Source organism: Streptomyces griseomycini, assembly GCF_014203535.1.
In the GTDB taxonomy this organism is placed as follows: Bacteria; Actinomycetota; Actinomycetes; order Streptomycetales; family Streptomycetaceae; genus Streptomyces; species Streptomyces griseomycini.
Map to the genome: position 1 here is coordinate 389,842 of NZ_JACHJI010000006.1, position 55,083 is coordinate 444,924.

Sequence of the window (55,083 nt, forward strand, 5' to 3'; positions counted from 1 at the left end):
GCGCTCGCCGCCCTTCTTCGCCTTCTCGCGGGCGCGGGCGAGGCGCTCGTCCAGCTTCTCCTTGCCGCCGAGCAGGCAGGAGCCGGGGACGCGCACCTGGTCCAGGATGACCTCGGCGGTGTGCGAGGCGCGGATGCCGTGCTTCTTGAACTTCTGGCCCTGGGACAGGCCGGGGGTGTTCGGCGGGATGATGAAGGAGGCGTGGCCCTTGGAGCCGAGCTCCGGGTCGACGACCGCGACCACGACGTGGACGTTGGCGATGCCGCCGTTGGTCGCCCAGGTCTTGGTGCCGTTGATCACCCACTCGTCCTTGGCCTCGTCGTACACCGCGCGGGTGCGCATCGAGGCCACGTCGGAGCCGGCGTCGGGCTCGGAGGAGCAGAACGCGGCGACCTTGACGTCGTTCGCGTCGCCGTACATCTGCGGGATCCAGGTGCCGATCTGCTCCTCGGTGCCGTTGGCGAGGACACCCACGGCGGCCAGACCGGTGCCGACGATCGACAGGGCGATGCCCGCGTCGCCCCAGAACAGCTCCTCCATCGCCATGGGGATGCCGAGACCGCTTGCGTCGAAGTACTGCTGGGCGTAGAAGTCCAGGGAGTAGATGCCGACCTTGGCGGCCTCCTGGATGACCGGCCAGGGAGTCTCCTCACGCTCGTCCCATTCGGCGGCCGCGGGGCGGATGACGTCGGCGGCGAAGCCGTGCAGCCAGTCCCGCACCTCCTTCTGTTCGTCGTTGAGCTCCATGGTGAACTCGGCCATGTCCCCTCCAGCGGGCGGTGCACGTGCATGTTACTTGCGGTAACACGAGTCTGTTACCCGCGGGTAGGAAAAGTCAACTCCCCGGGGCCGGTCGGCATCCCGTTCGATGCCCGGAGCGCCGTCAGTGTTAGTTTGCGCAGGCGTCACCGAAACAGCACGGGTGGGGAGAGTTCATGGACACCACACAGCGGACCGATCAGCAGCGGTCCGCCGACCGACGCCGACGCGAGCTGCTGGAGGCCGCCGACCGGGTGGTGCTGCGCGACGGCCCGCAGGCCTCGATGAACGCGATCGCCGCCGAGGCCGGCATCACCAAGCCGATCCTCTACCGGCACTTCGGCGACAAGGGCGGACTCTACGCCGCCCTGGCCAAGCGGCACACCGACGCGCTGCTGGATTCGCTGCGGGCCGCGCTGGACGCCCCGGCGGAGCGGCGCGAGCGGGTCGAGGCCACGCTGGACACGTACCTGGCCGCGATCGAGGCGCGCCCCCAGGTGTACCGGTTCCTGATGCACCCGGCGGAGGGGTCGCAGAGCGACCAGGGCTTCGACGTCGGCAAGCACTCGGCACCGCTGCTGCGCCGGATGGGCGAGGAGCTGGCACAGGTCATCGAGGAGCGGCTGGACCTCGGACCGGGCAGCCAGCAGCTGGCCCGGGTGTGGGGGCACGGCATCGTCGGCATGATGCACGCGGCCGGTGACTGGTGGCTCGGTGAACGGCCCTGCTCCCGCGCCGACTTGGTGCGCAGCCTGGCCGACCTGCTGTGGGGGCGGCTGGCCGCGGCGGGCGACAAGGTGGGCGGCCCGGGGTTCTGAACCCTCCGCCCCCTTCGCCCCCTTCGTCCCTCCCCCTCAGCCCTCCCGGCTCCAGGAAGCCCGCTTCACCTGGCGCATGAGCCTGCGGTGCCGCCACCCCGTCAGCCGGTCGGCGTAGAGACGCCCCTCCACGTGGTCGCACTCGTGCTGCAGGCACCGGGCGAAGAAACCCGTGCCGTGGACGGTGACCGGTTCGCCGGTCGCCGTGAAGCCCTCGACGACCGCGTGGTCGTAACGCTCCGTCCCGGCCTCCAGCCCCGGCAGGGACAGGCAGCCCTCGGGGCCGCGCACCACCACGCCGTCCGTCTCGACCAGCCTCGGGTTCACCACGTGGCCGAGGTGCCGGACGTCCTCGTCGTCCGGGCAGTCGTACACGAACACGCGCAGCGGCTCGCCGATCTGGTTGGCGGCCAGGCCCACCCCCCGGGCCGCGTACATCGTCGCGAACAAGTCCTCCACCAGGCGGACCAGTTCCGGGCCGAAGTCGGTGACCTCCCGGCAGGGTGCGCGCAGCACCGGGTCGCCGAGCAGGGTGAGGGGCCGCACACGTCCGTGGACGCCGGGGATGGAGCCGTGTCGCATGGCGGTCAGAGTACGGTCCTCCCAGCATCGCCCGTCTCACGAGGGTGCCGCGGTTCTGGAGTGCGAACGGATCTCGATAGGCTGACGTTCACACCACGTGGCCGTCAGGCACAGGCGCGGCGCGTACGCAAGGAGGATCGAGAACTGATGGCAGGCAACTCGGACCCGCTCACGCCGCGGGCCAAGCTGGCCGTGACCGCGGGCAAGGCGGTCGCGGCGGCATCCCGCGCCGCCGGGCGCGGCAGCGGTTCGGTGATCGGCGGCCGGGTGGCGCTGAAACTCGACCCCGACCTCCTCGCCCGGCTCGCCCAGAACCTGGACGTCGTGCTGGTCTCGGCGACCAACGGCAAGACCACCACCACCCGGCTCATCGCCGAGGCCCTGCGGGCCGCGGGACCGGTCGTCTCCAACGCGCTCGGCGCCAACATGCCGGCCGGCATCACCTCGGCGCTCGCGGGGGGCTCGGACGCGAAGTTCGGCGTCATCGAGGTCGACGAGAAGTACCTCGCCGGCGTCGCCCGGGACACCGACCCGAAGTGCATCGCCCTGCTCAACCTCTCCCGCGACCAGCTCGACCGCGCCGCCGAGACCCGGATGCTCGCCGAGAACTGGCGCGAGGGCCTGGCCGGCTCCAAGGCCGTCGTCGTCGCCAACGCCGACGACCCGCTGGTGGTGTGGGCCGCGTCCTCCTCCCCCAACGTGATCTGGGTCGCCGCCGGGCAGATGTGGAAGGACGACGCCTGGTCCTGCCCGTCCTGCGGCGGTGTGATGCAGCGTCCGGGCGACGACTGGTTCTGCGGCGAGTGCGGCTTCCGCCGGCCGACCCCGAGCTGGGCGCTCTCCGGCGACCACGTGCTCGACCCGCACGGCTCCGCCTGGCCGATCCACCTCCAGCTGCCGGGCCGCGCCAACAAGGCCAACGCCGCGAGCTCCGCGGCCGTCGCCGCCGTCTTCGGGGTGCCGCCGCAGGTCGCCCTGGAGCGGATGTACCAGGTGCAGGCCGTGGCGGGCCGCTACGACGTCGTGCAGTTCCAGGGCCGGGACCTGCGGCTGCTGCTCGCCAAGAACCCCGCCGGCTGGCTGGAGACGTTCTCGCTGATCGACCCGCCGCCGACCCCGGTGATCCTGTCGGTGAACGCGCGCTCCGCCGACGGCACCGACACCTCCTGGCTGTGGGACGTCGACTACACGCGGCTGACCGGTCACCCGATCTGCGTCATCGGCGACCGGAAGCTGGACCTCGCGGTGCGCCTGGAGGTCGCCGACCAGCAGTTCCAGGTCTGCGAGGACCTCGACCAGGCGATCCAGCTGTGCCCGCCCGGACGGATCGAGGTCATCGCCAACTACACCGCGTTCCAGGACCTGCGCCGCCGCGTCGGCAACTGACCACGACACCTCAGGGGACTTGAAGTGAGCGACAACCAGCTGCGGGTCGTCTGGATCTACCCGGACCTGCTCAGCACCTACGGCGACCAGGGCAACGTCCTCGTCGTCGAGCGCCGCGCCCGGCAGCGCGGCCTGGACGTGGCCCGGCTCGACGTGCGCAGCGACCAGCCGATCCCGACCTCCGGCGACATCTACCTGATCGGCGGCGGCGAGGACCGCCCGCAGCGGCTGGCCGCCGAGCGGCTGCGCCGGGACGGCGGTCTGCACCGGGCGGTGGAGAACGGCGCGATCGTGTTCTCGGTGTGCGCCGGCTACCAGATCCTCGGCCACGAGTTCATCAACGACCTCGGCCAGCGCGAGCCCGGCCTCGGCCTGCTCGACGTGGTCTCGGTGCGCGGTGAGGGCGCCCGGTGCGTGGGCGACGTGCTGGCGGACATCAACCCGCAGCTGGGGCTGCCCCCGCTGACCGGTTTCGAGAACCACCAGGGCGTCACCCACCTGGGCCCGACGGCCCGCCCGCTGGCCCAGGTGCGCTTCGGCAACGGCAACGGCACCGGGGACGGCACGGAGGGCGCGTTCAACGACACCGTCTTCGGCACCTACATGCACGGCCCCGTGCTCGCCCGCAACCCGCAGATCGCGGACCTGCTGCTGAAGCTGGCGCTCGACGTCAACGCGCTGCCGCCGACCGACGACCGGTGGTACGAGGCGCTGCGGGGCGAGCGGATCGCGGCGGCGCAGCAGACCGCCTGAGGCGCGCCCGGACCGGTGGACACCCTGTCGCCGGACGGGCGTGACCGGCCCGTCTGACGACTGCTCCGCACAGGTGAGCGGGGTCGTCCAGCAGGCGGACGCGAGGTGCGGCCCCGCCCCCCGATGCCGCTAGGGTGACGGAGATCGAGCCGGACAGCGCGGTCCGGTCCCGGCCCACATCGAGAAGGTTGTTTCGGGCTATGCGCATTGGTGTCCTCACGTCCGGCGGCGACTGCCCCGGCCTGAACGCCGTCATCCGGTCCGTCGTGCACCGTGCCGTCGTCGACCACGGCGACGAGGTCATCGGCTTCCGGGACGGGTGGAAGGGCCTCCTGGAGTGCGACTACCTCAAGCTCGACCTCGACGCGGTGAGCGGCATCCTCGCCCGCGGCGGCACCATCCTCGGCTCCTCCCGGGTCCGCCCCGAGCATCTGCGGGACGGCGTGGAGCGGGCCAAGGGGCACGTGCGGGAGCTCGGGCTCGACGCGATCATCCCGATCGGCGGCGAGGGCACGCTGAAGGCGGCCCGGCTGCTGTCGGACAACGGCCTGCCGATAGTCGGTGTGCCGAAGACCATCGACAACGACATCGCTGTCACCGACGTCACCTTCGGCTTCGACACGGCCGTCGGTGTGGCGACCGAGGCCCTGGACCGGCTGAAGACCACCGCCGAGTCCCACCAGCGCGTGCTGATCGTGGAGGTCATGGGCCGTCACACCGGCTGGATCGCGCTGCACTCCGGCATGGCGGCCGGCGCGCACGCCGTCGTCGTGCCCGAACGGCCCTTCGACATCGAGGAGCTGGCCGCGAAGGTCGGCGAGCGGTTCTCGGCCGGCAAGCGGTTCGCGATCGTGGTGGCCGCGGAGGGGGCCAAGCCGAAGGCCGGGACCATGGACTTCGACGAGGGCGGCAAGGACGTCTACGGCCACGAGCGGTTCGCCGGGATCGCGCGGCAGCTCTCCCTGGAGCTGGAGGCGCGGCTCGGCAAGGAGGCCCGTCCGGTCATCCTCGGGCACGTCCAGCGCGGCGGCACGCCGACGGCGTACGACAGGGTGCTGGCCACGCGGTTCGGCTGGCACGCGGTGGAGGCCGTGCACCGCGGCGAGTTCGGGAGGATGACCGCGCTGCGCGGGACCGACATCGTCATGGTGTCGCTGGCCGAGGCCGTCGAGACGCTGAAGACGGTGCCCGAGGAGCGCTACGCCGAAGCGGCGTGTGTCCTGTGACACCTTGAGTGGGCGGAGCCCGCCCCCGGTCGCAGCCGCGGCCGGGGGCGGTTCTACTCTGGTGCGGACAGACAGCGCACAACCCCCACGAAACAGGAGCCGGCGGATGGATCACAGCGGGCACGGCATGACCATGGATCTGCCGCCGTTCACGCTGGGGCGAGGACTCGCCTGGTCGGCGGACCCGTTCTTTCTCCTCGCCTGCCTGCTCGGGCTGGCCCTGTACGGCTGGGGCGTGGTGCGCCTCACCCGGCGCGGGGACAAGTGGCCGGTGGGACGGACGGTGGCGTTCGTCACCGGTGTGCTGACCATCGGGCTGGTGATGTGCACCAAGCTGAACGACTACGGCATGGTCATGTTCAGCGTGCACATGGTGCAGCACATGGTGATCAGCATGGTGTCGCCGATCCTGCTCCTGCTCGGCGCCCCGATCACCCTGGCGCTGCGCGCGCTGCCGACCGCCGGACGGGGCCGCAGGGGACCGCGCGAGCTGCTGCTGATGCTGCTGCACAGCCGCTACATGCGGGTCATCACCCACCCGGTGTTCACCATCCCGATGTTCATCGCGAGCCTGTACGCGCTGTACTTCACCCCGCTGTTCGACTTCCTGATGGGTTCGCAGGTCGGGCACATCGCGATGATGGTGCACTTCCTCGCCGTCGGACTGGTCTTCTTCTGGCCGATCATGGGCGTGGACCCGGGCCCGCACCGGCCGGGACACCTCATGCGGATGCTGGAGCTGTTCGCGGGCATGCCGTTCCACGCCTTCTTCGGCATCGCGCTGATGATGGCGTCCAGCCCGATGGTCACGAGCTTCGAGAACCCGCCCGCCTCGCTCGGGATCGACGCCCTGTCCGACCAGAACGCGGCCGGCGGCATCGCCTGGGCGTTCAGCGAGGTCCCGTCCGTGCTGGTGCTGATCGCGCTGCTGTTCCAGTGGTACGCCTCGGACCAGCGGCAGGCCAGGCGCAAGGACCGCGCCGCCGACCGCGACGGGGACAAGGAACTCGAGGCGTACAACGCCTATCTGGCCTCACTGCACGCACGCGGGAACTGAATTCACCGTTCCCGAAACCCCTTGAACGGGCATTTTCCTCCAGTAGCATGATGCTTCTGGGGGAAACCGCCGGGGGGAGCGGTGATGACACTGCGCGCGTTCATGCACGGGGCGGGGAAAACGGCGATTCGGAAGATCGCCGTCCTGCCGTTGTTCCTTCTGTTCGTCAGCGGGTGCGATTCGGCCACACCTTTGTTCGACGTCAAGGCGGTCGCCGCGGGAGTCGCTTCCCGGGCGCCTTTCTTCGACGAGGGCAGCGGGCTCGGACGGGACGCCGACGTGCGGTCGCGGCCCGCCCACGGCGGCCTGCAGCAGGGCGACGCCCCCGGTCTGTACGGGGGCACCGGACGGCAGGCGATCTGCGACGTCGAGCGGCTGGAGCGGTACCTCACCGAGCCGCGCAACGACCGCAAGGCGCGGGCGTGGGCGAAGGCGCTCGGGATCCGCACGGACGGTATACCGGAATACCTCGACCGGCTCACCCCTGTTCTCCTGCGTCACGACACCCTCGTGAAGAACCACGACTACAAAAAGGGAAAGGCTGTTCCCTTCCACGCCCTGCTCCAGGCGGGAATCGCCGTTCTGGTCGACGAACGGGGGCTGCCCGCGGTGAAGTGCTCGTGCGGAAATCCGCTGCGTCCCTTCGAGGGGGACAAGAACAGGATTTCGGTCACGTTCGAGAACGGGAACGAGAAGTGGAAGGGCTACGACCGTTCCGAGGTCGTGGTGGTGCGGCCCGCGCCCCGGAAACTGGAGCGGATCTCCCTCGTCGACGTCGAGGATCCCGACCGGGGCGTGGAGCGGCCCGTCGGGACGGTCGGCGAGGACGACTCCGTCTTCGACACCCGGGAGCGGCGTGCGGTGCCGCCGCTCGCCGGAGCCACGTTCGGTGAGGCGGGCCGGCGGCTGGCCGAGCGGGGGCTGGCGGTCGCGTACGCCGGAGAGGGGCTGCCGCCGGACCGGGCGCGGGTCACGGCCTCCGACCCGGCTGCCGGCGTCGAGCTGCGGTTCGGGGCGTACGTCACGCTGAGCGTGGCGGAGGAGGGCGAGCGGGGAAGCGCCCCCGGTACGAAGCCCCCCTCCCCGGGCACGGAGTCGTCGCGGGTGACGGAGGGCCCGCGATCGCCGTCCTCGTCGCCGTCCTCACCGTCGCCGTCGTCGTCATCGCCGTCCTCCCCCGCGCCCTCCTCGGAACCGGCGGGATCCGAGCGGCCGGAGCCCGGCGCGCCGGGCGGGACTCCCGCGACCACTCCCCCTTCGTCCGGCGCGCCTGCGGACGGCTCCGGACCGCCTCCGTCGAGCACCGGACCCGCCCCCACGCCCCCGCCGCCGGGCGCCGGGACGGGGACCGGTTCCCCGCCGCCCGTCGTGACCGGGGCGCCCCCGGGGACCACCGCCTCCTCTCCCCCGGCCGGCGATCCGGTCACGAGCACCGCACCGCCCCCGGCGACCGGTACGCCCGTGAGCGGCGCTCCCGCCCCCACCGGCCCCCCTGCGGGGACCACCACCGCTTAGCGCCCCGCGAACCCGGGAGTTCATCGGATGCCCTCAGGATCACCGACGTCCGGAGTCGGCCGGGTCATCGCCGGCCGCTACCTGCTGCTGCGCCGGCTGGGCGGCGGCGGCATGGGACACGTCTGGCTCGCCCACGACCAGAGACTCGCGTGCGAGGTCGCCCTCAAGGAGATCGTGTTCCACGATCCGGCCGAGCCCGGTCAGGAGCGCGAGGCCCGGGTGGCGCGGGCCCGCGCGGAGGCCCGGCACGCGGCGGGCCTGCGCGGCCACCCGCACGTGGTGACCGTGCACGACGTGCTGGAGCACGAAGGGCTGCCCTGGATCGTCATGGAGTACGTCGCGGGCGCCGTCGACCTGCGTGAGCTGGTCGCCCGGGGCGGCCCGCTGGCCCCGGCCGAGTGCGCCCGGATCGGACTGGCCGTGCTGGACGCGCTGACCGCCGGGCACGAGCGGGGCGTGATGCACCGGGACGTGAAACCGGCGAACATCCTGCTCGCGCCGGACCGCGCCGGCTCGCCGTACGGGCGGGTCCTGCTCACCGACTACGGCATCTCCGTCCAGCCGGACACCGGTGAGACGCGGTACACCATGGCGTCCGCGCTGGTCGGCACGGCGGGCTACCTGGCGCCGGAGCGGGTCACCGGAGGCCCGCCCACCCCCGCGGCCGACCTGTTCTCGCTCGGCTGCACGCTCTACCACGGCGTGGAGGGCCGCGGCCCCTTCGCACGGGAGTCGCCGCTGGCGTCGATCACCGCGGTGGTCACGGAGGAACCGCGCCCGCCGGTGCGGGCGGGCGCGCTGGAGCCGGTGCTGCGGGGGCTGCTCACGAAGGACCCGGAGCTGCGGACGACGGCACGGGCGGCGGAGGCGGAGCTGGCCCGCATCGTCATGCCCCAGTCGGAGGCGTACGCGCGGACGCAGACGGACCTCGGGTCGCCGTCGCCCTGGGAGGTCCCGGCCCGGCCCGCCGCCGGAGGGGAGACACGCGGTTCCGCCACCGGCGCCCGCCGGCGCCCCCGCCCGCACGCGCTGCGCGCCGTCCTCGCCGGCGGGCTCGGCCTGGTGCTGGCCCTGGGGGGTGCCTGGTACGCGCTGGCCGACCGGACGCACGGCGGCGGCGACGGGACGGCGGCGCCGTACGGCGAGACCGTCGGGCTGGCGGAACCCCTGAAGGAGGGCGACTGCGTGCTCGCCGACTGGCCCGGCGGCACCCGGTTCGCCGGCCTCCCCCGGCTCGCCCTGGACCCGTCCTGCGGGGACGAGGCGCCCGACGGACAGGTCATGGCGTTCGTCGAGGCCGCGTCGAGCGAGGAGGCGCGGGAGCAGGGGCCGGCCCGGTGCGAGGAGCGGACGCGGGAGGTCCGCGGCAGGCTGGCCGACGTCCGCGGTCTGGCCGTCGTACCGACCCCGGAGGGGTTCGAGGCGGCCGGACGGCGCACCGCCTGTCTGGTGCTGGGGGCGCACGGGCCGGTGTACGGGCCGCTCGGTGACCGGCGCCGGTTCGGGACGGCGTTCGCCGACACCGCGACGATGCAGCGGCGGGACTGCCTGGACGTGCGCTCCCGGCGGGAGGCCCGGCTGGTGCCGTGCGGCGGCCGGTACGACGAACAGGTGCTCGGGTTCACGCGGCTGGGCGAGGACGTCACGCTCGCCGAGGCGCGCACCGAGTCGGACGCCGCGTGCGCGCGCGAGGTGCCGCCGCGTGACTACGGCTTCGACCCGTCCGTCCACGAAGCGGGGTCCTGGACCGGCGAGGGGGCCTGGAAATCCGGCACTCATGTCGTCGTGTGCACCGTGAGGAGGCAGAACGGGGGCACCATGGAGGGAACCGAATGAGGAGGGTGTCGCGATGCCCGGTTCCGCGAACGGTTCCAGCTCCACGAAGACCATGGGCGTGCTCACCGTCGGCGGGCTCGTCGCCGTGACGGCCTACACGGTGGCGCTCGGCAGCAACGGCTGGCTGTGGTTCGGCTGGGTCGTCCTGGGTCTGATCACCCTCGGCATGGTCGCCACGCGCAGCACCTGAGTGCCACCGGCGGCGGCCGGCCTCGCCGCGGGGCCTCACTTCGGGGCGAGCCGGCCCGCCGAGTGCACGCCCGGCTGGTACTTCGGCAGCCGGACGGTGATCTTCATGCCCGCGCCCACGGCGGTCTCGATGACGAGCCCGTAGTCGTCGCCGTAGACCTGGCGGAGCCGGTCGTCGACGTTGGACAGTCCGATGCCGCCCGTGGGGCTCACCTCGCGGGCGAGGATGCGGCGCAGCAGGCCGGGGTCCATTCCGGCACCGTCGTCCTCGATGACGACCAGGGCCTCGGCGCCCGCGTCCTGCGCGGTGATCTGGATGTGGCACCGGTCGGACTTGCCCTCCAGGCCGTGCTTGACGGCGTTCTCGACGAGGGGCTGGAGGCAGAGGAAGGGCAGGGCGACCGGCAGCACCTCGGGGGCGATCTGCAGGGTGACCGAGAGGCGGTCGCCGAAGCGTGCCCGCACCAGTGCCAGGTAGTGGTCGATGGCGTGGAGTTCGTCGGCGAGGGTGGTGAAGTCGCCGTGCCGGCGGAACGAGTAGCGGGTGAAGTCGGCGAACTCCAGCAGCAGCTCGCGGGCGCGCTCGGGGTCGGTGCGCACGAACGAGGCGATCACGGCGAGCGAGTTGAAGATGAAGTGCGGGGAGATCTGCGCGCGCAGGGCTCGGATCTCGGCCTCGATGAGGCGGGTGCGGGACTGGTCGAGGTCGGCGAGTTCGAGCTGGACGGAGACCCAGCGGGCGACCTCCCCGGCGGCCCGGACCAGGACCGCGGACTCGTGGGGCGCGCAGGCGACGAGCGCGCCGTGCACCCGGTCGTCGACGGTGAGCGGGGCCACGACGGCCCAGCGCACCGCGCAGTCGGGGGTGTCGCAGGTGAGCGGGAAGGCCTCGCCGCGGCCGGTGTCGAGGGGACCGGCGAGACGCTCCATGATCTCGGTGCGGTGGTGCGCTCCGACACCGTCCCAGACGAGGACCCGGTCGCGGTCGGCGAGGCACAGGGCGTCCGTGCCCAGCAGGGAGCGCAGCTTGCGGGCGGACTTGCGGGCGGTCTCCTCCGTCAGGCCGGCCCGGAGCGGGGGCGCGGCCAGGGAGGCGGTGTGCAGGGTCTCGAAGGTGGCGTGCTCGACGGGGGTGCCGAGTCCGGCGAGGCTGGAGGGCCGGGCGGTGCGCCGGCCCAGCCAGAAGCCTGCCGCCAGCAGGGGCAGCACGGCGACCAGCAGCCCGGCGAGGAAACCGCTCACGCGGACACCTCCGTACGGAGCTCCTCCGGCAGGTGGAAGCGGGCCAGCACCGACGCCGTGCCGGGCGGTACCCGGCCGGGGGTGGCCAGGGACACCAGGATCATGGTGAGGAAGCCCAGCGGCACCGACCACAGGGCCGGCCAGGCGAGCAGGGCGTGCCAGGGGCCCTCGCCCGGGTAGCCGGCCATGGTCGCGGCGACGGCGAGGAAGGCGGAACCGCCGCCCACCAGCATCCCGGCGGCGGCGCCGGGCGGGGTGAGCCGGCGCCACCAGATGCCGAGGACCAGCAGCGGGCAGAAGGACGAGGCCGACACGGCGAAGGCGAGCCCGACGGCGTCGGCCACCGGCAGCCCGCCGACCAGGATGCTCGCCGCCAGCGGGACGGCCATGGCGAGCACCGTGCCGAGCCGGAAGTGCCGCACGCCGCGCGAGGGGAGGACGTCCTGGGTGAGCACGCCGGCCACGGCCATGGTCAGCCCGGAGGCCGTGGACAGGAACGCGGCGAAGGCGCCCCCGGCGACCAGCGCGCCGAGCAGGTCGCCGCCCACTCCCCCGATCATCCGGTCGGGCAGCAGGAGGACGGCGGCGTCGGCGTTCCCGGTGAGCGTGAGTTCGGGCGCGTACAGGCGGCCCAGCGCGCCGTAGACCGGGGGCAGCAGGTAGAAGGCGCCGATCAGGCCGAGGACCGCGACGGTGGTGCGGCGGGCGGCGACGCCGTGCGGGCTGGTGTAGAAGCGGACCACGACGTGCGGCAGTCCCATGGTGCCGAAGAAGGTGGCGAGGATCAGCCCGTACGTGGCGTACAGCGGGCGCTCCTCGCGGGACTCGGCCCGGGACGGCGACAGGGCGTCGTCGGTGCCGCGTCCGGCGGCGGGGACCTCGGCGCCCTCGGCGAACGTCAGGCGTGTGCCGCCGTCGATGTGGTGGGTGCCGGCGGGCAGCCGGAGCTCGGTGCCGGCGTGCGCGCGGCCGTCGACGGTGCCGTCCACGGTCACGGTCAGCGGCTTCTCCAGCCTGAGGTCGAGGCCGTCCTCGACCCGGACGACGCGCTGCTCGCGGAAGGCGGCCGGTTCGTCGAAGGCGTGGCCGGGCGCCCCGTCGCCCTGCCAGGCGAGGACCAGGAAGAGGGCGGGGACGAGCAGCGCGGTGAGTTTCAGCCAGTACTGGAAGGCCTGCACGAAGGTGATGCTGCGCATGCCGCCCGCGGCGACGATCACGGTCACCACGACGGCGACGACCACCCCGCCGAGCCAGTCGGGCGCACCGGTGAGGACGGCGGTCAGGGTGAGCCCGGCTCCTTGGAGCTGGGGCAGCAGGTACAGCCAGCCGACACCGACGACGAAGGCGCCCGCGAGCCGCCGCACCGCCTGCGAGGCGAGCCGCGCCTCGGCGAAGTCGGGCAGGGTGTACGCGCCGGAGCGGCGCAGCGGGGCGGCGACGAACAGCAGCAGGACCAGGTAGCCGGCGGTGTAGCCGACCGGGTACCAGAGCATGTCCGGGCCCTGGACCAGGACGAGTCCCGCGATGCCCAGGAAGGAGGCGGCGGAGAGGTACTCGCCGCTGATGGCGGCCGCGTTGAGGCGGGGGCCGACGGTGCGGGAGGCGACGTAGAAGTCGGAGGTGGTGCGGGAGACCCGCAGGCCGAAGGCGCCGACGAGGACGGTCGCCAGGACGACGAGCGCGACGGCGGGGACGGCGTAGCTGGAGTTCACGGTGCGGACGGTCCCGTCGTCTCAGCGGTCCTCGACGAGCCGCACGAAGTCTCGTTCGTTGCGTTCGGCGCGGCGCACGTACCAGCGGGCGAGCAGCACCAGCGGGGGGTACAGCCCGAAGCCGAGGACCGCCCACTCCAGGCGGCGGGCGTCCGGGGCGACGGCGAAGACCAGCGGGAGCGGGCCGATGAGCAGGGCGAGCACGGCGAACACGGTGAGGCCGGCCCGCAACTGGATGCGCATCAGGGAGCGGACGTAGGTGTGGCCGAGGGTGGTCTGCTCGTCGATCTCGGTGCGCGGGCGGTAGTAGCCGAAGGCGCGCCGGGTGCGGCGGGGCGGGCCGGTGACGACCACGCGGCGTTCGGTCGGGTCCTGGGGCACGCGTCCTCCCCCTAGCTCGTGGTCCGGCGCATCAGCAGGTCCCGCAGTTCACGGGCGTGCCGCCGGCTGACCTGGAGTTCCTCGGCGCCGACCAGCACGCTCACGGTGCCCGCGTCGAGCCTCAGCTCGCCGATGTGGCGCAGGGCGACCAGGTGGCGGCGGTGGATGCGGACGAAGCCGCGGGAGCGCCAGCGCTCCTCCAGGGTGGACAGCGGGATGCGGACGAGGTGGCTGCCCTTGTCGGTGTGCAGGCGGGCGTAGTCGCCCTGGGCCTCGACGTGGGTGATGTCGTCGACCGCGACGAAGCGGGTCACGCCGCCGAGTTCCACGGGTATGTGGTCGGGATCGGGTTCGTGCACGGGGATGCGCGGGGTGGTGCCGCGCCCGGCGCCGCGCAGTTCGGCGGCGCGGCGGACCGCCTCGGCCAGCCGTTCCCTGCGGACCGGTTTGAGCACGTAGTCGACGGCCTTGAGGTCGAAGGCCTGGACGGCGAAGTCCTCGTGGGCGGTGACGAACACGACGAGCGGCGGCCGGGCGAACCCGGTGAGCAGCCGGGCGAGGTCGAGTCCGTCGAGGCCGGGCATCTGGATGTCGAGGAAGACGACGTCGATGGACTCGGGACCGTCGGGGCCCGACTCCAGGGCCCGGTTGATGCGGCGCAGCGCCTCGGTCGCGTCGCCGGCGCCCTCGGCGCTGCCGATGCGGGGGTCCGCGTTGAGCAGGTAGAGCAGTTCCTCCAGTGAGGGACGTTCGTCGTCGACGGCAAGGGCACGCAGCATGAGGCTGGAGTGTAGGGGGCATTTCCACGTCTGGACACGTGCCGGCACGGCCGTCGCCGCCGGTTGCGGTGGCCTGCCCGCAGTCGCCGGACAGCGGGCAGGCCGCCACCGCACCGCCGCCGCGCCGCCGCTGGATACAGTGCCCGCATGAGCAGCAGGCCCGCGCCGTTCGACGAGCTCGACCGGAAGATCGTCACCGCGCTGATGGCGAACGCCAGGACGTCCTTCGCCGAGATCGGTGCGGCCATCGGGCTGTCGTCGACGGCGGTCAAGCGCCGGGTGGACCGGCTGCGCGAGACCGGCGTGATCACCGGGTTCACGGCGACGGTGCGTCCGTCGGCGCTGGGCTGGCGCACCGAGGCGTACGTCGAGGTGTACTGCGAGGGCGCGGCGCCGCCCCGGCGGCTGGCGGAGGTGGTGCGCAACCACCCGGAGATCGCCGCGGCGATGACGGTGACCGGTGGCGCGGACGCGCTGCTGCACGTGCGGGCGCGGGACGTGGAGCACTTCGAGGAGGTGCTGGAGCGGATCCGCCAGGAGCCGTTCATCCGCAAGACGATCAGCGTGATGGTGCTGTCCCACCTGCTTCCGGACAGCCCTGAGGCGGGGGTCAGCCAGCCCGCTCCGGAGGACGCAGCAGACGTGCGTTGAGCAGCGGATACGCGCAGTGTTCCTGCGTGGACACGCAGCTCTCGTTCCTTGTCGGCCGTCCTGCTCGGTTCCTACCGTGGAGGCACCCCCTGTCGACACCGTGTGGAAGCGGAGGAACCCCTCTGTGCCCGGATCCCGTGTGGCGCGCCGGCGGCGCTACCTCGTCTGCGAACCCAGACACTTCGCCGTGCGGTACGCGATCAACCCCTGGATGCACCCCGACCGACCCGTCGACGTCCCCCTCGCCCAGCGGCAGTGGCGGACGCTGGTCGACGCCTACCGCGACCACGGCCATACCGTGGAGACCGTGAAGCCGGAGCCCTCACTGCCCGACATGGTGTTCGCCGCGAACGCGGCGGTCGTCGTCGAGGGCCGGGTCTTCGGCTCCCTGTTCCTGGCGCCCGAGCGACGCCCGGAGTCCGTGCCGTACGAGGCCTGGTTCAAGGCCGAGGGGTACGAGGTCCACCACCCCGAGTCGGTCTGCGAGGGCGAGGGCGACCTGGTGCCCGCCGGGCGCTGGATCCTCGCCGGGACCGGGTTCCGCACCACCCGTGAGGCGCACCGCGAGGTGCAGGAGTTCTTCGGGGTGCCGGTGATCGGCCTGACGCTCGTGGACCCGTACTTCTACCACCTGGACACGGCGCTGTTCGTGCTGGACGAGGAGAACGTCGCGTACTACCCGGAGGCGTTCTCGCCGGGGAGCCGCGAGGTGCTCGCCCGGCTGTACCCGGACGCGGTGCTCGCGACCCGCGAGGACGCGATGGCGTTCGGGCTGAACTCCGTCTCCGACGGGCGCCACGTGTTCATCTCGCCGGGGGCCACGGCCCTCGCCGCTCAGCTCGCCGACCGCGGCTACGTCCCCGTCCCCGTCGACCTGTCCGAGTTCCACAAGGCGGGCGGCGGCATCAAGTGCTGCACTCAGGAGATCCGCTCATGACCTCTGTCGTACCCGCGCGTTCGTCCGCCGAGCTGATCGACGCGGAGGAACCGGTCCTCGCGCACAACTACCACCCGCTGCCCGTGGTCGTCGCCCGCGCGGAGGGCGCGTGGGTGGAGGACGTGGAGGGCCGGCGCTACCTCGACATGCTGGCCGGCTACTCGGCGCTCAACTTCGGCCACCGCCATCCCGCGCTGATCGAGGCGGCGCACCGCCAGCTGGACCGGCTCACGCTGACCTCGCGCGCGTTCCACAACGACCGGCTCGCCGAGTTCGCCGAGCGGCTGGCCGCGCTGACCGGCCTCGACATGGTGCTGCCCATGAACACCGGCGCGGAGGCGGTGGAGAGCGGCATCAAGGTGGCCCGCAAGTGGGCCTACGACGTGAAGGGCGTCCCGGCCGACCGGGCGACGATCGTGGTGGCGGCGGACAACTTCCACGGCCGTACGACGACGATCGTGGGCTTCTCGACGGACGAGGTGGCGCGCGCCGGGTTCGGCCCCTTCACCCCGGGCTTCCGGGTCGTTCCCTACAACGACCTCGAGGCGCTGGAGGCGGCGGTCGACGAGACGACGGCGGCGGTGCTGATCGAGCCGATCCAGGGCGAGGCGGGCGTCGTCGTCCCGGACGACGGCTACCTCGCCGGGGTGCGGGAGCTGACGCGCCGCAAGGGGTGCCTGTTCGTCGCGGACGAGATCCAGTCGGGGCTGGGCCGCACGGGCCGCACGCTCGCCGTGGAGCACGAGTCGGTCGTCCCGGACGTGGTCCTGCTCGGCAAGGCGCTGGGCGGCGGCATCGTCCCGGTGTCGGCGGTGGTCGCCCGGCGCGAGGTGCTCCGGGTGCTCCACCCCGGGGAGCACGGGTCCACCTTCGGCGGCAATCCGCTGGCCGCGGCGGTCGGCACGGCCGTGGTGGAGCTGCTGGAGACGGGGGAGTTCCAGCGCCGGGCGGCGGAGCTGGGGGTGGTGCTGCGCGAGGGCCTGGCGGCACTGGTCGGCAGGGGCGTCGTCGGCTTCCGCTCGCGCGGCCTGTGGGCGGGCGTCGACGTCGACCCGGCCCTCGGCACGGGCCGCGAGGTGAGCGAACGCCTCATGCGCGAGGGCCTCCTCGTCAAGGACACCCACGGCTCCACCATCCGCCTGGCCCCGCCGCTGACGATCACGGCGGACGAGCTCCGGGGAGCCCTGAGGACCGTGGAGAAGGTCCTGGGCCGACGGGACTGAGCCGGTGGTACGCGGGCGCGGCGGTCCGCGGGCCCGCCGCGCCCGCCGAACCGGCCGGCGCCGCACCGCGCGGGCCCGTCCCGGCTCGGCGGTCGTCACCGGGACCCGGGCAGCCGCCAGGATCGGGCGACCCGGCGGCCACCGCGTCCCGGAACCGCCGCGCCCCGCGGGGCCGGGCCGGCCCCGCGGCAGGGGGATCCACCGGCCCGACGGGGGTCACCGGGATGCGGGACACCGCCCGAGCCCGGCTCCGCCCGGGAAGGCCCGGCGTCATTCGCCGGGGTCCGGCGGGACGCCGTCGCGACGCGGCTCCCGGCAGAGGCGGCCCCGGCCCGTCCGACGCACCGGCACGGGGACGCACCGTGCCGGTGGCGGACCGGCGGCACGGCTGCCGGACCGGCGGGACGCCGTCCGTCGCCGGTCGGCCCGCCGCGCGGCGTCCGGCCCGGTACCCGGCCGAGCGGGCGGCGGCGGGCGCCGTCCGCGTGTCGGTGGGGATCACGGCGCGATCTGCCGTACGGGAGCGTCCGCAGGCCACGGGGTCGCGCCGTTCGTGGACGCGGCCCCGGCGTGCCGCGTCCCGGGCCGCTCGCCCCGCCGCCCGGGAGGCCCCCACCCGGGGAGCCCCCTTTCCGGTCAAGGGTGAAGATTGAGACAAGAGGTGGTAGACCACTCTCAGCGACAGAGAGGTCGGCCGTGGGCGGACACAAGGAGCAGGACGTTGCCCGGCAGGGGTTCGACGTGGCCGACGCCGCTCCCCTGTTGCTCGATCCGCGAGGTGTGGTGTCGGGCTGGACCGGTCAGGCCGAGCGGCTGCTGGGGCACTCCGCGTCCGAGGCGGTGGGCAGGAAGCTCGCCGAGCTGCTGACCCCTCAGGACGCCGAGCGGGTGCCGGACCTGGTCGAGCGGTGCCGGACGGACGGTGGCTGGGCGGGGCTGATGACGGCCCTGCACCGGGACGGGCGGCCGGTCGCGGTCATGGTCCGGATCACCCCGACCGTGGAGCCGCGGGGTCGCTCACCGCTGCTGGTGCTGCTGTCGGAGCTGGCCGGCTCCCCCGGCTGGGACATGAGCCGCACGGTGCTGGAGCAGATGGTCGCCGGGGCGTCGATCGGCATCGCGATCGTGGACACGGATCTGCGCTTCGTGTGGTCCAACACCGCGTTGGAGCAGTTCGGCGGCGGTCCGGCCGAGCGGCGCCTGGGGCTGCGGTTCGCGGACGTCCAGCCGGGCATGGACGCCGAGGCCGTCGAGGCGCGGATGCGGCACGTGCTGGAGACCGGCGAACGCGTCGTCGGCTACGAGCACGTCGGCCGCGTCCGCTCGGCACCGCTGCGCGACACCGCGCACATGCTGACGTTCACCCGGCTCGACGACGAGCAGGGCCGCCCGATGGGCGTGTACTACACCGTCGTGGACGTCACCGAGTGGTACCGCGCCCGGCAGCGCCTCGCCCTGCTCGACCGGGCCGGTGAGTACATCGGCCGCACCCTGGACATCATGAGCACCGCGCGGGAGCTGGCCGACATCGCCGTGCCGGAGCTCGCGGAGTTCGTCACCGTCGACCTGCTGGAGACGGTGCTGCGGGGCGCCGAGCTGCCGCCCGGACCGCTCGCGGAGACCGACCGGGTGCCGCTGCGCCGCGCGGGCCACCGGTCGCTGTACGAGGATCTGCCGCGGACGGTCGTGGAGACCGGCGAGGTGGTGGCCTACCTGGCCGGTTCACCGCCGGTCCGCTGTCTGGCCACGGGCCGGTCCTGGCGCCAGGAGCAGCTCGATCCGCTCGCCACGGAGTGGACCGTGGGGGCGCCGGGCGACCACGAGTCCACTTTCCTGGAACTGAACCTGCAGAGCGTGATGGTCGTGCCGATCCGTGCCCGGGGCGTCACCCTGGGCGTCACCACGTTCTTCCGGCGCCGCCGCGAGAACCCCTTCGACGAGGACGACCTGAGCCTGGCCGAGGACCTCGTCTCCCGCGCCGCCGTCTGCGTGGACAACGCCCGGCGCTACACCCGCGAGCGGGACGCCGCGCTCGTCCTGCAGCGCAGTCTGCTCCCCCGCAGGCTGCCCGAGCAGGAGGCCGTCGAGGTGTCCGCGTGCTACCGCCCGGCCGACGAGCTGACCGGTCTGGGCGGCGACTGGTACGACCTCATCCGGCTGTCCGGCGCCCGCGTCGCCCTCGTCGTCGGCGAGGTGCCCGGGCACGGCATCGCCGCCGCGGCGGCCATGGGCCGGCTGCGGACCGCGGTGCGGACCCTGGCCGCGCTCGACCTGCCCCCCGAGGAGGTGCTCGCCCACCTCGACGACCTGGTGTCCGGCTGCCCGGCACAGGACGGGGACGACGAACCGGAGGACGGGGGCTCCCGGGTCCAGGCCGTGGGGTCCGGCTGCCTGTACGTGATCTACGACCCGGTGGACGGCCGGTGCACGATGTCCGCCGCCGGCCACCCCTCGCCCGCCGTGGTGGCGCCCGACGGCACGGTCAGCTTCGTGGAGCTTCCGCTGGGTCCGGCGCTCGGCGTGGGCGGCCCGCCGTTCGAGTCGGTGGAGCTGCTCCTGGCCGAGGGCAGCACGCTGGCCCTGCACACCGACGGCCTCCTGCTGCCCCCCGAGGGGGCCGGAGCCGTCGACACCGACCGGGGCCGGCTGCGGCAGGCGCTGGAGAGCGCCGCGCCCTCGCTGGAGCTGAGCTGCCGGGCCGTGGTGGACGCGCTGGTTCCGACCCGTCCGTACGACGACGTGGCCCTGCTGATGGCCCGTACCCGACGCCTCGCCCCCGGCCGGGTCGCGGTCTGGGCCCTGCCGGCGGACCCGGCCGTCGTGGCCGAGGCCCGCAGGTCCGCCACCCGGCAGCTGTCCCGGTGGGGGCTGGACGAGCTGGCCTTCACCACCGAGCTGGTCGTCAGCGAACTCGTCACCAACGCCATCCGGCACGCCGTCGGCCCGGTCCGGCTCCGGCTGATCCACGAGCGCTCGCTGGTGTGCGAGGTGTTCGACGGCGGAACGACGACGCCCCGGGTGCGGCATCCCCGCGCGACGGACGAGGGCGGACGCGGACTGCTGCTGGTCTCCCAGCTCGCCCAGCGGTGGGGAACCCGTTTCGTCGCCGAGGGGAAGATCATCTGGGCCGAGCAGTCGCTGAGCCCCTCGCCCGGGTGACGCTCCGGGACCGCCCGTTCCCGCGACGGGGGCGAAACAACCGCTCCGTACGCCCGTATGGTGGAAAACCAGCGCGGTTGCGGCGGTGAGGCGGTGGCCATGGCGGAGGCGTCGATCGATTACGCGGCGGTCTACCAGGCCCTGCCCGGCATGGTGGCGCTGCTGACTCCCGAACTGGTGTTCGCGGACGTCAACGAGGCGTACATCCGCGGGACCGGGCGCTCGCGCGAGGAACTGGTGGGCCGATACCTGTTCGACGTCTTCCCGGACAACCCGAACGATCCGAACGCCACGGGCGCGCGCAACCTCCAGGCCTCGCTGCTCAGGGTCCTCGCCACCGGCGAGCGCGACACCATGGCCCTCCAGCGCTACGCCGTCGAGGACCCCGAGCGGCCCGGGGAGTGGGAGGAACGGTTCTGGAGCCCGGTGAACACGCCGGTGCTCGGTCCCGCCGGGAAGGCCGAACTGATCGTGCACCGGGTGGAGGAGGTCACCGAGCTGATCCGGGCCCGTGGCCGCGCGGGCGACGGCCAGGGCCGGGTGCTGGAGGCCGAGCTGTACTCGCGCGCCCGTGAGCTCCAGGAGCTCAACAACCGGCTGCGCCAGGCGCACGCGCGGGAGCGGGAGGTGGCCCTGGCGCTGCAGGAGGCGATGCTGCCCGCCCGCCGGCAGGTCGGCCACCACCGGGCCGCCGTGCGGTACCGGCCCGCGGTGGGGGCGCTCAACGTCTGCGGGGACTGGTACGACCTGGTCGACCTGGTGGGCGGACACCGCATCGGCGTGTCCGTGGGCGACGTGGTCGGGCACGGTCTGGAGGCGGCCGGCGTCATGGGCCAGCTGCGCAGCGCGCTGAGCGCCGCCTCCCGGGTGGCGGACGGGCCCGCCCAGGCGCTGAACGTGGTGGGCCGCTACGCCCACGTGGTGGACGGCGCCGAGTCCGCGACCGCGGTGACGACCTTCATCGACTTCGACCGGCACACCATCACCTACAGCAGCGCCGGTCATCCCCCTCCCGTCCTCCTCCACCACGACGGACGCGTGGAGTTCCTCGACCGGGCCACCGACCCGCCGCTGGACGCCCGGCCCGATCCGACGCCGAGGCCCGAGGCGACGACCTCGTTCGCGCCCGGGGCGACGCTCGTGCTGTACACCGACGGTCTGATCGAGCGGCGCCGGGAGGACATCGACACGGGACTGCTCCGTCTCGCCGAGGCCCTGCGCCGCCACCGGACACAGGACCCCGAGACGCTCGCGGACACCGTGCTGCTGGAGCTGCTGCCGCCCGGCGGCGCCACCGACGACACGGCGCTGGTCGTCGTGCGGCTGTGAGCGCGGCTGCGGGTCAGAGGCCGGTGCGCTCCCGGTCGAGCCGTCCCGTCCGGTCCACGTTCCGCCGGTCCTCCGGGTCCTCGCTGGGCGCACCGGCGAACCAGGCGTCGAGGATCTCCCTCAGCAGCGGCTCCGACGTCAGCCGCAGGCTGAGCGCCAGCACGTTGGCGTCGTTCCAGCGGCGCGCGCCGTCCGCCGTGTAGGCGTCCGTGCACAGGGCGGCCCGGACGCCGGGCACCTTGTTGGCGGCGATCGACGCGCCGGTGCCGGTCCAGCAGCACACCACCGCCTGGTCCGCGGTCCCGTCGGCGACCTCGCGGGCCGCCGCCTCGGAGCAGACCGCCCACTGCGGGTCGTCCCCGGGACTCAGGGCGCCGTGCGCGCGCACCTCGTGACCGCGCTCGCGCAGCTCGGCCAGAAGGGCGCGCGCCACGGGTTCGTCCATGTCGGAGGAGACGGAGATCCTCATGCACCGGAGCCTACCCGGCCGCGGCCGGCGGGTCCGCCGACGGGATCCGGCCGTCCGGCGCGACGGTGCGCTCCGGTCCCGTCGAACGTGGTGCCGGGCCGCCCGGCCCGGACCTAGACTGGCACCCCCACGACGTGCCGGATGACCTGCTGGAGCGCTCCGGCCCCGCCCGTCCGTCAGAGTCGAGGAGCGCGCCCTTGTTCTACTACCTGCTGAAGTACGTGCTGCTGGGCCCGCTGCTGAGACTGGTCTTCCGGCCCCGGATCGAGGGCCTGGAGCACGTGCCGTCGTCCGGCGCCGCCATCGTGGCGGGCAACCACCTGTCGTTCTCGGACCACTTCCTGATGCCCGCGGTGCTCAAGCGGCGCATCACCTTCCTCGCGAAGGCCGAGTACTTCACCGGCCCCGGCCTCAGGGGCCGGCTGACGGCGTTCTTCTTCCGCAGCGCGGGACAGATCCCGGTCGACCGCTCCGGCAAGGAGGCCGGCCAGGCCGCCATCCGGGAGGGCCTCGGAGTGCTGGGCAAGGGGGAACTGCTCGGCATCTACCCGGAGGGCACGCGGTCGCACGACGGCCGCCTCTACAAGGGCAAGGTCGGTGTCGCGGTGATGGCCCTCAAGGCGGGCGTCCCGGTGATCCCCTGCGCGATGATCGGCACCTTCGAGGCGCAGCCGCCCGGCAAGGTCGTCCCCCGCGTCCACCCCGTGGTGATCCGCTTCGGCGAGCCGCTGGACTTCTCGCGCTACGCCGGCATGGAGAACGAGAAGGCGGTCCTGCGCGCCGTCACCGACGAGATCATGTACGCCATCCTCTCCCTGTCCGAGCAGGAGTACGTCGACCGGTACGCGGCCGTCGCCAAGGCGGAGGAGGCCGCCCGCAGGGCGGAGGAGAAGCGCCGGTTCCCGCGGCTGCCGCTGAACTGATCCCCTGAGCGCACGCTCGAGGGGCGGCCGGAGCGAGGTCAGGCGCCCCGCGCGGTCCGGCCCACCGACATCAGTGCCCGCAGACCGTCGCCCAGCGTCTGCTCGGAGATCCCGCCGAAGAGGGCCATCTGGGCCGCGTAGCCCTGCACGAGCGCGATCATCGTCCGCGCCATGGCGTCGGCGTCGGTGTCCGCGGGCAACAGGCCGGCGTCCCGGTAGCTCTCGACGACCTCCCCCCAGGCCGTGCGGACCTTCCGGTACCCCTCGCCCAGCACGGCCGCCAGCTCGGGGCTGCGCGTGGTCTCCGTCCACACCTGGATCATCAGCCGCGGGAACATCCACGTGCCGTCGTCCAGGGCGGCCGGCCGCTGCTCCCTCAACCGGGCCAGGGCTCGTGGGATGAGCACGTCGGGGGTGGGCGGCGGGCTCTCCCGGGCGGCCCGCTCGAGAATGCCGCGCACCGTGTCGAGCACCTCGGTCACGACCGCGGCGATCAGCTCCTCCTTGCCGCTGAAGTACCGGTAGACGGCACCCGCGGAGAGGTCCACCTCCTTGAGCACGTCCTGCATCGAGGTGGCGTGGAAGCCGTTGCGGGCGAAACAGGACGCGGCACCGTCGAGGATCTGGCGGCGGCGGGCGTCGAGGTGTTCCTGGGTTACGCGGGCCATGCGGCCAACCTAGAACGAACATTCCTTCTTGACAAGGAACGGCGGGAGCGGGACGGTGGTGACGAAGCAAAACGAACGATCCTTCTTTTTGAGTGGTCGCCGAGGCACCCAGGTGCCCGCCGCCGAAGCGCTCGGCCTCCGGGAAGCACTCCGAGGAGTCCCCATGTCCCTCTCGTCGCCCGTCCCCGCGCACCACCCGGTCCCGTCCGTGCCGCCGCACCGGCGCGTCGCGGCCGTGATCGTGCTCGCCCCCGTCCTGGTGGCGCTGGCGCTCTGGGCCTTCGCCTGGCCCGCGGCGCGTACGGCGCCCCGTGACCTGCCGCTCGGCGTGGCCGGTCCCGCCGCCGCGACCGCACCGCTGGAGCAGCGGCTGCAGGACCGGGAGGGCGCCTTCGCCCTCCATCGCTACGCCGACGAGCCCGCCGCCCGGGAGGCCGTCGAGGACCGCGAGGTGTACGGCGCGGTCGTCGTCACCGAGCAGGGCCCGAAGCTGCTCACCGCCTCCGCCGCGAGCCCGCTCGTGGCCCAGATGCTGCGGCAGGCGGTGGCGGACCCGGCGTCCGCCCCGGGCGCCCGGGCCACGACCGTGGACGTGGTGCCCGCGGCCGCCGGTGATCCGCGCGGCGCGGCCGTGAACGCGAGCGTGCTGCCGCTCGCCCTGGCCGGGATCGGGACCGGCGCCGCGGTGACCCTGCTGGGGCTGCGCGGCGTGCGCGCGGTGGCCGCGCTGGTGGTGTCGGCCGCCCTGGCCGGTGGGGTGGCCGCGGCACTGGCGCAGAGCTGGCTGGAGGCCGTCCCGGGGAACTGGTGGGCCGTGGCCGGGACCTTCGGACTGGCCGCGCTGGCCATGGGCGCGGCGGTCGCGGGGCTGGCGGCGCTGGCCGGGCGGGCCGGCCTCGGGCTCGGCACCCTCCTGATCATGCTGCTCGGCAACCCCTTCTCGGGGGCGTCCTCCGCACCGGAGATGCTGCCGGAGCCGACCGGGGCGATCGGCCAGTGGCTGCCGCCGGGGGCGGGTGTGTCGCTGCTGCGCTCGGTGTCCTTCTTCGACGGCGCGGCCGGCACCGGCCCCGCACTGACGCTGGCCTGGTGGGCGGCGCTGGGTCTGGGCGCCGTACTGCTCGCGGGTGCGCTGAAGCGGCGGACGAGGACCGCGGAGCCCGCACCCGGGCAAAGTCCGGTCGCCGTCGGCTGACCGGCCGCACGCCGGCACCGGGCAACCGGGCACACGGAGACGACGGGACCGGGCACCCCGCTATAGCGGGGTGCCCGGTCCCGTCGTCTCCGGAGGCTTACGAGGCGGTCGTCCCCCGGTGCTCCGCGGCGATGCCGAACCGCTGCCGTCCGCGGGGAGCGGACGTCGCCTCGCGGACGCCGGCGACCGTGCTGATCACCTGCTCCTCCGCGGGCTCCTGGGGTTCCCGCGGCTCTTCGAGCCGTCGCAGGTCATCGGCGGACACGAGGGCGACGAGGGGTTTTCCGTGCCGGGTCACGACGACGCGCTCACCGCCGTACACCACCCGGTTGATCAGGTCGGCGAGCTCAGCCCTGGCTTGCGTCACCGGAATCTCGTAGGCCATGCACCCATCATAACGTCATGTACGTCCTGTACATTTTTTACAGAGACCACAGACAGGAGGGGCTCCCATGACCCGACCGTCCGCCCACCGCGTCCCGCCCGGGTTCACCGAACGCACGGCGTCCGGGCACCGGGCGATGGATCCGTGCGCGAAGCTGCTCCAGGAGCGGATCGTCCTCCTCGGGACTCCGATCGACGAGACCTCCGCGAACGACGTGACGGCCCGGTTCCTGTACCTGGAGCACCAGGCCCCGGACCGGGACATCTCGCTCTACGTCAACTCCCCCGGCGGTTCGTTCCATGCCATGTCGGCGATCTACGACACGCTGCGCCACGTCACCTGCGACGTGGAGACGATCTGCCTCGGCCGGGCCGAGGGGACCGCCGTGCTGCTGCTCGCCGCCGGCACCCCGGGCAAGCGGTCCGTGCTGCCCGGCGCCCGTCTGGTGCTCCGTCAGCCGGCCCTGACCGAGCCGGTGGAGGGCCGGGCGAGCGACCTGGTGGTCCGGGCCGAGGAGTTGAGCCGGATCCGGTCGCGGACGGAGGAGATGCTCGTCCGGCACACGGGTCGCACCGCGGAGCAGGTCCGGTCGGACATCGAGCGGGACACGGTCCTCGACGCGCGGGCGGCGGTGGAGCGCGGCCTGGCGGACCGGATCGTGCCCGACCGCAGGGGCGCCCACCCCGCCGTCGGCGTGAGGTGAACCGCCGATGCTGCCACCGGAACTTCCTCCGCTGCCCGCGCTGACCCGCGCGGAGGCCGAGTTGATCGACCGTTACCTCGAGGTCGTCGACCTGCTCGGCCGCATCAACCCCGCCTCGGACGGCGACACCTACCGCGGACTGCGCGCCGCGCAGGCGCTGGTCGGCAAGGCCGCCGAGCTGCGCGACGCGCTGACCGTGATGCACCGGCGCGGCGAGACCGAGCTGCACTCCGCGACGCTGGTCCGGGCGCTGCGGGTGCTGGACGGCGAACGGCGCACGGCCCGGCTCACGCTGCCGCCGGCCCGGGGCAGTTGACCGCCCGCCCGGACGCACCGCCCCCGTCGGCGGTGCGTCCGGGCGGGGGCCGAAACGGACCAAACGGCGTACCCCCATCCGGTGTAGATGAACCTGCTGTTTTCGGGCCGTCGGAGTTGCGCAACGCACCCACCCGAAGGGCGGAATGGGACATTCCAGCGCTGGTCCGGGGCCCTTCGGCGGTCTTGACAACGGCTCGAACAGGAAAGTGTCCACCCGAACGGGTGAGTGGTGAGTAACAACACAAACCCCCGGTTCCGTTGGGATTTCGGGCCGCCCATGAGTCAAGATCCCTGACTGACGACAAGCCCCCGCCACCGCGGCGGGGCGATCCGGGCGGACGCCGAGTCCTGCCGCCGCCCGGATGACCGGTCGACAGGAGTGGATCGGCAGGAGTGGAGGACCCAAGCACGACGGGCCGCCGGGACCTCGGTTCCGAGCAGCCCTTGGGGTGAAGCCGCACGTGTGCGGCCGGGCCACTTCGCCAGCCCGAATCCGACAGGTCATCCTTCACAGGCGGCTGACGAAGGGTTGCGCATGACTGCGCTCAATCGTGTCCCGTCTCTCATGGCCCGGGCCGGCACGGCCTCGGCTCTCACCCTGGCCGCCGTGGGCGGCTCGATCGTGGTTCCGGGTGCCGCCTCGGAGGCGGCGGCCGCGAGTGCGGCCACCAAGGCTCTGCAGATCGCCGCTTCGAAGAAGGGATCGCCGTACAAGTGGGGCGCCACCGGACCGCACAGGTTCGACTGCTCCGGACTCACCCTGTACTCGTTCAAGAAGGCGGGCAAGAAACTGCCGCGCACCGCCGCCCAGCAGTACAACAAGACGCGCCACGTCTCCGCCTCGAACCGCAAGGCGGGTGACCTGGTGTTCTTCCACTCGGGCGGCTACGTCTACCACGTCGGCATCTACGCGGGCAGCGGCAAGATCTGGCACGCCCCGAAGACCGGGGACGTGGTGCGCCTGCAGAAGATCTGGACCCGCAGCGTCTGGTACGGCCGGGTCAAGTGAGCCGCGGGGGCGGCGGCGCCCCGCCGCGCCGCCGCCCCGCCGGGCATGCCACGGCCGCAGCGGGTCACCCGTCACCGCATGGCCGAACACCGTCCCTGCACCGCACGCAACGAGACCCCGCTGCAACGCGCCGACCGCAACTTCGTCGAGCTGCTCCAGGAACTGCGGGTCACCCAGACGGGGGTGCAGATCCTCTTCGCCTTCCTGCTGTCGCTCGCGTTCACCTCGCGCTTCGGCTCGCTCGACACGGTGCAGCGCGTCACCTACGTCGTCACCCTGCTGCTGGCGGTGCTCGCCGCCGCGCTGTTCACCGCGCCCGCCGCGCTGCACCGTTCGTTGTTCCAGCAGGGCGCCAAGCCGCGCATCGTGCAGGTCTCGTCGCGGCTGGCCACGACCGGCCTCGTGGTGCTGGCGTTCACGTTCAGCGGTTCGGTGCTGCTGGTGGTGGACGTGACCACCGGCCGGACCGGGGGGATCGCCGCGGGTGCGGGCGCCTTCGCCCTCTGCCTCGGCCTGTGGGGACTGCTCCCCCGGCTGGTGCGGCGCGCGAGCCCGCAGCCGCGGACGGACGCCGCCGGGGCGGAACGCGCACCCGCGCGGCCGCACGGTCCCGCCCGAGCGGCCGCGGACCGTCCGGACCGCACCGGCGTGTCGCCGGCCGCTCCCTCCCGGTGACGATCCCTACGGCTCCCGCCGGCCCGCCGCCGTGGCCGGTTCCGTCGCCGGTTCCGTGGCCGGGACGGCCCACGGCAGTTCCACGGAGACGGTCTTGCCCCCCTCGCGCGTGGGGCGGACCCTGAGCCTCCCGCCGCACTCCGCGGCCAGCCAGCGGATGATGACCAGTCCGCGGCCGTTGTCCTGCTGGACCGCGGCGGGCAGCCGCTTGGGGAGACGGGGATGGCTGTCGGTGACACCGACGCGCAACCGCTCGTCACGGTCGAGGACCATGTCCACCGTGAAGGTGGGGGACTGCCCGAAGGTGTGCTGCACGGCGTTGGTGGCGAGTTCGGAGACGATCAGCCGGACGGTGTCGGACACCTCCGTGTCCGCCGGCATGCCCCACTCCGCCAGCATGTCCGCCACGTAGGCACGGGCCGCGGGGACCGAGGCGGGATCGCTCGGCAGAGTGACGGATGCTTCCAGATGGTCTGCCATGGCGACGTCGTCCCTTTCCCACGGGACCGCAGTCCGACACGGAGCGGATGGTTCGAGTACGGTCCCGCACTGGTGCTTCGCCGCCAGACTGCCATCACCGCTCGGCAGGAGGCGGCGATCCACCGAGATATGCATATATCTGTCGCCCGAAGCGGTGAACTCTGCGACGGAAGACCGTATGGGGGCGACCCGGAAGGAGTAAGGAGGGTCCATGCAGCACGGTCCCGCGGTGCGCCGCCGGAAACTGGGTGCCGAACTGCGCACGCTGCGCACCTCGGCGGGGCTCACCAGCGGCGAGGCGGCCCGGCTGGTGGGCTGGCACCAGTCGAAGGTGAGCCGGATCGAGACCGGCACGAGCGGGGCGAAACCGGCCGACGTGCGGTTACTGCTCGACGCCTACGGCGTGGCCGATCCGCAGCTGCGGGAACTGCTGCTGGTGCTGTCGGGCTCCGGCGACGGCGGCGGCCGGCACCACTGGTGGCACGCCTACCGCGGCGTACTGCCGCCGACCTACCGGGACTTCATCAGCCTGGAGTCCCAGGCGAGCGCGATGCGCACCCTGGAGACCACGGTGGTCCCCGGGCTGCTGCAGACGCCGGAGTACGCGCGGGCGGTGACCCAGGCCGCGCTGGAGGGCGCTTCCGAGGAGCGGCTGGACGCCCTGGTGGAGGTGCGGCTGGCCCGGCAGGACGTGCTGCGGGCGGATCCCCCGCTGGAGTTGAACGCGGTCCTGGACGAGGCGGTGCTGCGCCGGGAGGTCGGCGGCCCCGGGGTGATGGCGCGTCAGCTGGAGCGGCTGGTCGAGGCGGCCCGGCTGCCCCAAGTGCGGCTCCAGGTCCTGCCGTTCACCGCGGGGGCACACATCGGCGTCACCGGCCCTTTCGTCATCTTCTCATTTTTGCGCACTTCTGATCTGGACGTGGTGGTTCTCGACCACTTGACGAGTAGCCTCTACCTCGAGCGGAAAGAAGACCTCCGGGCCTACTCGGAGGCCTTCGACGCCCTTTCGATGCACGCCCTTTCACCCGAGGACTCGTTGGATTTCATCGCCGGTACAGCCGCCGGCGCGTAAGGAGGCACGATGCCTGCACCGCCTCGGACCGTTCCCTCCAGCCTCGACCTGCACGGTGTGCTGTGGCTGCGCAGCAGCCACAGCACGGGCGCGAACAACTGCGTCGAGACGGCCCGGCCGTCCTCCGGCCCTCTGGCCGGACTGCTCGCCGTGCGTGACTCCAAGACCCCGACCGGGCCCGCGCTGCTCTTCTCCCCCGGGAGCTGGGCGAGTTTCGTGACCGCGATCCGCTGATCCGGTCGGTCCGACCGACCCGGCACCGAGCGACGCACGGCCGTGCCACGCCGACTCATGGCCGCGTCTCGCCGATCACCCGTACAGCGCGTTCGATCTCCGCCCCGGACAGGTCCGCACGGGCGGTCAGTCTGAGCCGTGAGATGCCGTCGGGCACGGAAGGAGGACGGAAACAGCCCACGGACAGGCCGGCCGCCCGGCAGTCGGCCGCCCATCGCACGGCCTGCTCCGGGGAAGGGGCGCGCACGGAGACGACCGCGGCGTCCGGACGTACCGCCTCCAGGCCCGCGGCCGTCAGCCGGGTGTGCAGTTCGCGCGCCACCTCGCCCGCCCGTGCCGCGCGGGCGGGTTCGCGGCGCAGCAGCCGGAGCGCCGCGAGGGCCGCTCCCACCGCCGCGGGGGCCAGCCCCGTGTCGAAGATGAACGTCCGCGCCGCGTTGACCAGGTGCTCGATCACCCGGGCCGGGCCGAGCACCGCTCCGCCCTGGCTGCCGAGCGACTTGGACAGCGTGACCGTCACGACGACGTCGCCGGCGCCCGCGATCCCCGCCGCGTGCGGGGCGCCCCGGCCGCCGTCGCCGAGCACGCCGAGACCGTGGGCGTCGTCGAGCACCAGCCCCGCGCCGTGCTCCCGGCACGCCTCGGCCAGCGCGGCGAGCGGGGCGGCGTCGCCGTCCACCGAGAAGACCGTGTCGGACACGGCGACGGCGGGTCCGTCGTGCGCGCCCAGCGCCTTGCGCACCGCGTCGGGGTCGGCGTGCGCGGCGACCTGTGTCGTCCCGCGGGCCAGTCGGCAGCCGTCGATGAGCGAGGCGTGGTTGCCCGCGTCCGAGACGATCAGCGAACCGTGCGGGGCCAGCGCGGTGACCGCGGCGAGGTTGGCCGCGTAGCCGGAGGAGAGGACCAGGGCCGCCTCGAAGCCGCAGAAGGCGGCGAGTTCGCGTTCCAGCTCGGCGTGCAGCTCGGTGGTACCGGTGACGAGCCGCGATCCGGTCGCGCCGCCGCCCCATGTCCGCGCGGCCCGTGCCGCGCCCTCGGTGACCTCGGGATGGCGGGCCAGGCCCAGGTAGTCGTTGCTCGCCAGATCGAGGAGCGGCGAGTCGGCGGGGCGGGGACGCAGCGTCCGCACGAGTCCGGCGCGGCGGCGCAGCTCCGCCTGCTCGTCGATCCAGCCGAACGCCATGGGTCCTCCGGTGCTTTTGTAGGCAGTGCACAGACACTAGCGGGACGGCCGACGGACCACTGTGTGGCAATACCCACACCGCCAAGCGGCTCTGTTGTACGAACTCTCCTTGGCCCGGGCGGGCCGAGTAGGACAGGATCGGCTCTCATGGACCTGCTGAACACGCTGGTGGACAAGGGGCTTCGGCGCGAGACGCCGACCCGTGGGGAAGCGCTGGCCGTCCTCGCGACGTCCGACGACGACCTGCTCGACGTGGTGGCCGCGGCCGGGAGGGTGCGGCGGCACTGGTTCGGCCGGCGGGTGAAACTCAACTATCTGGTGAACCTCAAGTCCGGTCTGTGCCCGGAGGACTGCTCCTACTGTTCCCAGCGGCTCGGCTCCAAGGCCGACATCCTCAAGTACACCTGGCTCAAGCCGGACGAGGCGTCGAAGGCCGCCGCCGCCGGACTCGCGGGCGGCGCCAAGCGGGTGTGCCTGGTGGCCAGTGGGCGCGGTCCGACCGACCGTGACGTGGACCGGGTGTCCGACACCATCAAGGCGATCAAGGAACAGAACGAGGGCGTCGAGGTGTGCGCCTGCCTCGGCCTGCTCTCCGACGGTCAGGCGGAACGGCTGCGTGCGGCGGGCGCGGACGCCTACAACCACAACCTCAACACCTCCGAGTCCACCTACGGGGACATCACCACCACGCACACCTACGCCGACCGCGTGGACACCGTGCAGAAGGCGCACGCGGCGGGCCTGTCCGCCTGCTCCGGACTGATCGCCGGCATGGGCGAGAGCGACGAGGACCTGGTCGACGTGGTCTTCTCGCTGCGCGAGCTGGACCCAGACTCGGTGCCGGTCAACTTCCTGATCCCGTTCGAGGGCACCCCGCTCGCCAAGGAGTGGCACCTCACCCCGCAGCGGTGCCTGCGGATCCTGGCGATGGTGCGGTTCGTGTGCCCGGACGTCGAGGTGCGGATCGCGGGCGGCCGTGAGGTGCACCTGCGCACGATGCAGCCGCTCGCGCTGCACCTGGCCAACTCGATCTTCCTCGGCGACTACCTCACCAGTGAGGGCCAGGCGGGCAGGGCCGACCTGGAGATGATCGCCGACGCCGGGTTCGAGGTGGAGGGCACCGACCAGGTGACCCTGCCGGAGCACCGTGCGGGCGGCGGATGCGGGTCGCACGGGGGCGGCGGGGTGTGCGGTTCGGCACCGGCGGGCGAGGACTCCTGCGCGGGCGCGGACGAGGAGGGCGCGCGCCGGGCCGACGAGCCGCGTCCCGACCTGGTCGCGGTCCGCCGCCGGGGCGCCGGAACGGATCTCGCGCCCAATGCCTGAACTCTCCGTCGCCGAACTGCTGGAGCTCGACCGGCGGCACGTCTGGCATCCGTACGGGCCCGTGCCGGGCCGCCGGGAACCGCTCGTCGTGGAGTCGGCGAGCGGGGTGCGGCTGAAGCTCGCCGACGGTTCGGGCGAACTGGTCGACGGGATGTCGTCCTGGTGGTCGGCGATCCACGGCTACAACCACCCGGTGCTGAACGAGGCCGCCCGTGAGCAGCTCGCGCGGATGAGCCACGTGATGTTCGGCGGGCTCACGCACGAGCCCGCCGTGCGGCTGGCGAAGCTCCTTGTCGACATGTCACCCGAAGGTCTGGAGCACGTCTTCCTCGCCGACTCCGGGTCGGTGTCGGTCGAGGTCGCGGTCAAGATGTGCCTGCAGTACTGGCGTTCGCTGGGCCGGCCGGAGAAGCGGCGGCTGCTGACCTGGCGGGGCGGCTATCACGGTGACACGTGGCAGCCGATGTCGGTGTGCGACCCCGAGGGCGGGATGCACGAACTGTGGACCGGGGTGCTGCCCCGTCAGGTGTTCGCCGACGCCCCGCCCGCCGCGTACGAGGAGTCGTACGCCGAGCACCTGCGGGAGCTGATCGAGCGGCACGCCGGTGAACTGGCCGCGGTGATCGTGGAGCCGGTGGTGCAGGGCGCGGGCGGGATGCGGTTCCACTCCCCCGCGTATCTGCGGGTGCTGCGCGAGGCGTGCGACGCGCACGACGTGCTGCTGGTGTTCGACGAGATCGCGACCGGGTTCGGGCGCACGGGCGCCCTGTTCGCGGCGGAGCACGCCGCGGTGACGCCGGACGTGATGTGCGTGGGCAAGGCGCTCACCGGCGGCTACATGACGATGGCGGCGACGCTGTGCACCGCGCGGGTGGCGGGAGGCATCTCGCGCGGTGAGGTGCCGGTGCTGGCGCACGGGCCGACGTTCATGGGCAATCCGCTGGCGGCGGCCGTGGCCTGCGCCTCCCTCGAGCTGCTGCTCGGACAGGACTGGCTCGCGGAGGTCAAACGCATCGAGGCGGGCCTGCGGCACGCGCTGGCGCCGGCGGAGCGGCTGCCGGGCGTGCGGGACGTGCGGGTGCTGGGCGCCATCGGTGTCGTCCAGCTCGACCACGCCGTGGACATGGACGCGGCCACCCGGGCCGCGGTGCGCGAAGGTGTGTGGTTGCGGCCGTTCCGTGATCTGATCTACGCCATGCCGCCGTACGTCACGGGCGACGCGGACGTGGCGCTGATCGCGCGGGCGGTGTGCGCGGCCGCGGAGGAGGGATGACATGCCGGTACTGGTGATCACGGGGACGGGCACGGAGGTCGGCAAGACGGTCGTGACCGCCGCCGTCGCGGCGACGGCGCTGTCGGCCGGCCGGTCGGTGGCCGTGCTGAAGGCGGCGCAGACCGGCGTGGGCCCGGAGGAGCCCGGGGACGCCGAGGAGGTCGCGCGGCTCGCCGGTGCCGTGACGACGGCCGAGATCGCCCGCTACCCGGACCCGCTGGCGCCGGCCACGGCCGCCCGTCGGGCCGGCCGGGCGCCGGTGCACCCGCACGACGTCGCCGAGCGGGCCGCCAAGCTGGCCACCGAGCACGATCTGGTGCTGGTGGAGGGCGCGGGCGGGCTGCTCGTCCGGTTCGACGCGGCCGGCGGGACGCTGGCGGACGCGGCGACGCTGCTGGCGGCCCCGGTGCTGGTGGTGGCGTCGGCGGGTCTCGGCACCCTCAACGTCACCGAGCTGACGGCCCGTGAGCTGCGCGGACGCGGGCTCGACCTGGCGGGTGTCGTGATCGGCAGCTGGCCCGCACGGCCCGATCTGGCCTCGCGCTGCAACCTGCTGGACCTGCCGGACGTGACCGGGGCCCCGCTGCTGGGCGCGGTGCCGGCCGGGTCGGCGGCCCTGGACCCGGCCGGCTTCCGGGCGTCGGCACCGCACTGGCTGGCGCCCCGGCTGGACGGGACGTGGGACGCGGAGGCGTTCCGGGTGCGGGAGGCACCCTGACGGTGACGGGGTGCGCGGGAAGCGCCCTCGCGGCGGGGACGCGGAAGTGCCCTTGCCCCGGCAGGGATGCGGGCGGCCCCTGCGGGGGAGAATCGCGGTGAGGCCCGTTCCGGGGGAGGCCTCGTGTCCCCCCGGGCTCCCCGGCTTCTCCCCCGCTCACGGCTCGGCCCGGGCGGGGGCATCCCCGCGAGCAGGGAGGTACCCGCCATGTCCGCCGGCTCCGCGAGGGTGGCGCGGGATCCCGTGCACCACCCGCTGTTCGCCCGTTGCTACGCCCGGATCAGCGTCACCGCCGAGACCCGGACGGGAATGGCCGAGGTGCGCCGGCGGCTGCTCGGCGGGCTGTCCGGGCGGGTGATCGAGGTGGGCGCGGGCAACGGCCTGAACTTCGCGCACTATCCGGGCACCGTCTCGGAGGTCGTCGCCATCGAACCGGAGCGCTCGCTGCGCAAGCTCGCCGTCGAGGCCGCCCTGCGCGCCCAGGTGCCGGTGGACGTGGCGCCGGGTGCGGCGGAGGCGCTGCCGGTCAAGAGCGAGGCGTTCGACGCGGCGGTGGTCTCCCTGGTGCTGTGCAGCGTGCGGGACGTGCCGCGGGCGCTCGCGGAGCTCAGGCGGGTGCTGCGGCCGGGCGGCGAGCTGCGGTTCTTCGAGCACGGCCGGGGCGGCGGCCGGGTCATGACCTTCACCCAGCGCGCGCTGGACCGCACGGTGTGGCCGCCGCTGGCCGGTGGCTGCCACCTGTCGCGGGACCCGGTCGGCGCGCTGCGGGAGGCGGGGTTCGAGCTCGGCCCCTACCGGCGGACGCTGATGCCGGAGAGCGGGCCGAGGCTGCCCAGCTCCTACTGCGTCACCGGCGTCGCGTGGCGTCCGCCGGCCGACGCGGCGGACGCCGGGCGCTGATCACTCGCTCCAGCGGCGCAGCTCGGCCGCGATGTCGTCGACGGTCGCCTCGCCGTCCTTGACCAGCCGGGCCAGATCACGGACCTGCTCCGGCGAGGTGACGACCTTCAGGCCGCTGGCGACGAGATAGGCGTACGCGACGGCGGAGGCGAACAGGGCGTTGGAGCGTTCCAGCGCCGGGACGTGGACCAGCAGCTGGAGGAGGGCGGCGGCGCGGGCGTGCGGGCCGTCGTAGACGGGGACGTCGAATATCTCGGCCCGGTGGCGTGCGACGGCGGCGACGAGGGCTCCCCAGTCGGTGACCTGGGGGTCTCCCGGGGTGTGCCGCTCGGCGAGCATCAGCAGCCAGGCGAGGTCGATGCGCAGGTCGTCCAACGGCTCAGTGGCGACCTTCGCTCGTGCCCTCGCGGTCCTCCCGCGTCCCCGACGCCGCCCGGGCGGCGGAGCCCCCGTCGAACTCCTCGGCGAAGACGGCCTGGTACTGCTTCATGAAGTCGGCGGCGGCCTCGACGAACGCGCGGCCGGCCTCGCCGGTGTCCTGCCGGACCAGTTCCTCGATGTAGCGGTTCACGCTCATCCCGCGGGCCAGGGCACGTTCCCGCGCGGCTCGGGCGGTCCCCTCGTCCACGCGCACGTTCAGCTGGGTCTTCGCCATGCCTCGAAGCTAGCGCCGGAGCGCTAGCACCGGCAAGGCACCCGCCCCCTCCCGGGAGGTGTGTGCCCCTTACATCGGCACCGGGGACCAGACCTGAGGCGGAGAGGGACCTGCACCCACGGGGGATACCGGGTGTGGGTCGGGTCACACTACCCTCGGGCGCGACGAGCGGACCTGACGTCCACCCGGAGGAGGCGGCCTTGTCCACACCCGCTGCGGAGCACGCCCCCGGCCTCGCGCCGACCGACGGGACCGCGGCCCGCGCCCGTGGTCTGACCAAGGCGTACGGTTCGGGCGAGACGGCCGTGATCGCCCTGGACTCGGTGGACGTGGACATCGCGCGCGGACGGTTCACCGCGGTGATGGGGCCGTCGGGCTCGGGGAAGTCGACGCTGATGCACTGCCTGGCGGGACTCGACACCGTTTCGGCCGGACAGGTGTGGCTCGGGAGCACCGAGATCACGGGGCTGAAGGACCGTGAGCTGACCCGGCTGCGCCGGGACCGGATCGGGTTCATGTTCCAGTCGTTCAACCTCCTCCCGACCCTGAACGCGCTGGAGAACATCACCCTGCCGATGGACATCGCGGGGCAGAAGCCCGACCGGCAGTGGCTGGACCAGGTCATCGACACGCTCGGGCTCAGGGACCGGCTGCGGCACCGGCCCGCGCAGCTCTCCGGCGGACAGCAGCAGCGCGTCGCCTGCGCACGGGCGCTGGCCTCCCGGCCCGAGCTGATCTTCGCGGACGAGCCGACCGGCAACCTCGACTCGCGTGCCGGGCTGGAGGTGCTCGGCTTCCTGCGGGAGGCAGTGGACCGGCTGGGCCAGACCGTGGTGATGGTCACCCACGACCCGGGCGCCGCCGCCCACTCCGACCTGGTGCTCTTCCTGGCGGACGGCCGGATCGTCGACGAGATGCGGCGGCCCACGGCGGAGACGGTGCTGGAGCGGATGAAACGCTTCGACGTGATCCGCGCCCCCGCCGACGGCGGCGCCCGCCGATCGGACGGTCCGGCCCCGGACGAGGACTGAGGCCGTGCTGAAGGCGGCGCTGCGGAGCTTTCTCGCGCACAAGGGACGGCTGCTGCTGTCCGCGCTGGCCGTCGTCCTGTCCGTGGCGTTCGTCGCGGGCAGCCTGATCTTCTCCGACACGGTCTCGCGCACCTTCGACCGGCTCTTCGCCTCCAGTTCCGCCGATGTGACCGTCTCCCCCCGGGACGACCTGGAGTCGTCGGTGCCCACGGGCGCGGTGCAGACGGTGCCGGCCTCGCTCGCCGGGCGGCTGGCCCGCGTCGCCGGGGTCGAGTCGGCCCACCCGGACGTCGAGGTGGAGAACATCACGGTCGTCGACGGCGACAACGAGTCGGTGGGGCCGACCACGGGCGCGCCCACCATCGCCGTGGACTGGTACGTCAGCGAGCGCAGCGTCGTGGAGCTGACCTCCGGCCGCACCCCGCGCGGAGACGGCGAGGCCGTGCTGGACGCGGACACGGCCGACGCCAGGGGCGTGGAGATCGGGGACACGCTGTCCGTGCACGCCCGGCCCGGCACGTTCCGGGTCGAGGTCGTCGGCGTCGCCACGTTCACCACCACGAACCCCGGTGCGGCGCTCGTCTTCCTCGATCCCGAGGTCGCCGCGGCCCGGCTGCTGGGCTCCGCGGACCGGGCCACGAGCGTCTCGGTCGACGCGGCGCCGGGAGTGACCGACGCGGAGCTGAAGCGCCGCGTCACCGCGGAGCTCGGCACCGGGACCTACGACGTCGAGACCGCCGACGAGCAGGCCCGGACGGCCGCCGACGAGCTCGGCGGGTTCCTCGACGTGATCAAGTACGTGATGCTCGGCTTCGCCGGGATCGCGGTCCTGGTCGGCGTCTTCCTGATCGTCAACACCTTCTCCATGCTGATCGCCCAGCGCACCCGTGAACTCGGCCTGCTGCGGGCGCTCGGCGCCGATCGGCGGCAGGTCCGCCGGTCGGTGCTCACCGAGGCGGTGCTGCTCGGCCTGATCGGCTCGACGCTGGGGCTGGCGGCCGGCATCGGGCTCGCCTTCGGGCTGATCCGGCTCATGGGCGTGTTCGGCATGAACCTGAAGACCACGGAGATGGTCATCGGGTGGGCCACGCCCGTCACCGCGTACGTCGTCGGTGTCGGCGTCACCTTCGTGGCCGCGTACCTCCCGGCCCGCCGCGCGGCGGGCGTGTCGCCGATGGCCGCGCTCGCCGACGCCGAGGTCGCCGGGGTCGGCCGGCCGCTGCGCGTGCGCGCGGTGGTGGGTTCCGTGGTGGGTGCGCTCGGCGCCGCCGCGCTGATCGGATGCGTGACCTCCGGCGAGACGTCGGCGGCGGCCTCCCTGCTGGGGCTCGGGGTGGTCCTCACCCTGATCGCGACCGTCATCGCGGGGCCGCTGCTGGTGCGGCCGGTGATCCGGGTGCTGGGCGCGGCCTTCCCCGCGCTGTTCGGCCCGGTCGGCCGGATGAGCCAGCGCAACGCCCTGCGCAATCCCCGCCGTACCGGTGCCACCGCGGCCGCGCTGATGGTGGGGCTCGCCCTGGTCGGCGGCATGTCGGTGGCCAGCGCCTCGATGTCCCGCTCCTTCGACGAGCAGATCGACAAGACGCTGGGCGCCGACTTCGTGGTCCAGAGCGCCACCTTCATGCCGTTCGCCCAGGAGGTCACCGACCGGGTGCGGGACACGGAGGGCGTGGGCCTCGTCGTGCGGCAGCGGTTCGCGCCGGTGGCGGTACGGCTGCCGGACGGGGAGCGGATCGAGACCACCGCCGCGGGGTACGACGACGGGGTCGACGACGTCGCGCGCGTGACGTACGCGAGCGGCGACACGGCGGCGGCCCTGGCGGACGGCGCCCTCGCCATGGACGCCGGCTTCGCCGGGGAGCACGACGTCCGCGTCGGCAGCACGGTCCCGGTCGAGTTCCCCGGTGGGAAGCGCACCGAACTGACGGTGACCGCCCTCACCGACATGGAGGGCGGCGAGGGCTTCGGGATGCGGGGCGGGCTGTTCCTCGGCATCGCGACGGTCGAGGAGTACGTGCCGGGCGGGCAGGACTCCGCGCTGTACGTCAACGCGGCCGCCGGGACGGGCGCGGACGGGCTGCGCGACCGCCTGGAGACGGCGCTCGACCCGTATCCCCAGGTCCAGGTCCGCGACCAGGCCGACTACAAGGAGCTGGTGCACGACCAGATCGCGGTCCTGCTGTACCTCGTCTACGCCCTGCTGGGCCTGGCGATCGTCATCGCGGTGCTCGGTGTGGTCAACACCCTCGCGCTGTCGGTGGTGGAGCGGACCCGGGAGATCGGTCTGCTGCGGGCGATCGGCCTGGCCCGGCGGCAGCTGCGGCGGATGATCCGGCTGGAGTCGGTGGTGATCGCGGTCTTCGGCGCGGTCCTGGGGCTCGCGCTGGGGCTGGTGTGGGGCCTGTGCGTCCAACAGGTGCTGGCGTTGCAGGGCATGACCGCGCTCGCCGTCCCCTGGGGCACCGTCGTCGCGGTCGTCATCGGCTCGGCGGTGGTCGGCATCGCGGCGGCCCTGCTGCCGGCGCTGCGGGCGTCGCGGATGAACGTGCTGGAGGCGATCGCGCACGAGTGAGACGCGGCGCGCCTGCGGCCGCGTTCCGCGCGTGGCGCCTGCGGAAGGGGTGACGCACGCGGAGGGGTCCGCGGACACGCACGCACGGGGAACGGCAGGGCTCCGCACGCGCGGGAGCCGCGGGACGACCGCGCGAGGGCCGCACGGCGCGACCGCGCGCGTGGGGCCGTGCACGACACGGACGCGCAGGGGGGCAGCGCGAGATCCGCACGCGCGCGGGAACGGCACGGAACCCGTGCGCACGCGGAAGCGGCACGGAACGCGCCTCGCGTGCGGGAGCCGCGCGCGGCTTGCACACGCGCGGAGCGGCCGTGGCCGTGCGTGCCCGTGGGTCCGCATCGTGGAATGACGTGTCGCCGGCGGTTCCGCGTGCTGTGATCACCACATGATCGAACTGCGCATACGGGCCGCCGTGCCCGAAGACGTCGACACCGTGCTGGCCTTCTGGAAGGAGGCCGCCGAGGGCGCGAGCATCAGCGACGACCGGGCCGGCGTCGAGCGACTGGTCGCCCGCGACCCCGAGGCCCTGCTCCTCGCCACGGGGGTCCCCCGCTCGAGCGGAGCCGAGCGGGGGACCCATGGGGACCTGGTCGGCACCGTGATCGCCGGCTTCGACGGCTGGCGCTGCCACCTGTACCGGCTGGCGGTGCACCCGGACCACCGGCGTCAGGGGATCGCCTCCGCTCTGCTGGCCGCCGCGGAGGAGCGGTTCGTACGACTCGGCGGGCGCCGCGCGGACGCGATGGTGCTCCAGCGCAACGAGGGCGCGCACCGTGCCTGGGGTGCGGCGGGGTACGTGCCGGAGGAACAGTGGCGCCGCTGGGTGAAGCCGCTCACCGGGTGATCCGCACCCCGACGACATCTCTTTACCCATCCTTTACTCTCGGTGGGCCACTCGGTCATCCATGAAAGGTTGTGTGCGTCCGCCCATGGACGAGCCTCCCGGTCCGCGACACCGCGCGTCCGTCCCCCTCCTGCCCGACCATGGGAAGGAGGTGACCCGATGACCGAAGTGCTCCTCCTTCTGGCGGCGATCCTGCTCTCGCTGGCCTGCGGCGCCTTCGTCGCGGCCGAGTTCTCCCTCACCACGGTCGAGCGCCGCGAGCTGGAGCGCGCCGTCGAGCGCGGCGAGCGGGGAGCTCCGGGTGCGCTCAAGGCCGCACGGAACCTGACCTTCCAGCTCTCCGGGGCGCAGCTCGGCATCACGGTCACCAACCTGGTGGTCGGCATGCTCGCCGAGCCGTCGATCGCGGCACTGCTCGCGGGCCCGCTGGAGGACGTCGGCGTGTCCGGCCCGGCGGCGCACTCCCTCGCGCTGGTGATCGGCACGGCCCTGTCGACCGTGTTCCTGATGGTGGTCGGCGAGCTGGTGCCCAAGAACTGGGCGATCTCGTCGCCGCTGGCCGTCGCCAAGCGGGTCGGCAACGCGCAGCGCTGGTTCAGTGCCGCCTTCCGGCCCTTCATCACCCACCTGAACAACACGGCCAACCGCATAGTGCGCCGCATCGGCGTCGAACCCGCCGAGGAACTGGCGTCCGCCCGCGGGCCCCAGGAACTCGCGGCGCTCGCCCGGCACTCCGCGAAGGAGGGCGCGCTGGAGCCGGACACCGCCGAACTGTTCGTCCGCACGCTGAACCTCGCCGACCTCACCGCGGAGAACGTGATGACCCCGCGCGTCCAGGTCGTCGCCCTGGAGGCCCAGGCGACCTGCGAGGACGTGGCGAACGCGACCCGGGCGACCGGTCTGTCCCGGTTCCCCGTCTACCGCGGCACCCTCGACTCGGTGGTCGGGACCGCGCACGTCAAGGACGTGCTGGCGGTGCCCGCGGAGCGCCGGGCGCGGATCCCCGTGTCCGAGATGATGCGCGAGCCCCTCCTGGTGCCCGAGTCGCTCACCGTCGACCGGTTGCTGGACCGGCTCTCCGGCAGGCGCACCATGGCCGTGGTGATCGACGAGTACGGCGGCACGGCGGGCGTGGCCACCCTGGAGGACATCGTCGAGGAGGTCGTCGGCGAGGTCCGCGACGAGCACGACCCGCACGAGACCCCCGACCTCGCCCGGACGGGCACCGACGAGGACGGCCGCACACTGTTCTCCGCCGACGGCTCCGCCCGTGTGGACCAGCTCGCCCGGGTCGGCCTGCGCGCGCCGGAGGGGCCGTACGAGACCCTCGCCGGGCTCGTGGCGACCGAACTCGGCCGCATCCCGGCCGTCGGCGACACCGTCGAGGTCGCCGACTGGCGGCTGGAGGTGCTGGACGCCACCGGCCGCCGCGCGGCCCGCGTCCTCATGCACGCCCCCCTCGACGACCGGCCGCTCGTCGATCCGGCCGATCTGGGGACGGAGGGGACGGCGCTCTCGAGGACGCACACGCGGGCGGACGGGACGACGGACGGGAAGGGGGCGCGGCGATGACCGCCGTACAGCTGCTGATCGGTCTGGCGACGCTCGTCGTCAACGCCTTCTTCGTGGGTGCCGAGTTCGCGCTGATCTCGGTCCGCCGCAGTCAGATCGAGCCGTACGCCGACCAGGGCGACCGGCGCGCCAGGAGCGTGCTGTGGGGCCTGGAGCACGTGTCCGCGCTGATGGCGGCCGCGCAGCTCGGCATCACCCTGTGCACCCTGGTCCTCGGCGTCGTCGCCGAGCCGGCCATCGAGCACCTGCTGGAGCCGGTGTTCCACGCGGTGGGTGTCCCGGAGGGCGCGGGACACGCGGTGTCCTTCGTGATCGCGCTGACGCTCGCGACGTATCTGCACATGCTGCTCGGCGAGATGGTGCCGAAGAACATCGCACTCGCCGAGCCGGTGCGCAGCGCGCTGATGCTGGGCCCGCCCCTGGTGGCGCTGTCCCGGACGCTGCGTCCGGTGATCTTCACGGTCAACGCCTTCGCCAACGCCCTGCTGAAGCTGCTGCGGGTCGAGGCACGGGAGGAGGTCGTCGCCTCCTTCTCGGACGCCGAGCTGGCCCAGATCGTGAAGGACTCCGGCGAGGCCGGCCTGATCGACGAACGTGCCCGGGAACGCCTGCACGACGCGCTGGAGCTGGGCCGCCGGCCGGTGCGGGACGTGGTGCTGCCGCTGGAACGCGTGGTCTACGCGCGCATGGGGGTCACTCCCGAGGGGCTGGAGGAGCTGTCGGCCCGGTCCGGGTTCTCCCGTTTCCCCGTGGTGGACGAAGGACGGCGGATCGTCGGCTACCTCCACGTGAAGGACGCCCTCGACGCCTCACCGCGGGACCTGCCGTTCCGGCTGCGGGACATGCGGTCCATCGCGCGGGTGCGCGAGAGCACGCCGCTGGACGACGTCCTGACGGCGATGCGGGGCGGTCGCACGCACCTGGCGGCCGTGCTCGGGACCGACGGGCGGCTCGCGGGACTGGTCACGATGGAGGACGTCCTGCGGGAGCTGTTCGGGCAGCGGACCTGAGCGGAACGGGGAGGCGGCGGGGCGGGGAGACCACGGGCGGGGAGGTCGACCGACCGGCGGGTATGTGCACGGGATACCATCTCTGTCGCCATGCAGACGAACCCCACCCACACCAGCCTCGTCGCCCTCGGCGACTCCTTCACCGAGGGCATGTCGGACCTGCTGCCCGACGGCACGTACCGGGGCTGGGCCGATCTCCTCGCCGCGCGGATGGCGGCCGTCCAGCCCGGTTTCCGGTACGCCAACCTCGCGGTGCGCGGCAAGCTGATCCGGCAGATCGTCGACGAGCAGGTGGAGACCGCGGCGGCCATGCGGGCCGACGTGGTCACCCTGGTCGGCGGGCTCAACGACACCCTGCGGCCCAAGTGCGACATGGGACTGGTCCGGGACCTGCTGACCGAGGCCGTGGAGCGGCTGTCCCCGCACTGCAAGCAGCTGGTGCTGATGCGCAGCCCGGGCCGTCAGGGGCCGGTCCTGGAACGCTTCCGGCCGCGCATGGAGGCGCTGTTCGCCTGCGTCGACGAGCTCGCCGAGCGGCACGGCGCGCTGGTCGTCGACCTGTACGGGGCGCCCTCGCTCGGCGATCCCCGGCTGTGGGACGTGGACCGGCTGCACCTGACCGCGGAGGGCCACCGCAGGGTCGCGGAGGCGGTGTGGCAGACGCTCGGCTACCCGGCCGAGGACCCCGCGTGGCACCTGCCGCCGGAGGCGACGCTGCCGCCGCACTGGGTGGCCCGGCGGGTCGCGGACGTCCGGTTCGCCCGGCAGCACCTGCTGCCGTGGATCGGCCGCCGGCTCACCGGCCGCTCCTCGGGCGACGGCCTGCCGCCCAAGCGCCCCGAACTGCTGCCGTACGAGGCGCTGTAGCGCCGGAGCCGGCCTTTGTAGCTTCCGCCGAACCACCCCGCGGCGCTGGCCTGCACGAATCGCCAGTAGAATCCGTACACGTGACTGCTGCGCCCGCCAAGCCCCGAATCCCGAACGTCCTCGCCGGACGCTACGCCTCCGCCGAGCTCGCCACGCTCTGGTCCCCCGAGCAGAAGGTGAAGCTGGAGCGGCAGCTCTGGCTCGCCGTGCTGCGGGCCCAGAAGGACCTCGGGATCGAGGTGCCGGACGCGGCGATCGCCGACTACGAGCGCGTCCTCGACCAGGTCGACCTGGCCTCGATCGCCGAGCGCGAGAAGGTCACCCGGCACGACGTGAAGGCGCGGATCGAGGAGTTCAACGACCTCGCCGGGCACGAGCACGTGCACAAGGGGATGACGTCCCGCGACCTCACCGAGAACGTCGAGCAGCTGCAGATCCGGCTCTCGCTGGAGCTGGTGCGTGACCGCGCGGTGGCCGTGCTGGCGCGACTGGGCAGGCTGGCCGGTGAGTACGGCGAGCTGGTGATGGCCGGCCGTTCGCACAACGTGGCCGCGCAGGCCACCACCCTCGGCAAGCGGTTCGCCACCGCCGCCGACGAGCTGCTCGTCGCGTACGGCCGGGTGGAGGAGCTGCTGGGCCGCTACCCGCTGCGCGGCATCAAGGGCCCGGTGGGGACGGCGCAGGACATGCTGGACCTGCTCGGCGGGGACGCCGCCAAGCTGGCGGAGCTGGAGCGGCGGATCGCCGGGCACCTGGGCTTCTCCGAGGCGTTCACCTCGGTCGGCCAGGTCTACCCGCGCTCGCTGGACTACGAGGTCGTCACCGCGCTGGTGCAGCTGGCGGCGGCGCCGTCGTCGCTGGCGAAGACCATCCGGCTGATGGCCGGGCACGAGCTGGTCACCGAGGGCTTCAAGCCCGGCCAGGTCGGCTCCTCCGCGATGCCGCACAAGATGAACACCCGCTCCTGCGAGCGCGTCAACGGCCTGATGGTGATCCTGCGCGGCTACGCGTCGATGACCGGCGAGCTGGCGGGCGACCAGTGGAACGAGGGCGACGTGTCCTGCTCGGTGGTGCGCCGGGTCGCGCTGCCGGACGCGTTCTTCGCGCTCGACGGCCTGCTGGAGACGTTCCTGACGGTGCTCGACGAGTTCGGCGCCTTCCCGGCGGTCGTGGCCCGGGAGCTGGACCGCTACCTGCCGTTCCTGGCCACCACCAAGGTGCTGATGGGGGCGGTGCGCGCGGGTGTCGGGCGTGAGGTCGCGCACGAGGCGATCAAGGAGAACGCCGTCGCCACCGCCCTCGCGATGCGTGAGCGGGGTGCCGAGCGCAACGACCTCCTCGACAAGCTCGCCGCCGACGAGCGGCTGCCGCTCGGCCGGGCCGAGCTGGAGGCGCTGATGGCGGACAAGCTGTCCTTCACGGGCGCCGCGGGCGACCAGGTCGCCACCGTCGTCGGCCGCATCGACGAGATCGTGAAGCGGCACCCGGAGGCCGCCGGTTACACCCCCGGGGCGATCCTCTGACGCGCTTCACCCCCGAGGAGTTGCAGGCCGCCCGCGACCGGCTGGTGCCGGACGTGGCCGCGGACGGCCTGCGCGTGCTGTTCTGCGGCATCAACCCGGGCCTGATGACGGCCGCGACGGGCCACCACTTCGCCCGCCCCGGCAACCGGTTCTGGCCGGCCCTGCACCGCTCCGGCTTCACACCCAGGCTGCTGAAGCCGTCCGAGCAGGAGGAGTTGCTGTCGTACGGGCTCGGCATCACCAACGTCGTGGCGCGGGCGACCGCGCGGGCCGACAAGCTGAGCGCCGAGGAGTACCGGGAGGGCGGTCGGCTGCTCGCCCTGAAGGTGGCCCGGCTCCGTCCGCGGTGGCTGGCCGTGCTGGGGGTCACCGCGTACCGGGTCGCGTTCGACGACCGGAAGGCCCGGGTGGGTCCGCAGGAGCGGACGATCGGTGACACGCGCGTGTGGGTGCTGCCCAATCCGAGCGGGCTGAACGCGCACTGGACGCCGGCGACCCTGGCCGAGGAGTTCGCGCGGCTGCGGGAGGCGGCCCAGCGGTAGGCGCCGGGCCGCGCCGCGCCGGTCAGGCGTCCCTGCGGCGCAGGCTCCACGCCCCCGCCAGCAGCGCCGCGGCCGTCCACAGCGCGGTCACCGCGAGCCCCGACCAGGGGCCCAGCGTGCCCTCGTGGTTCTGGTGGATGACGAGCAGCCCGGCCCGGTCGGGCAGGAAATCGACGACCGGGCCGGCCGCGTCGCCGATCACGAAGGACACCACGATGATGAAGGGGATCAGCAGGGAGAGGGTGGCCACGCCGCTGCGCAGCAGGGTCGCGAGGCCCGCGGCGAGCAGGGCCACCAGCGCGAGGTAGACGCCGCAGCCCACGACCGCGCGCACCTGCTCGCCCCCGGTGAGCCCGTCCGCCGCGGACCCCAGCCCCGCGCGTCCCGCGAGGAGCGCGGCGAGGGAGGTCGGCAGTCCGACGGCGAGCGCCGGCACGGCGATCGCCGTCGCCTTGGCCGCGAACCAGCGGCCGCGCTGCGGTACCGCCGCCAGGGACACGCGCAGGGCGCCGCCCTGGAACTCCGACGACACGGCCATGGCGCCGAAGGAGATCGCGGCGATCTGGCCCGGCATGACGCCGGACAGGGCGGTGGACAGCGGGTCGAAGCCGGGGTCCGAGGTGTCCGACGCACCGGCGATCGCGGAGAACGCCGTGGTCGCCGCGAACAGCGCCAGGAGGGTCCCGAGGAGCGAGCGGAGCGTGGCGATCTTCAGCCACTCGGACCGGAGTACGGGTGCGAACTGCATGGTCAGACCTCCTGGTGCCGTGCGGTGAACTCGGTCTCGGCCGCGGTCAGGTCCAGATAGGCCTGTTCCAGCGTGCCCTCCTCCGCCGCGAGCTCGAGGATCGGCACCCCTGCGGCGGAGGCGAGGCGGCCGATGTCGTCCACCCGCGCGTCCGGCACGGTCCAGTGCCCGTCCGGGTGTTCCACCACGTCGTGCCCGTGCCGGGCGAGTGCGCTCTCGAGGGCGGCGGGGTCGGAGGTGCGGACGCGGACGGCGGGCCGCACGCGTGCGTGGATGAACTCCCGCATCGGGGTGTCGGCCAGCAGACGGCCCCGCCCGAGGACGACGAGGTGGTCGGCGAAGGAGGCGGTCTCGTTCATCAGGTGGCTGGAGACCAGGACGGTCCGCCCCTCGTCCGCGAGCCGGCGCAGCAGGGAGCGGATCCACACGATGCCTTCCGGGTCCAGGCCGTTGGAGGGCTCGTCGAGCACGACCACCTCCGGGTCGCCGAGCAGCGCGGCGGCGATGCCCAGCCGCTGGCGCATGCCCAGGGAGTAGGTCCGCACCCGGCGGCGCGCCACCGGGCCCAGGCCGGTCTCCTCCAGCACCTCGTCGACCCGGCGGTCCGGGAGGCGGTTGCTCGCCGCCAGGACGCGCAGGTGGTCGCGGCCGGTGCGGGAACCGTGCGCGGCCTGTGCGTCGAGCAGGGCGCCGACACGGCGCAGGGGGTCCTGGAGGGTGGCGTAGGCGCGTCCGCCGAGCGTGGCGGAGCCGGACGTCGGGTGGTCGAGGCCGAGCACCAGGCGCATGGTGGTGGACTTGCCGGCGCCGTTGGGGCCGAGGAAGCCGGTGACCCGGCCGGGCAGGACGCGGAAGGTGAGGTCGTCGACGGCTCGCCGGGTGCCGTACTCCTTGGTGAGGTTCTGGACGTCGATGCTGGTCATGGGCGCCAGCCTGGCCGCCCGGGCGGGTCGGGGGCCTCCCCCGGGCGTGGAGACCGCCTCCCCCGTGCGGGGGAGGCCGGTGGTCGGGACCGGCTGGCACGATGGCGCAATGGCCACCGTCCTGCGCCCACTTCTGCGTCCGCTCCTGCGGGGGACGACGTACACCCGTCTGCTGCACCTGTGGGTGCCCGCGCTGCCGTTCAGCGTGTGGATGTTCATCCATCCGTCGCTGTGGGTGCCCGTGTTCGTGCTGGTCCCTCTGGGGCTGGTCCCGGCGGTGCGCAGGGGCGAGGGCGTGCAGGCCCGGCTGCTGCTGACGCCCAGTGAGAGGGAGCCGGGGATCTCCGAGGAGCCGTCGGCGACGTGGCGCGACCGGCTGCGGACCGCGCTGTGGCTGGCGGTGCGGGTGGCGCTGGCGGGGGTGACGACGGTCGCCACGGTCTGGCTGCCGCTCCTGGCGTACTCCTTGGGCGAGGTCGCCGCGGGGGGCGCGCCCGGGGGCGTGCCCGTGCTGGAGGACGCGCGGCCGCACTGGGCCTACGCCCTGCTGGTGCCGCTCCCCCTGGTCGTGCTGTACGCGGTGGTCGTGGGCCTCGGCGAGCTGGTCACCGCCGCCGCGCGCCGGCTGCTCGGCCCCTCCCCCGCCGAGCGCCTGGCCGCCCTGGAGGCCAGGACCGAACAGCTCCTGGAGCGCACCCGCATCGCACGCGAGCTGCACGACTCCATCGGCCACGCCCTGACCGTCGCCGTCGTGCAGGCCGGCGCCGCGCGGGCGGCGGGCGATCCCGGCTTCACCGACCGGGCGTTGGACGCCATCGAGGAGACCGGCCGGGCCGCCCTGGAGGACCTGGAGCGGGTCCTCGGCATCCTGCGCGAGCCGGAGAAACCCGTGAGCGGCCGGCCCACGCTCGCGGACGCCGACCGGCTGCTGGAGTCCGCCCGGGCCTCCGGGGCCAAGGTCGACGCCGAGGTGACCGGCCCCCTGGACACCGTGTCCGGCCCGGTCTCCCGCGAGGGCTACCGCATCCTGCAGGAGTCCCTGACCAATGCCCTCCGGCACGCGGGGACGGTCCCCGTGCGGGTCCGGATCCGCGTCGGCGACGGCACGCTGTCCCTGGAGATCCGCAATCCGCTGACGGAGGACGACCCCGGCCCCGGGCGCGGCAGCGGGCTGCGCGGCATACGGGAGCGCGCCGCGCTGCTCGGGGGCCGCGCGCGCACGGGGCCGGACGAGGGCGACTGGGCGGTGCGGGTCGAACTGCCGCTGAGCGGGGCCGAGTCGGGTTGATCTAGGCTGGCCGGATGCCGGTCACCGTTCTGCTCGTCGACGACGAACCCCTCGTGCGCGCGGGTCTGCGGGCCGTGCTGGAGGCGCAGCCCGACATCGAGGTGGTCGGGGAGGCGGCCGACGGGGCGGCGGTGATCCCGCTGGTGCGGCGACTGCGGCCGGACGTGGTCGCCATGGACGTGCGCATGCCGCTGCTGGACGGGATCGAGGCCACGCGCGCGCTGCTGCGGACGGTCGGGGAGCCGCCGAAGATCCTCGTGGTGACGACGTTCGAGAACGACGAGTACGTCTACGAGGCGCTGCGGGCCGGGGCCGACGGGTTCCTGCTGAAGCGGGCACGGCCCGCGGAGATCGTGCACGCGGTGCGGCTGGTGGCCGAGGGCGAGTCGCTGCTGTTCCCCGCCTCGGTGCGGCGGCTCGCGGCCGAGCACGGCGACGGCGGCGGCAACCGCGCGGCGCGGGACGTGCTGGAGCGGGCGCGGCTGACCGAGCGTGAGGCGGAGGTGCTGCGGCTGATGGCGCGGGGGCTGTCGAACGCGGAGATCGCCGCCCGGCTGGTGGTGGGCACGGAGACGGTGAAGTCGCATGTGAGCGCCGTGCTGGCGAAGCTCGGGGCGCGGGACCGCACGCAGGCGGTGATCACTGCGTACGAGTCGGGGTTCGTGGCACCGGGGTGAGCCGCGTCCGCGGGGTGGGCCGAGGGCGGCCGGGGCCGGGAGTCGCCGGGGTGCGCCGTGCCGAGTACCATCCGGCCAACACGCGCATGAGCTGGGAGGACGGACGGTGGGTCGGCTGACCGGCGGGGACCCCTCGCTGCTGCGAAGGATCAACTCCGCGGTGGTGCTGCACGCGTTGCGGGCCACGGACTGCGCGACGCTGACCGAGGTGACCCGGGTGACGGGGCTGTCCCGGCCGACCGTCGAGGGCGTCGTGGAAGGGCTCATCGAGGCGGGCCTCGTCGTGGAGACGGCGGCCGAGGAGGGGGCCGCGCGGCGTCAGGGAAGACCGGCGCGGCGGTTCCGGTTCCGCGCGGAGGCCGGGCACCTGCTGGGCCTGGAGATCGGCGCGCACCGGGTGGCCGCGCTGCTGGCCGACCTGGACGGCCGGGTGATCGGCGCCCAGGCCAGGGACGTCGACGAGACGGTCGAGGCCGGTGAGCGGCTGGAGCGGCTGCGCTCCGCCGTCGCCGAGCTGCTGCGCCGGGCCGGTGTCGCTCGCAGCTCTCTGCGGGCCGTGGGCGTGGGCACGCCGGGGATCGTCGAGGCCGACGGAACGGTGCGGCTGGGCACGGCGCTGCCCGGCTGGACGGGGCTGGGCCTCGGAGAGCGCCTGGGCCGGTCCTTCAAGTGCCCGGTGCTGGTGGAGAACGACGCCAACGCGGCGGTCGTCGCCGAGCACTGGAAGGGCTCCGCCAGGGAGACCGACGACGTGGTGTTCGTGCTGGCCGGGCTGAGCCCGGGAGCCGGTTCGCTGATCGGCGGGCGGTTGCACCGGGGGTACGGCGGGGCGGCCGGTGAGATCGGGGCGCTGCACCTGCTGGGCCGGGAGGCGACCCCGGAGACGCTGCTGTCCACCACGGACGAGCCGCTGCACCCGCTCGACGAGCAGGCGGTCGCCGAGGTCTTCGCCCAGGCCCGCGAGGGCGACAGGCGGGCGCTCGCGGCGGTGGACCGCTTCATCCGGCGGCTCGTGCACGACGTGGCGGCGCTGGTGCTGGCCCTCGACCCGGAACTGGTGGTGATCGGCGGCTGGGCGGCCGGCCTGGACGGGGTCCTGGAGCCGCTGCGCCGCGAACTGGCCCGCTACTGCCTGCGTCCGCCGAAGGTCGCCCTGTCCCTCCTCGGGGAGGCGGCGGTGGCGACGGGCGCGCTGCGGCTCGCCCTGGACCACGTGGAGGAGCAACTCTTCGCGGTGGAGGGCACGGTGACGGCGCGTCGGTGAGGGTCCGGTACGCCGGTGACGGCCCGTCGGCCCCGCCGCACCCGAGGGCGGGGGGCCGGGGCTCCGGGCTCCTCAGGAGGCGGCGCGCTCGGGCCCGTGGTGGATCTCCACGCCGCCGAAGTCGCCGAAGGTCAGCCGGCAGGTGTCCGCGCGGTAGGTGGCCACGGAGAGCGCCGCGGTGCGGCCCCGGGCGATGAAGCGGGTGGTGACGACGAGGACGGGCGCGCCCGGCAGGCGGTCCAGTTTCCTGGCGTCGTCCGCGCGGGCGGAGCCGAGCTCCACGGCGTTCTCCTGCCGCTCCAGTTCCAGGCGCTGCAGTTCGCGCAGCACCGCACGCGCGCGCGGCGCGCCGGACGGCGCGTCGATGCCGGAGAGGTCGGGCACCGAGCCGGCCGGGATGTACAGCAGTTCGGCGGCGACGGGCTGACCGTGCGACACGCGGGAGCGACGCACGGTGTGCACGGGCTCCTCGCGACCGGTCACCAGGGTTTCGGCGACGGCCGCGGGCGGCACCTCAAGCGTGCAGTCGAGGGCCTGCCAGGCGTCGCCCGGCCCGCCCGGCCAGGCGTGCTGCGCCGTGCCGACGGACACGCCCATGCGCGGCGGTGCGACGGTCGTGCCCACACCGCGGCGGCGCTGCAGCCTGCCTTCCAGTTCGAGCTGCTCCAGGGCCTGCCGGAGCGTGGCCCGGGCGACGCCGAAGCGGGCGGCGAGGTCGCGCTCGTTCGGCAGGATCTCTCCCACGGAGAACTCCGAGTCCAGCGCCTCGCTGAGCACGGTCCTGAGATGCCAGTACTTCGGTTCCGGCACCGTTTCCAGCTGCGTGGTCCCCACCCTGTCCTCCACGATCGCCGTGTCCGGCGGCGTTTTAGCGCCCTTGTTTATTAAAGGTTGTTTCACTTATCAGCGACGATAGGACGCGCCCCACCCTTGGTCAATACCAATCGGCGCGACGACGAGGCCCCCGTCGCGACGGGGGCCTCGGAGGAGGGGTGCGGGCCTCCGCTACCCGGCCGCGGCGAGCGGACGCAGCTTGTCGGGGTTGCGGATGACGTACACCGCCTGGACGCGCCCGTCGGCGACGTCGAGCTGCAGGACGGAGTCGGGCTTGCCGCCGGACAGGACGAGCACCGCGGGGCCGCCGTTGAGCTCCAGGAAGCGGAAGGAGAGGTCCGGAGCGCCCTTGCGGGCGGCGCCGAGGAGGAAGCGGCCCACCTTGTCGGCGCTCCGCAGGACCCGCAGCGGTGCGCGCGACTTGCCGCCGCTGTCGCCGACGAGGCGCACGTCCGGCGCGAGCAGTTCCATCAGCGCCTCCAGGTCGCCGCCGGCCGCCGCGGCCAGGAAGCGCTCGGTGAGGTCGCGGCGCCGGGCTGGGTCGACCTCGTAGCGCGGGCGCCGCTCCTCGACGTGCTTGCGGGCGCGACCGGCGAGTTGGCGCACGGCGGGTTCGCCGCGGTCGAGCATGGCCGCGATGTCGGCGTACGGGTAGCCGAACGCCTCCCGCAGCACGAAGACCGCGCGCTCCAGCGGCGACAGGGACTCCAGGACCACGAGGACGGCGAGGGAGACGGAGTCGGCGAGCACGGCCCGCTCGGCGGTGTCCGGGGCGGTGTCGCCGAAGTCGGTGAGGTACGGCTCGGGCAGCCACGGACCGACGTAGGTCTCCCCGCGTGCCTTGATCTGGCGCAGCCGGTCGATGGCGAGGCGGGTGGTGATGCGCACCAGGTAGCCGCGCGGCTCGCGGACCTCGGACCGGTCGCCGCCCGCCCAGCGCAGCCACGCGTCCTGGACCACGTCCTCCGCGTCGGCCACCCGGCCCAGCATGCGGTAGGCGACCCCCAGGAGAACGGGACGGTGCTCTTCGAAGACGTCGGTCGCGGTGTCGGTGGTCACGGCACCATCCCAGCCGACCCGCGCGGCCGTGTCCAGGCGGAACCGGTGCGTTCCGGTACGGAGGGCCACCGGCCGGTGACGCACGCGGGAAGCACGGCGAGCAAGGGGCTACCCGTGGGTAGCAATTGCTGACAAGCTGTCTACGACGCCGGGCGGCGTCCGTTCCCGCGAGTCCAGACGAGGAGCACCCTCATGTCCGCGACCGTCTCCTTCAAGGTCACCTCTCCCCTCGGCCCGCAGACCGTGACCCTCTCCTACACGCGCGCGGGCCGCGGTGAACCGCTGCTCCTGCTGCACGGCATCGGTCACCACCGGCAGGCCTGGGACCCGGTGGTGGACATCCTGGCGACCGAGCGCGAGGTGATCGCCGTGGACCTGCCCGGCTTCGGCGCCTCCCCGTCGCTGCCCGGCGGCCTCACCCACGACCTGCCGACCATGAACGCCGCGCTCGGCGCCCTGTGCACGGCGCTGGAGCTGGACCGGCCGCACGTCGCGGGCAACTCGCTCGGCGGTCTGCTGGCCCTGGAAATGGGCCGCGAGAAGCTCGTGCGGTCCGTCACCGCGCTGTCCCCGGCCGGTTTCTGGAGCCGGGCCGAACGGCGGTACGCCTTCGCCGTGCTGGTCGGCATGCGGCGGGCCGCGGAGCGGCTGCCGCTGCCGCTGGTCCGGCGCCTCGCCCGCTCGGCGGCCGGCCGGGCGGCGCTGACCAGCGCCATCTACGCCCGTCCGGGGCGCCGTTCGCCCGAGGCCGTGGTCGCCGAGACGCTCGCGCTCGCCGGCGCCACCGGCTTCGCCGAGACCCTCCGCGCGGGCACCACCGTACGGTTCACCGACGACGTGCCCGGCATCCCCGTGACCGTCGCCTGGGGCGCCCGGGACCGGCTGCTCGTCCCCCGGCAGGGTGTCCGCGCCAAGCGGACCATCCCCCGGGCCCGGCTGGTCCGGCTGCCCGGCTGCGGCCACGTCCCGATGAACGACGACCCGGCGCTGGTCGCGCGCGTCATCCTGGACGGCAGCCGCCGCTGAGGGCCGTGCGGCGGCCCCCGCGCGGCCGGTGGGTGCTCCCTCCCCCACCGCCCCCTCTAGTCTCCGTGTCATGACGCCACCGCACACCGCCTCCGGGGGGAATCCGGCCTCCTCCGCCTGGGAGTTGCTCCTGCCCGCCGCCTCCGCACCGGCACGCGCGCGTGGCCGTTCGCTGCAGGCGGCACTGCGCGAGGCGGTGCGCTCGGGCCGGCTGGCGCCGGGGACCCGGCTGCCGTCGAGCCGTGACCTGGCCGCCGACCTCAAGGTGTCGCGCGGGCTGGTCACCGAGGCGTACGAGCAGTTGACGGCGGAGGGCTACCTGCGCTCCGGCCGGGGCGCCGGGACCTGGGTGGGGGACGCGGTACGGGCCGCCCGGCCGCGCGCGCACGACCTCGCCCCGCGCTCCCCGGGCGCCCGTGCCGACTTCGTCCCCGGCACCCCCGACCTGTCGCTGTTCCCCCGCTCCGCCTGGGCCGCGGCGCACCGGGCCGTGCTGGAGGACCTTCCGCACCGGGAACTGGGGTACCCCGATCCGCGCGGTCTGCCCCGGCTGCGCACGGCGCTGGCCGAACTGCTCGCGCGGCGCCGGGGCGTGGTGGCCGATCCCGAGCGGATCGTGGTGGTCTCCGGGGTCGCGCAGGCGACGACGCTGCTCGGATTCGTGCTCCACGCGCGCGGGCTGCGCACGGTCGGCGTGGAGGACCCCGGCAGCCCGCAGCACAGCGCCCTGTACGCCTCGGCCGGGCTCACCGCCGTGCCCGTGCCCGTGGACGGCGAGGGGCTCGCCACGGAGCCGCTGCGGGCGTCGGGGGTGCGGGCGGTCGTCGCGACGCCGGCGCACCAGTTCCCCACCGGCATCGCGTACTCCGCGCGGCGCCGGGCCGAACTGCTCGACTGGGCGCGGTCCGTGGACGGGATCGTCCTCGAGGACGACTACGACGGCGACTTCCGCTACGACCGCGCGCCGGTCGGCGCGCTGCAGGGACTCGACCCCGAGCACGTGGCGTACACCGGGTCGGTCAGCAAGTCCCTCGCCCCGGGACTGCGGCTCGGCTGGCTGCTGGTGCCGCGGTCGTGGGCCGAGGAGGTGGTGGAGCGCAAACGGACCATGGACCTCGGTCATCCGTCCCTGGACCAGGCGCTGTTCGCGCGGTTCCTGGAGCGCGGCGACTACGACCGTCAGCTGCGCCGCTGTCAGCGCGCCTACCGCGAGCGGCGCGACGCCCTGGTCGCCGCGCTCGGCACGCACTTCCCGGGCACCGAGGTGTCCGGGATCGCGGCGGGGCTGCACGCCATCGCCTCGCTGCCGCAGCGGTACGGGCCGCAGGAGCGCTTCCTCGCCCGTGTGGCGGAGGCCGGTGTGGCGGTGCGTCCACTCGCGGACTACGCGCACGCCGACGCGGCACACGACGGCGGGGCGGACGGCGGGAGGGGCGGCGGGACGGACACGCGCGTGCGGCTCGTGCTGGGCTACGCACACGTGCCGCCCGCGCGGATCCATGAGAACGTGCGTCTGATGGCCGAGGCCGTCACCGGCTGAGGACCGTGCGCGCCGGCTCCCCGCCCCCGCGATCGGTTGTTCA

At 73.8% G+C, this 55,083-nt stretch carries 55 protein-coding genes and 1 riboswitch (1 of these 56 only partly in view); of the genes, 38 read left to right on the top strand and 17 right to left on the bottom strand.

Translation table 11 applies throughout. The features are described 5' to 3' along the window. A protein-coding gene (locus FHS37_RS19420) for an acyl-CoA dehydrogenase family protein (RefSeq protein ID WP_184822912.1) crosses the window boundary here: on the bottom strand, positions 1 to 762 show its 5' portion. 465 nt of this gene lie to the left of the window's left edge; only the first 762 of its 1,227 coding nucleotides appear in the window; its start codon is at positions 760 to 762; its stop codon lies off the left edge, out of view. A 173-nt stretch (positions 763 to 935) separates the two neighbouring features. On the opposite strand from FHS37_RS19420, the gene FHS37_RS19425 reads away from it, so the two are divergent. Beyond that, the gene (locus FHS37_RS19425; protein ID WP_184822914.1) at positions 936 to 1,577 is read left to right on the top strand and encodes a TetR/AcrR family transcriptional regulator; all 642 of its coding nucleotides are present in this window, start codon (positions 936 to 938) and stop codon (positions 1,575 to 1,577) included. A gap of 36 nt (positions 1,578 to 1,613) precedes the next feature. On the opposite strand, the gene def is transcribed toward FHS37_RS19425, so the two are convergent. Continuing rightward, positions 1,614 to 2,159 carry a peptide deformylase gene (def, locus tag FHS37_RS19430; protein ID WP_184822915.1) on the bottom strand — a complete coding sequence of 182 codons (546 nt, stop codon included), beginning with the start codon at positions 2,157 to 2,159 and terminating at the stop codon, positions 1,614 to 1,616. A 147-nt stretch (positions 2,160 to 2,306) separates the two neighbouring features. Between def and FHS37_RS19435 the strand changes: the two genes are divergently transcribed. The 7 genes from FHS37_RS19435 to FHS37_RS19465 all read left to right on the top strand — a co-directional run bounded on the left by FHS37_RS19435 (position 2,307) and on the right by FHS37_RS19465 (position 10,122). Further along, positions 2,307 to 3,545, top strand: a complete 1,239-nt coding sequence (locus FHS37_RS19435) for a Mur ligase family protein (protein ID WP_184822917.1) — start codon at positions 2,307 to 2,309, stop codon at positions 3,543 to 3,545. A 24-nt stretch (positions 3,546 to 3,569) separates the two neighbouring features. Next, a complete protein-coding gene (locus tag FHS37_RS19440) occupies positions 3,570 to 4,298 on the top strand; it encodes a type 1 glutamine amidotransferase (RefSeq protein WP_184822919.1) in 729 nt (242 codons plus the stop codon). A gap of 200 nt (positions 4,299 to 4,498) precedes the next feature. Beyond that, positions 4,499 to 5,524, top strand: coding sequence for a 6-phosphofructokinase (locus tag FHS37_RS19445; protein ID WP_184822922.1), 1,026 nt, complete (start codon positions 4,499 to 4,501; stop codon positions 5,522 to 5,524). Positions 5,525 to 5,630: 106 nt separating this feature from the next. Next, the gene (locus FHS37_RS19450) at positions 5,631 to 6,581 is read left to right on the top strand and encodes a cytochrome c oxidase assembly protein (protein WP_184822924.1); all 951 of its coding nucleotides are present in this window, start codon (positions 5,631 to 5,633) and stop codon (positions 6,579 to 6,581) included. 192 nt (positions 6,582 to 6,773) lie between these two features. Beyond that, positions 6,774 to 8,096, top strand: a complete 1,323-nt coding sequence (locus FHS37_RS19455) for a DUF6777 domain-containing protein (protein ID WP_308439454.1) — start codon at positions 6,774 to 6,776, stop codon at positions 8,094 to 8,096. Between the two features lie 27 nt (positions 8,097 to 8,123). Next, on the top strand, positions 8,124 to 9,932 hold the full coding sequence (locus FHS37_RS19460; protein WP_184822928.1) for a serine/threonine-protein kinase: 1,809 nt from the start codon (positions 8,124 to 8,126) through the stop codon (positions 9,930 to 9,932). 13 nt (positions 9,933 to 9,945) lie between these two features. Further along, a complete protein-coding gene (locus FHS37_RS19465; RefSeq protein ID WP_184822930.1) occupies positions 9,946 to 10,122 on the top strand; it encodes a hypothetical protein in 177 nt (58 codons plus the stop codon). A gap of 35 nt (positions 10,123 to 10,157) precedes the next feature. Here FHS37_RS19465 and FHS37_RS19470 read toward each other — a convergent pair whose 3' ends face one another. The 4 genes from FHS37_RS19470 to FHS37_RS19485 are packed head-to-tail and all read right to left on the bottom strand — an operon-like array spanning position 10,158 to position 14,235. Further along, complete coding sequence (locus tag FHS37_RS19470) at positions 10,158 to 11,363, bottom strand: sensor histidine kinase (RefSeq protein ID WP_184822932.1); 1,206 nt, start codon at positions 11,361 to 11,363, stop codon at positions 10,158 to 10,160. Next, positions 11,360 to 13,075 (bottom strand): sodium/solute symporter, encoded by a 1,716-nt coding sequence (locus FHS37_RS19475; protein WP_184822934.1) that lies wholly within the window; start codon positions 13,073 to 13,075, stop codon positions 11,360 to 11,362. The genes FHS37_RS19470 and FHS37_RS19475 overlap by 4 nt, the downstream gene beginning before the upstream one ends. Positions 13,076 to 13,096: 21 nt before the next feature. Further along, entirely contained in the window at positions 13,097 to 13,456 is a 360-nt protein-coding gene (locus tag FHS37_RS19480; protein ID WP_184822936.1) for a hypothetical protein, read from the bottom strand. 11 nt (positions 13,457 to 13,467) lie between these two features. Further along, on the bottom strand, positions 13,468 to 14,235 hold the full coding sequence (locus FHS37_RS19485) for a LytR/AlgR family response regulator transcription factor (RefSeq protein WP_184822938.1): 768 nt from the start codon (positions 14,233 to 14,235) through the stop codon (positions 13,468 to 13,470). Between the two features lie 147 nt (positions 14,236 to 14,382). Here FHS37_RS19485 and FHS37_RS19490 point away from each other — a divergent pair, with 147 nt between their 5' ends. From FHS37_RS19490 to FHS37_RS19510, 5 genes are all read left to right on the top strand, one after another. Further along, positions 14,383 to 14,886, top strand: a complete 504-nt coding sequence (locus FHS37_RS19490; protein ID WP_184822940.1) for an Lrp/AsnC family transcriptional regulator — start codon at positions 14,383 to 14,385, stop codon at positions 14,884 to 14,886. A gap of 124 nt (positions 14,887 to 15,010) precedes the next feature. Beyond that, positions 15,011 to 15,823, top strand: a complete 813-nt coding sequence (gene ddaH / locus FHS37_RS19495) for a dimethylargininase (protein ID WP_184822942.1) — start codon at positions 15,011 to 15,013, stop codon at positions 15,821 to 15,823. After that, positions 15,820 to 17,046, top strand: a complete 1,227-nt coding sequence (rocD, locus tag FHS37_RS19500) for an ornithine--oxo-acid transaminase (protein ID WP_184822944.1) — start codon at positions 15,820 to 15,822, stop codon at positions 17,044 to 17,046. Before ddaH ends, rocD begins: the two co-directional genes overlap by 4 nt. A 696-nt stretch (positions 17,047 to 17,742) precedes the next feature. Next, positions 17,743 to 20,205: a SpoIIE family protein phosphatase gene (locus tag FHS37_RS19505; protein WP_184822946.1), complete on the top strand. Its 2,463-nt coding sequence runs from the start codon at positions 17,743 to 17,745 to the stop codon at positions 20,203 to 20,205. Positions 20,206 to 20,304: 99 nt separating this feature from the next. Continuing rightward, positions 20,305 to 21,534, top strand: a complete 1,230-nt coding sequence (locus FHS37_RS19510) for a PP2C family protein-serine/threonine phosphatase (protein WP_184823255.1) — start codon at positions 20,305 to 20,307, stop codon at positions 21,532 to 21,534. 13 nt (positions 21,535 to 21,547) lie between these two features. On the opposite strand, the gene FHS37_RS19515 is transcribed toward FHS37_RS19510, so the two are convergent. Next, positions 21,548 to 22,003, bottom strand: a complete 456-nt coding sequence (locus tag FHS37_RS19515; protein WP_184822948.1) for an RpiB/LacA/LacB family sugar-phosphate isomerase — start codon at positions 22,001 to 22,003, stop codon at positions 21,548 to 21,550. 197 nt (positions 22,004 to 22,200) lie between these two features. On the opposite strand from FHS37_RS19515, the gene FHS37_RS19520 reads away from it, so the two are divergent. Beyond that, positions 22,201 to 22,926 carry a lysophospholipid acyltransferase family protein gene (locus FHS37_RS19520; RefSeq protein WP_184822950.1) on the top strand — a complete coding sequence of 242 codons (726 nt, stop codon included), beginning with the start codon at positions 22,201 to 22,203 and terminating at the stop codon, positions 22,924 to 22,926. Positions 22,927 to 22,964: 38 nt separating this feature from the next. Here the strand turns inward: FHS37_RS19520 and FHS37_RS19525 are convergent, their stop codons facing one another. Then, positions 22,965 to 23,594, bottom strand: coding sequence for a TetR/AcrR family transcriptional regulator (locus FHS37_RS19525; protein WP_184822952.1), 630 nt, complete (start codon positions 23,592 to 23,594; stop codon positions 22,965 to 22,967). Between the two features lie 163 nt (positions 23,595 to 23,757). Here FHS37_RS19525 and FHS37_RS19530 point away from each other — a divergent pair, with 163 nt between their 5' ends. After that, a complete protein-coding gene (locus FHS37_RS19530; protein ID WP_221499961.1) occupies positions 23,758 to 24,789 on the top strand; it encodes an ABC transporter permease in 1,032 nt (343 codons plus the stop codon). Between the two features lie 97 nt (positions 24,790 to 24,886). Here FHS37_RS19530 and FHS37_RS19535 read toward each other — a convergent pair whose 3' ends face one another. Beyond that, on the bottom strand, positions 24,887 to 25,174 hold the full coding sequence (locus tag FHS37_RS19535) for a type II toxin-antitoxin system Phd/YefM family antitoxin (protein WP_184822954.1): 288 nt from the start codon (positions 25,172 to 25,174) through the stop codon (positions 24,887 to 24,889). A 67-nt stretch (positions 25,175 to 25,241) separates the two neighbouring features. On the opposite strand from FHS37_RS19535, the gene FHS37_RS19540 reads away from it, so the two are divergent. The 4 genes from FHS37_RS19540 to FHS37_RS19555 all read left to right on the top strand — a co-directional run bounded on the left by FHS37_RS19540 (position 25,242) and on the right by FHS37_RS19555 (position 27,879). Beyond that, the gene (locus FHS37_RS19540) at positions 25,242 to 25,877 is read left to right on the top strand and encodes an ATP-dependent Clp protease proteolytic subunit (protein WP_184822956.1); all 636 of its coding nucleotides are present in this window, start codon (positions 25,242 to 25,244) and stop codon (positions 25,875 to 25,877) included. Between the two features lie 7 nt (positions 25,878 to 25,884). Beyond that, complete coding sequence (locus tag FHS37_RS19545; protein ID WP_184822959.1) at positions 25,885 to 26,193, top strand: hypothetical protein; 309 nt, start codon at positions 25,885 to 25,887, stop codon at positions 26,191 to 26,193. Between the two features lie 363 nt (positions 26,194 to 26,556). Then, positions 26,557 to 26,727: riboswitch (cyclic di-AMP (ydaO/yuaA leader) on the top strand. Between the two features lie 3 nt (positions 26,728 to 26,730). Continuing rightward, positions 26,731 to 27,204, top strand: a complete 474-nt coding sequence (locus FHS37_RS19550; RefSeq protein ID WP_184822961.1) for a C40 family peptidase — start codon at positions 26,731 to 26,733, stop codon at positions 27,202 to 27,204. A gap of 78 nt (positions 27,205 to 27,282) precedes the next feature. Continuing rightward, positions 27,283 to 27,879, top strand: coding sequence for a DUF6328 family protein (locus FHS37_RS19555; protein ID WP_229889739.1), 597 nt, complete (start codon positions 27,283 to 27,285; stop codon positions 27,877 to 27,879). A gap of 6 nt (positions 27,880 to 27,885) precedes the next feature. Here FHS37_RS19555 and FHS37_RS19560 read toward each other — a convergent pair whose 3' ends face one another. Continuing rightward, the gene (locus FHS37_RS19560; protein WP_184822963.1) at positions 27,886 to 28,359 is read right to left on the bottom strand and encodes an ATP-binding protein; all 474 of its coding nucleotides are present in this window, start codon (positions 28,357 to 28,359) and stop codon (positions 27,886 to 27,888) included. Positions 28,360 to 28,570: 211 nt separating this feature from the next. Between FHS37_RS19560 and FHS37_RS19565 the strand changes: the two genes are divergently transcribed. Further along, complete coding sequence (locus FHS37_RS19565) at positions 28,571 to 29,431, top strand: helix-turn-helix domain-containing protein (RefSeq protein WP_184822966.1); 861 nt, start codon at positions 28,571 to 28,573, stop codon at positions 29,429 to 29,431. A 9-nt stretch (positions 29,432 to 29,440) separates the two neighbouring features. Then, positions 29,441 to 29,665, top strand: a complete 225-nt coding sequence (locus FHS37_RS19570) for a DUF397 domain-containing protein (protein ID WP_184822968.1) — start codon at positions 29,441 to 29,443, stop codon at positions 29,663 to 29,665. Between the two features lie 55 nt (positions 29,666 to 29,720). On the opposite strand, the gene FHS37_RS19575 is transcribed toward FHS37_RS19570, so the two are convergent. Continuing rightward, positions 29,721 to 30,848 (bottom strand): 8-amino-7-oxononanoate synthase, encoded by a 1,128-nt coding sequence (locus tag FHS37_RS19575; RefSeq protein ID WP_184822970.1) that lies wholly within the window; start codon positions 30,846 to 30,848, stop codon positions 29,721 to 29,723. Between the two features lie 147 nt (positions 30,849 to 30,995). On the opposite strand from FHS37_RS19575, the gene bioB reads away from it, so the two are divergent. From bioB to FHS37_RS19595, 4 genes are all read left to right on the top strand, one after another. Next, positions 30,996 to 32,174 (top strand): biotin synthase BioB, encoded by a 1,179-nt coding sequence (gene bioB / locus FHS37_RS19580; RefSeq protein WP_184822972.1) that lies wholly within the window; start codon positions 30,996 to 30,998, stop codon positions 32,172 to 32,174. Further along, positions 32,167 to 33,447 carry an adenosylmethionine--8-amino-7-oxononanoate transaminase gene (locus FHS37_RS19585; RefSeq protein WP_184822974.1) on the top strand — a complete coding sequence of 427 codons (1,281 nt, stop codon included), beginning with the start codon at positions 32,167 to 32,169 and terminating at the stop codon, positions 33,445 to 33,447. Before bioB ends, FHS37_RS19585 begins: the two co-directional genes overlap by 8 nt. A 1-nt stretch (position 33,448) precedes the next feature. Continuing rightward, the gene (bioD, locus tag FHS37_RS19590; protein WP_184822976.1) at positions 33,449 to 34,165 is read left to right on the top strand and encodes a dethiobiotin synthase; all 717 of its coding nucleotides are present in this window, start codon (positions 33,449 to 33,451) and stop codon (positions 34,163 to 34,165) included. A gap of 207 nt (positions 34,166 to 34,372) precedes the next feature. After that, entirely contained in the window at positions 34,373 to 35,065 is a 693-nt protein-coding gene (locus FHS37_RS19595) for a class I SAM-dependent methyltransferase (RefSeq protein ID WP_184822978.1), read from the top strand. On the opposite strand, the gene FHS37_RS19600 is transcribed toward FHS37_RS19595, so the two are convergent. Both FHS37_RS19600 and FHS37_RS19605 read right to left on the bottom strand, forming a co-directional pair. After that, positions 35,066 to 35,440 carry a fic family toxin-antitoxin system, toxin component gene (locus FHS37_RS19600; RefSeq protein WP_184822980.1) on the bottom strand — a complete coding sequence of 125 codons (375 nt, stop codon included), beginning with the start codon at positions 35,438 to 35,440 and terminating at the stop codon, positions 35,066 to 35,068. Positions 35,441 to 35,444: 4 nt separating this feature from the next. Continuing rightward, positions 35,445 to 35,720, bottom strand: coding sequence for a toxin-antitoxin system HicB family antitoxin (locus FHS37_RS19605; RefSeq protein ID WP_184822982.1), 276 nt, complete (start codon positions 35,718 to 35,720; stop codon positions 35,445 to 35,447). A 200-nt stretch (positions 35,721 to 35,920) separates the two neighbouring features. On the opposite strand from FHS37_RS19605, the gene FHS37_RS19610 reads away from it, so the two are divergent. The 8 genes from FHS37_RS19610 to mug all read left to right on the top strand — a co-directional run bounded on the left by FHS37_RS19610 (position 35,921) and on the right by mug (position 45,681). Continuing rightward, positions 35,921 to 36,751: an ABC transporter ATP-binding protein gene (locus FHS37_RS19610; protein ID WP_184822984.1), complete on the top strand. Its 831-nt coding sequence runs from the start codon at positions 35,921 to 35,923 to the stop codon at positions 36,749 to 36,751. 4 nt (positions 36,752 to 36,755) lie between these two features. Continuing rightward, positions 36,756 to 39,323 carry an ABC transporter permease gene (locus tag FHS37_RS19615; protein WP_184822987.1) on the top strand — a complete coding sequence of 856 codons (2,568 nt, stop codon included), beginning with the start codon at positions 36,756 to 36,758 and terminating at the stop codon, positions 39,321 to 39,323. 385 nt (positions 39,324 to 39,708) lie between these two features. Then, positions 39,709 to 40,167 carry a GNAT family N-acetyltransferase gene (locus FHS37_RS19620; RefSeq protein WP_184822988.1) on the top strand — a complete coding sequence of 153 codons (459 nt, stop codon included), beginning with the start codon at positions 39,709 to 39,711 and terminating at the stop codon, positions 40,165 to 40,167. A gap of 159 nt (positions 40,168 to 40,326) precedes the next feature. After that, positions 40,327 to 41,739: a hemolysin family protein gene (locus FHS37_RS19625; RefSeq protein ID WP_184822990.1), complete on the top strand. Its 1,413-nt coding sequence runs from the start codon at positions 40,327 to 40,329 to the stop codon at positions 41,737 to 41,739. Beyond that, positions 41,736 to 42,749: a hemolysin family protein gene (locus FHS37_RS19630; RefSeq protein WP_184822992.1), complete on the top strand. Its 1,014-nt coding sequence runs from the start codon at positions 41,736 to 41,738 to the stop codon at positions 42,747 to 42,749. The genes FHS37_RS19625 and FHS37_RS19630 overlap by 4 nt, the downstream gene beginning before the upstream one ends. A 90-nt stretch (positions 42,750 to 42,839) precedes the next feature. Next, positions 42,840 to 43,616 (top strand): SGNH/GDSL hydrolase family protein, encoded by a 777-nt coding sequence (locus FHS37_RS19635; protein WP_184822994.1) that lies wholly within the window; start codon positions 42,840 to 42,842, stop codon positions 43,614 to 43,616. An 80-nt stretch (positions 43,617 to 43,696) separates the two neighbouring features. Next, positions 43,697 to 45,139 carry an adenylosuccinate lyase gene (gene purB, locus FHS37_RS19640; protein ID WP_184822996.1) on the top strand — a complete coding sequence of 481 codons (1,443 nt, stop codon included), beginning with the start codon at positions 43,697 to 43,699 and terminating at the stop codon, positions 45,137 to 45,139. A gap of 44 nt (positions 45,140 to 45,183) precedes the next feature. Continuing rightward, positions 45,184 to 45,681, top strand: a complete 498-nt coding sequence (mug, locus tag FHS37_RS19645; protein ID WP_184823259.1) for a G/U mismatch-specific DNA glycosylase — start codon at positions 45,184 to 45,186, stop codon at positions 45,679 to 45,681. A 22-nt stretch (positions 45,682 to 45,703) separates the two neighbouring features. Here the strand turns inward: mug and FHS37_RS19650 are convergent, their stop codons facing one another. Beyond that, positions 45,704 to 46,429, bottom strand: a complete 726-nt coding sequence (locus FHS37_RS19650) for an ABC transporter permease (RefSeq protein WP_184822998.1) — start codon at positions 46,427 to 46,429, stop codon at positions 45,704 to 45,706. Between the two features lie 2 nt (positions 46,430 to 46,431). Continuing rightward, entirely contained in the window at positions 46,432 to 47,352 is a 921-nt protein-coding gene (locus tag FHS37_RS19655) for an ABC transporter ATP-binding protein (RefSeq protein ID WP_184823000.1), read from the bottom strand. Between the two features lie 109 nt (positions 47,353 to 47,461). Here FHS37_RS19655 and FHS37_RS19660 point away from each other — a divergent pair, with 109 nt between their 5' ends. The 3 genes from FHS37_RS19660 to FHS37_RS19670 all read left to right on the top strand — a co-directional run bounded on the left by FHS37_RS19660 (position 47,462) and on the right by FHS37_RS19670 (position 50,581). Then, positions 47,462 to 48,640: a sensor histidine kinase gene (locus tag FHS37_RS19660; protein ID WP_375372309.1), complete on the top strand. Its 1,179-nt coding sequence runs from the start codon at positions 47,462 to 47,464 to the stop codon at positions 48,638 to 48,640. Between the two features lie 14 nt (positions 48,641 to 48,654). Then, positions 48,655 to 49,317: a response regulator transcription factor gene (locus tag FHS37_RS19665; RefSeq protein ID WP_184823002.1), complete on the top strand. Its 663-nt coding sequence runs from the start codon at positions 48,655 to 48,657 to the stop codon at positions 49,315 to 49,317. 106 nt (positions 49,318 to 49,423) lie between these two features. After that, positions 49,424 to 50,581: an ROK family transcriptional regulator gene (locus FHS37_RS19670; RefSeq protein WP_184823004.1), complete on the top strand. Its 1,158-nt coding sequence runs from the start codon at positions 49,424 to 49,426 to the stop codon at positions 50,579 to 50,581. Between the two features lie 72 nt (positions 50,582 to 50,653). Here the strand turns inward: FHS37_RS19670 and FHS37_RS19675 are convergent, their stop codons facing one another. Further along, complete coding sequence (locus FHS37_RS19675) at positions 50,654 to 51,415, bottom strand: GntR family transcriptional regulator (RefSeq protein WP_184823006.1); 762 nt, start codon at positions 51,413 to 51,415, stop codon at positions 50,654 to 50,656. A gap of 171 nt (positions 51,416 to 51,586) precedes the next feature. Further along, entirely contained in the window at positions 51,587 to 52,474 is an 888-nt protein-coding gene (locus FHS37_RS19680) for an RNA polymerase sigma-70 factor (protein WP_184823008.1), read from the bottom strand. 192 nt (positions 52,475 to 52,666) lie between these two features. Between FHS37_RS19680 and FHS37_RS19685 the strand changes: the two genes are divergently transcribed. Beyond that, on the top strand, positions 52,667 to 53,500 hold the full coding sequence (locus FHS37_RS19685) for an alpha/beta fold hydrolase (protein ID WP_184823010.1): 834 nt from the start codon (positions 52,667 to 52,669) through the stop codon (positions 53,498 to 53,500). A gap of 70 nt (positions 53,501 to 53,570) precedes the next feature. After that, positions 53,571 to 55,040 carry a MocR-like pyridoxine biosynthesis transcription factor PdxR gene (gene pdxR / locus FHS37_RS19690; protein WP_184823012.1) on the top strand — a complete coding sequence of 490 codons (1,470 nt, stop codon included), beginning with the start codon at positions 53,571 to 53,573 and terminating at the stop codon, positions 55,038 to 55,040. The last annotated feature ends 43 nt before the right edge of the window (positions 55,041 to 55,083 follow it).

Excerpts from the sequence above, each read along its gene's own strand:
- FHS37_RS19425 (WP_184822914.1), top strand. The coding sequence starts at position 936 with ATGGACACCACACAGCGGACCGATCAGCAGCGGTCCGCCGACCGACGC.
- def (WP_184822915.1), bottom strand. The coding sequence starts at position 2,159 with ATGCGACACGGCTCCATCCCCGGCGTCCACGGACGTGTGCGGCCCCTC.
- FHS37_RS19435 (WP_184822917.1), top strand. The coding sequence starts at position 2,307 with ATGGCAGGCAACTCGGACCCGCTCACGCCGCGGGCCAAGCTGGCCGTG.
- FHS37_RS19445 (WP_184822922.1), top strand. The coding sequence starts at position 4,499 with ATGCGCATTGGTGTCCTCACGTCCGGCGGCGACTGCCCCGGCCTGAAC.
- FHS37_RS19450 (WP_184822924.1), top strand. The coding sequence starts at position 5,631 with ATGGATCACAGCGGGCACGGCATGACCATGGATCTGCCGCCGTTCACG.
- FHS37_RS19460 (WP_184822928.1), top strand. The coding sequence starts at position 8,124 with ATGCCCTCAGGATCACCGACGTCCGGAGTCGGCCGGGTCATCGCCGGC.
- FHS37_RS19465 (WP_184822930.1), top strand. The coding sequence starts at position 9,946 with ATGCCCGGTTCCGCGAACGGTTCCAGCTCCACGAAGACCATGGGCGTG.
- FHS37_RS19485 (WP_184822938.1), bottom strand. The coding sequence starts at position 14,235 with ATGCTGCGTGCCCTTGCCGTCGACGACGAACGTCCCTCACTGGAGGAA.
- FHS37_RS19490 (WP_184822940.1), top strand. The coding sequence starts at position 14,383 with ATGAGCAGCAGGCCCGCGCCGTTCGACGAGCTCGACCGGAAGATCGTC.
- rocD (WP_184822944.1), top strand. The coding sequence starts at position 15,820 with ATGACCTCTGTCGTACCCGCGCGTTCGTCCGCCGAGCTGATCGACGCG.
- FHS37_RS19510 (WP_184823255.1), top strand. The coding sequence starts at position 20,305 with ATGGCGGAGGCGTCGATCGATTACGCGGCGGTCTACCAGGCCCTGCCC.
- FHS37_RS19515 (WP_184822948.1), bottom strand. The coding sequence starts at position 22,003 with ATGAGGATCTCCGTCTCCTCCGACATGGACGAACCCGTGGCGCGCGCC.
- FHS37_RS19525 (WP_184822952.1), bottom strand. The coding sequence starts at position 23,594 with ATGGCCCGCGTAACCCAGGAACACCTCGACGCCCGCCGCCGCCAGATC.
- FHS37_RS19530 (WP_221499961.1), top strand. The coding sequence starts at position 23,758 with ATGTCCCTCTCGTCGCCCGTCCCCGCGCACCACCCGGTCCCGTCCGTG.
- FHS37_RS19535 (WP_184822954.1), bottom strand. The coding sequence starts at position 25,174 with ATGGCCTACGAGATTCCGGTGACGCAAGCCAGGGCTGAGCTCGCCGAC.
- FHS37_RS19540 (WP_184822956.1), top strand. The coding sequence starts at position 25,242 with ATGACCCGACCGTCCGCCCACCGCGTCCCGCCCGGGTTCACCGAACGC.
- FHS37_RS19545 (WP_184822959.1), top strand. The coding sequence starts at position 25,885 with ATGCTGCCACCGGAACTTCCTCCGCTGCCCGCGCTGACCCGCGCGGAG.
- FHS37_RS19550 (WP_184822961.1), top strand. The coding sequence starts at position 26,731 with ATGACTGCGCTCAATCGTGTCCCGTCTCTCATGGCCCGGGCCGGCACG.
- FHS37_RS19555 (WP_229889739.1), top strand. The coding sequence starts at position 27,283 with ATGGCCGAACACCGTCCCTGCACCGCACGCAACGAGACCCCGCTGCAA.
- FHS37_RS19560 (WP_184822963.1), bottom strand. The coding sequence starts at position 28,359 with ATGGCAGACCATCTGGAAGCATCCGTCACTCTGCCGAGCGATCCCGCC.
- FHS37_RS19565 (WP_184822966.1), top strand. The coding sequence starts at position 28,571 with ATGCAGCACGGTCCCGCGGTGCGCCGCCGGAAACTGGGTGCCGAACTG.
- FHS37_RS19570 (WP_184822968.1), top strand. The coding sequence starts at position 29,441 with ATGCCTGCACCGCCTCGGACCGTTCCCTCCAGCCTCGACCTGCACGGT.
- FHS37_RS19575 (WP_184822970.1), bottom strand. The coding sequence starts at position 30,848 with ATGGCGTTCGGCTGGATCGACGAGCAGGCGGAGCTGCGCCGCCGCGCC.
- bioB (WP_184822972.1), top strand. The coding sequence starts at position 30,996 with ATGGACCTGCTGAACACGCTGGTGGACAAGGGGCTTCGGCGCGAGACG.
- FHS37_RS19585 (WP_184822974.1), top strand. The coding sequence starts at position 32,167 with ATGCCTGAACTCTCCGTCGCCGAACTGCTGGAGCTCGACCGGCGGCAC.
- bioD (WP_184822976.1), top strand. The coding sequence starts at position 33,449 with ATGCCGGTACTGGTGATCACGGGGACGGGCACGGAGGTCGGCAAGACG.
- FHS37_RS19595 (WP_184822978.1), top strand. The coding sequence starts at position 34,373 with ATGTCCGCCGGCTCCGCGAGGGTGGCGCGGGATCCCGTGCACCACCCG.
- FHS37_RS19605 (WP_184822982.1), bottom strand. The coding sequence starts at position 35,720 with ATGGCGAAGACCCAGCTGAACGTGCGCGTGGACGAGGGGACCGCCCGA.
- FHS37_RS19620 (WP_184822988.1), top strand. The coding sequence starts at position 39,709 with ATGATCGAACTGCGCATACGGGCCGCCGTGCCCGAAGACGTCGACACC.
- FHS37_RS19625 (WP_184822990.1), top strand. The coding sequence starts at position 40,327 with ATGACCGAAGTGCTCCTCCTTCTGGCGGCGATCCTGCTCTCGCTGGCC.
- FHS37_RS19630 (WP_184822992.1), top strand. The coding sequence starts at position 41,736 with ATGACCGCCGTACAGCTGCTGATCGGTCTGGCGACGCTCGTCGTCAAC.
- FHS37_RS19635 (WP_184822994.1), top strand. The coding sequence starts at position 42,840 with ATGCAGACGAACCCCACCCACACCAGCCTCGTCGCCCTCGGCGACTCC.
- FHS37_RS19650 (WP_184822998.1), bottom strand. The coding sequence starts at position 46,429 with ATGCAGTTCGCACCCGTACTCCGGTCCGAGTGGCTGAAGATCGCCACG.
- FHS37_RS19655 (WP_184823000.1), bottom strand. The coding sequence starts at position 47,352 with ATGACCAGCATCGACGTCCAGAACCTCACCAAGGAGTACGGCACCCGG.
- FHS37_RS19660 (WP_375372309.1), top strand. The coding sequence starts at position 47,462 with ATGGCCACCGTCCTGCGCCCACTTCTGCGTCCGCTCCTGCGGGGGACG.
- FHS37_RS19665 (WP_184823002.1), top strand. The coding sequence starts at position 48,655 with ATGCCGGTCACCGTTCTGCTCGTCGACGACGAACCCCTCGTGCGCGCG.
- FHS37_RS19685 (WP_184823010.1), top strand. The coding sequence starts at position 52,667 with ATGTCCGCGACCGTCTCCTTCAAGGTCACCTCTCCCCTCGGCCCGCAG.
- pdxR (WP_184823012.1), top strand. The coding sequence starts at position 53,571 with ATGACGCCACCGCACACCGCCTCCGGGGGGAATCCGGCCTCCTCCGCC.